Genomic DNA, 57,671 nt, shown 5'->3' on the forward strand with positions numbered 1-57,671 from the left:
GTTCGTACAGGTGGATTTGATGCCGCAACGAAAACCTTTTCTGTCTATGCCAAAGATAAAATCACATCCAAGAGCGACGTTGTTCAAATCAAAGGATACGACAAAAATTGGAATATCATAACACAGAATGTAACTATTAACTAACACTGAGAAAGATTGGTACCTAGGATAGATGTCTTGGGTACCGATTTTTAACAAAATTAATAGGAATGAGGATTTTACATGAAGAACTATCAAAAAATGATTATTGCTGTGGCAACTATTTTTGCATTGGCTATAACAGCGATAGGTTGTAGTGCGCCAAAAGCGAATAATAACCAGCAAACAACGAAACAACTTCAAACAGAACTAGGTAAGAAAAGAGTTATCGCAGACATTGAAATGACACCGAAAAGCTTTGAATATAAACAAGATGACACATTCCAAGAAAAAGGTAAGAAATTAACCGTGATTAACATGCATATTGCTAACAAAACAAAAGCAGGATTTGGCGTTGGTGCAGGTGATTTTCACTTAGAATCAAAAGATAGGAAGAAAATGGAGACATTTGGTTATGCGGATAGTTTCGGCGATGTCATCCCAGCTGGGAAAATACTCGATGGTAATGCTTATTTTGCCATTCCAAAAGAGGATAAGAACTACGTGCTAGTCTATCATCCAGCAAACTCTGCCAAAGAACAAACACTAAAATGGATTATCGGTGCGCCTAAAAAATAAGAAAAGAAGGAATCGAGATGCTAAACGCCAAAAAAATAATGATGTTCAGCTCCGTCCATGTGTGGAATGATACGCGCATTTTTTACAAAGAGGCGATGACGCTTGCCGATGCAGGTTTTGAAGTCGATTTCTATGCGATTGATAATGGGATGGAAGTGGTCAAGCATCCTGATTTGCGCGTACATCTATTGCCTGCGAGCACGTCACGACTTGCCCGACCGCTTCGCTGGCACCAACTTTACCACATCGCCAAAGCTTCCGATGCGTTATACTATCATATTCATGATCCAGAACTGCTTCTCTTACTACCAAAATTACGCAAAAAGAAACCGGATGCGATTTTCACCTACGACATGCATGAGAATTTTCCAGCAGACATCGAGACGAAAACATGGATTCCAGCGCTTTTGCGAAAACCTCTCCAAAAATGGATTTTGCGGATGGAAAAACTAACGATGGCTTGCTGTGATCATCTGATTTTTGCAGAAGAGTCTTACGTGGCGAGTTATGAACATGTCACATGCACTAAAATGACGGTTTATAACTATCCGACGTACATGCCGGTGATTCAAAAGCAAACATCCGATGCGTATTTCACGCTGATTTATGTCGGCAGTATCACAGAAGATCGCGGTATTTTTGAAATGTTAGGGCTGATTCGTGATTTACAAGAAAAGCACCCAGACCAATATCGCTTAAAGCTGCTAGGCCCGATGACGCAAAATCTAGAGACAGAAGTACAGGCGTTTGTGACATCGCATCAGTTAGGCAATGTGGTTCAAATCTACGGGCGTGTACCTTATCCAGAAATTTGGCAAGCGTATGCGGCATCTGACTTAGGGCTATGCCTTTTACACCCCATCCCCAACTATCTTCACTCCATGGCCACCAAATTATATGAGTATATGGCGGCTTCCCTCCCCATCCTTGCCTCTGACTTCCCAGATTGGGACGCATTTATACAAAAACATCAAAGTGGGACGACGTGCTCTCCATTTGATCGCGAAAAGTTGATATGGGAAGTAGAAAAACGAGCGGCGACTCGGGAACAATACATGCAAGAAGGTGAACGGGGTCGTTTGGCTTATGAGCAGCATTATCATTGGGGAATCGAAGCACAAAAAATGCGGGATACCATTTATAACGTTAAGTAATTGGAGGAAATGATGACACAAGGAATGAAAACGAAGCAATGGATTCGAAGTTTGAAAAAAGCATGGTATTGGCTAGTAATCATACCAGCAATACTTGTCATACTCACATTTACAATCGGAAAACTATGGCTTACACCAGATTATACGACATCTACGCAAGTATTGGTTACAACGGTCACCGCTAACAACGAAGCGCAGGCCTCCGATAATGTACGTTCCTCGATTCAGCTGAGTGACACGTACAGCACGACGATTGGCAGCGCGCGGACTATGAAAGAAGTGATTGATAAATATGATTTTAAGATGACACCAGAAGAATTGGCGAAAAAGGTAACCGTCAAAGGAAACGTGAATTCGCTTGTTTTTTCGATTACAGTCGTGGATGAAAATCCAGAGCAGGCGAAACGGATAGCGAATGGCGTTGCGACAGTGGCTCAAGCGGATTTTCCAGATCTGTTTAGTGGTACGAAAATCATCAACTTAGAAAAAGCGAGTGAACCCGTGGTAGTTAGCAGTATCACGCAATATATTTTAGCAGCTGGTTTTGGGCTAGGAATAGCGCTAGTTATTGTATTATATCAAGCGAGCTACGATACGATTATCCGTCAACGAGAAAACTTTGAAGAACTTGGCTTGCGTTTCTTAGGAGATATTCCATTGATCGAAGGAGAGTAAAAAAGACATGGCTAGATTGAAGAAAAATCAATTGTTTTTTACAGGTAAATCGAAATCATTTGAAGCAGAAAAAATTCGTTCGGCGCAGGTGAGTCTTCAATTTTCCTTGAGTACGCTAGAAAAGGCGCAAACCATCATGTTCACATCCGCGAATAAAGGTGAGGGCAAGACCTTTTGTATTAGTAATGTGGCGAAGGAATACGCGAAACAAGGTAAGAAAGTGTTGCTGGTGGATCTAGATTTACACCGACCTCGACTTTCACAAGCGATTGCGCCGAGAGAACAGGGCGGACTAATGAATGCGATATGTGATGTTTCTTCTGTGGATGATCAAATTATTGCGTTGGGGGACGAAAATCTCTTTTTCCTACCGACAGGACTACTTCCTGCAAACCCGCTGGAAATTGTGAGTGCTGGTTTATTGGTACCGCTGTTCTCGAAGTTAGAAGAGTGGTTTGACATGATTTTCATTGATACACCGCCAGTTCGTGTGTTATCCGATGGTCGAATGATTGCAACATTATGCGATGGTGTGGTGTTTGTCGTTCGCAGTGGCGTCACGAAATTACATGAGGTGGAGGAAGCAAAGGCGCACATTGAAAACACTGGCATACCAATCATTGGTGGGATTTTAAACGGTCAATCGTACAATAAAAAAGAGAAGAATACGTATGCCTATTATTAATTGGTTTATGAATCGCGCGAAATTGATTTTACTAGCGATAGGTTTCATTGTTGCTTCAGAGGCATGCGTTTTGATGCCCTATGGCTATGTTGGATTATTATTGTTTTTCGTTCTAGTCTTTATTTTGCTACCGATTGATATCGAAAAATTCACGATGGCACTTAGTTTTGCGATTCTGTTTTCGGGATTTTTTGGTTCTTATTTAGGTGTACCTGGTAATGAAAATATCTTTTTATTTCGTCTTTTGATCCCTATTCACCTTGTTTTTTTTCTGTTCTTTGTGAAAAAGGACTGGACGCGATTGCGGTATGTAAAAGGTTTGTTTCTTTTATTTGTGGCGTTTTTTATCGGGATGCTGGCAACTGGATTTTGGGCGCCACAACTAGGTGAGAGTGTTCGGTATCTTTATTTTATTTTTGAATGGTTGTATGTCATTTTTTTGTGTGTTTATTATATTGGCAATGAGAGAACGTACCAGCTTTTTACGAGAGGGATTATGATTCTTTACATCGGTATTTTAGGCATCGGTGTGTGGGAAAGCTTGACGGGGCATCATTTAAGTCAATCAGGTTCGCTTTTTTATGAAACGACGACAAGTGCTTTTCAGCCGACTGGTTTTCAGTTCAACACGAATGATTTTGCGTCGTTATTAACGATTTTGTTTCCTGTTGTGGTCATGCAGCTAACGACTTGGAAAAAGAAAGGCTGGATGTTGAGCGGAATTATCTGTGTTGGCGGGGTTTCGATGTACCTCGTTATCATGACGAATTCTCGCCTCGCGATGGTGGTGCTTTTGCTTGAAATCTTTGTCTTATTGTTCGGCTGGTCTAAACTGTGGTCGTTTGTCTCGGTTTATGTGATTGGAATGGGTACTTTGCTTGTTTCCACATTTCATTCTTCTGGCTTTGTCCAAAACCTGCTCGGCATGGTACTGAACTCTTTCACGGAGAAAGGGGATTCGACGAGTGCGCGCATGCAGATGTACCAAGCGTCGTGGGATATGATCAAAGAATCACATTTTATGGGGATTGGCGCAGGAAATTTACCGCTTCGATTGGATGCTTACATGTATGGCTTTGAACGGTTATCGGATAATTATTGGGCGCCGCATAACTACTGGCTAGAGGCTTTAGCGAATGGTGGCTTGCTTGCTTTCCTACCGTTACTTGCTTTTTTCATGGTGTATTTTATTTTTGCAGCGCGTTATTGGATGCGGGAGAAATATAGTGCCGTGTCAGCGATTCCGCTTTTGATTGGACTTGCATTTGTCGCAGCGAGTATTGGACTGAGTAGTACGATTGATAAACGACATTTGAGCCTTGGTATTGGTATTGGTATTGGCTTAGCAGTTCTTAATATACGTTATTTTCAGAAAGGAAGGAGTAAGCAATGCTAGTGAGTATTATTATGCCGGCACACAACGCGGAGGCGCATATTCGGACGGCTATAGATAGCGTGTTGGCGCAAAGTTTCGGAAATTTCGAATTGTTGATTATGGATGATTGTTCAACGGATAGTACGGTAGATATTGTTCGGTCCTACACAGATCCGCGACTGAAGCTACATGTGTTGGGGTCCAATCTAGGTGCAGCCGGAACGCGCAATTATGGGATTCGCCAAGCAACAGGACGCTACCTTGCTTTTCTAGATAGCGATGATTGCTGGAAGCCCGAAAAATTGGCGATGCAGCTCGCGTTTATGCAAGCGAATCAGGCGGCGTTGAGCTATACAGCGTACGATGTGATGAGTCCAGATGGCACGCAGGTGACAGGGCGTGTGGATGTTCCAGAATCCGTGACGTATCGTTATTTACTGCGAAACACGATTATTGGCTGTCTGACGGTGATGATTGATACCGCGCAAACAGGCTTGGTGCAAATGCCCGCGTTTCGAGGTGCAGAAGACACAGCAACATGGCTCACGATTTTGAAAAAAGGATATGTGGCAAGAGGATTGACAGAATCGCTAGCCGTTTACCGGAAAGGAAACGTGTCGCTCTCGAGTAATAAAATCCAGATGGCAAAACTGATTTGGCAGGTATATCGAAAAAACCAGCAGATGTCGATTTTGACAGCGATGACGCATTTTCCGTTTTATTTATGGAATGGTTTTAGGAAACATTTACGCACAGGCGGTTCGATGAAGCTAGTGAAATAGGTTAGAAAATAAAAGTAGAAGGAAGTGCCAAACAAAATGGAACAAAAAGTGCTTTTGGTTTCCAGTCAAGAATATAGAAAAGTCAAGCGTATTGTCGATTTTACAGTAGCGCTCGTCGGAATCGTTGTGTTGATTCCTGTTTTTCTTCTCGTAGCGCTACTTATCAAGCTGGATTCGCCAAAAGAAAAAGTGGTTTTCGTCCAAACAAGAACAGGCCTTAAAAATGAGCCATTCCGAATTTTCAAGTTTCGCTCGATGCGTCAAAGTAATCGACCAGGAGGCGCGAAGAAGCACGTATATGATTGGGAGCATGGTGTCCCAGATGATTTTGTTTTCAAATCAGCGACAGGAAAAGATCCGGAAGTATCTACGATCGGTGCCTTTGTTCGGAAGTTTAGTTTAGATGAATTGCCGCAACTGGTGAATGTGTTGCGTGGTGATATGAGCCTAGTTGGGCCACGTCCAGAAATTCCAGCGATTACAGATTTGTATTCTCGTTCCCAACAAACACGGCTCTTGGTGAAGCCAGGCGTGACCGGCTGGGCGCAGGTAAATGGGCGAAGCAATATGAATCATGGACAGAAAATGGCGTACGATAGTCACTATGTAAAGCACATTAGTTGGAAAATGGACTGCCAAATCATCGTGATGACGGTGAAACAAGTACTCGTAGGTAAGGATGCGGTGTAAGTCATGAAGAAAGTCACAACGAATTACATCTTTGTTTTACTCTATCAACTGCTGATTATCATTACACCTATTTTCACGATGCCGTATGTGATTCGCGTGTTGATGCCAGAAAATGTTGGTATTGAAGCGTATGTCAGTTCGATTGTTCAAATTTTCACGGCGTTTGCGGCACTCGGTATGGGTGATTACGGTAGAAAAGTAATCGCAAGTGTGACACGAAAGCAGGATTTAAAAATGGAATTTTACAGTTTGTATTTGGTTCAAAGTTTTTTCTCCGTGCTCGTGCTTCTCATATATCTCGTTTTTACGTTTCATACCAATCAATACCAGTTCTTGTTCTTCATTAATACGCTCGTGATTCTTTCGTACATCTTTGACATCACGTGGTTTTATACGGGGCAGGAAAATATAAAAAATATTATGATTCGAAATATGGTCGTCCGGCTCGGCTCGATGATTGGCATTTTTTGTTTTGTGAAAAATCCGGATGATTTAGCGATGTATGTGTGGATTAACGCCGCGACGCTTCTAGTAGGACAACTTGTGACGTGGCTTCCTTTATTACAGCAATTGAAAGGATTCGCACTGGATTGGTCAAAAGTGAAAAAACACCTGAAACCAGTGATGACGGTCGCGATTGTGCCGATTATCACGCTCATTCCGCTCGCATTAAATAAAGTCATTTTAGGGAATAACACCTCGGCGATGGAGGTTGGTTTCTATAATCAAGCCTTTAAATTAATGACATTATTCGTTGTGTTTGTCACCGCTCTGTCGACAGTGATGAGTCCGCGAATGGTCAAACAACATAATGGGGCTAATAAGGAAGATTTTGCACAGTCTATCTACTTTTCGTTTCGTTATGTGTCTCTGAGTACATTACCACTCGTGACCGGTTTAATTGCGATTGCCCCCGTTTTTATTCCGTTTTTTCTTGGCACAGCCTTCTATCCCTCCGTCTTGAACCTGCAAATTTTAGCCCCCGCCTTATTTTTCTCCGGTTTAGCCGGCATCTTCGGTTTACAGATTCTAGTGACGATAGGCAAAAATAAGAGTTATGCTTACAGCGTGCTAATCGCAGCCGTCCTTAGTTTTGGTACGAATATTCTCTTCATCTCGTGGTGGGGAAGTTATGGTACTGCGGTTGCTTACTTGATTTTTACGATGATGACCTGCGTATTACAGGCTTACTTTGCTCGAAAGTATTTTTCCATCAAAAAAATGATGCGCCAGATATTCCCTTACCTCACAGCGTGTTTAATTGCGTTTGGCTGTGAATTTGGCGCCTCGTATTTGCTGGTGGGGTTCCATCCAATCGTGATGATGACTGCACAAGTAATGGTTGGCGGCCTTGCTTATGTTGGAGTATTATTCCTACTCCATGATCCGCTTATTCTCCAAGCATGGTGCTGGGTACGATCGAATTTTGTTCCTAAAACACAAAAAGAAAGAGGATGAGTACGTGTTTCATTTTGATAGTATTCGTAACATGGCTGATTTATTGGTAAAAAAGAAAGCGATGTTAGCCAAATGTTCGGAAAGGAAAATCGTGTTGTTGGGCGGAAGTAGCGTGCTTTACGGTTTTAATACCGATGAAATCCAGCGACAGCTTGGGAAACCAACGTTCAATGCTGGTGTCAATGTAGGACTTGGCTTTCAGTATTTGCTAGATAACGTAGAGCCTTATTTAAAACCCGGCGATCATGTCGTGTTGCCGCTTGAATTTAATCAGTATACGAACCCAGCCTATTACGTTTTTGGCTTCGGGATTGATACGTTTGTTCACCGAAACTATTGGCAAAATCAAGCGAAGTACCGCCAAAAGTGGAAATTGTTCCTCCTTTCGCTCAAGCATGCCCGGTCCTCCGCAACACCTGAAAAACGTTCGAGGCGCAAAGCTGCCACACTCACAGAAACGGGATGTTATACAGGTTTAGATACACAAGTTCGTGATCCACAGACGTTGCGAGGCATTCCATTCCCAGAAACGTTTCGAGTGACGCCGACGATGCAAACAATAACCGATTTCATGATACGGTGTCGCATGAACGGCATTCAAGTAAAACTCTTGCCACCTGTTTTTTATGCGCAAGAGCTGAATCTCCCATATCTTGAAAATTTGTATGCCTATTTTGGCGAAAAGATCGAGCCTAATTTGTTCCAACTAGAGGCTTTCGAAGTATATGATTCGGTGTATCATGCGAACCAAATGGGACAAACTCGTGTGACGAAGCAATTGATTACCATACTAAATCATTCTAAAAATAGAGAGGAATTAGAAACTCATGATGAAACAGAAATTTGAAAATAAAGAAGCAAAAATTGCGATTATAGGACTTGGTTATGTAGGCTTACCGCTAGCCACTGCGTTTGTCAGCCAAGGATTCTACACGATTGGTTATGACACGAGTGAGAAAAAAGTGGCAACCTTGTTGGACGGCGTATCGGATATTGCCGATGTTTCTAACCAAACATTGCAACAGTGCCTAGATACGTACGATTTTGAATTATCCTCCCAACCCGAGAGTTTACGAGAAGCCGATGCTATCATCATTTGTGTCCCAACTCCGCTTACCGAATCCATGGAGCCAGACATGCGCTTTATCAATCATGCGATGCAAGATATCGTGGCATATGCGAAGCAAGAAGTCTTTATCTCCCTTGAAAGCACCACGTATCCTGGCACGACCAGCGAACTCATTTGTGCTCCCATGATAGAAAAAGGCTTCACGCTTGGCGAGGATTTCTTTGCCTGTTATTCTCCAGAACGCGTCGACCCTGGCAATAAAAAATTCCATACGCTGAATACCCCGAAAGTCGTAGGTGGTGTGGATGCGGCTTCGAAAGAACTTGGCGAAATCTTATACAGCCAAGTCATCGACACGATTGTTCCAGTGAACTCAGCAGAAGTTGCCGAAATGAGTAAGCTACTCGAAAATACCTTCCGCAGCATCAATATCGCGTTTATTAACGAAATGGCCCTTTTAGCAGAAAAAATGGATATTGATATTTGGGAGACGATCGAAGCGGCAAGTAGTAAACCATTCGGCTTCATGAAATTCACACCCGGTCCTGGCATTGGCGGGCACTGCATTCCGCTTGATCCGATGTATTTGTCATGGAAAGCGAAGTCGAAAAACTTTTACAGCCGCTTCATTGAACTGGCACATGAAACAAATCATTTAATGCCAGAGAAAATGGTCGATCACGCGGCAGAAGCGCTGAATATGCACCAAAAAGCGATTAACGGCTCAAAAATCCTGCTTGTTGGGATGGCGTATAAAGAAAACAGTAACGATTTGCGCGAATCTCCGGGCTTGCACATCTACGAACAATTGGTGGCACGTGGCGCGGATGTGGCTTTTTGTGACCCCGAAGCACCAACGTTCCGCGACGCTACTGGAAACATACAAGAAAGTGTTGCCGTCGATTACGATGCGTTTGCGGCCTATGATTTAGTCGTCATTGTGACGCCGCATCAAGCATTTGACCTCAAGCAAATCGGGACGCATAGCCAACTGATTTTAGATACAAAAAATGCGTTAAACGAGGCTTTTAAAGAAAAGAAATGGGCATACGGTAAAGTGCAAGCGACGCAAGACTTGGCGAAAGGAGCCCGCTAAACGATGCGCCAACACATCTTGTTTTTTGTCACAGAGTTCCCGACACTTTCCGAAACATTTATTCTAAATCAAATCACCGGTGCCTTGGATTTGGGGCACGATATCACGATTTTAGCACTGAAGCGAGGTAATACAGAGCAGATGCATACGGATGTAATGAAATACCATTTATTAGGAAAAGTCATCTACGTGGATTTAGCGGATTATAAGGGGAAGCGTTTAGTGCAAGCTATTTTGTGTGGAATAAAGCATCCAATTCGAACGGCAAAATTGCTGAACAAAAAGAAATACGGAGCGATTACGACCTCTTTACAGCCAGTCATTGTGGCACAAAAAATACCGAAACAGAGCTTTGATCTCGTCGTTGCACATTACGGGAATGTAGGCTTGGTCGCCAGTATTTTACAAGATCAAGGGGTGTTGATTGGCTCGCTCGTTACCTTTTTCCACGGATACGATGTTACGCGCACAATTGAGCAAAAAGGCGCGGCATTTTACACATTTCTATTTCAGTCAGATACGACTTTATTGCCCATCAGTGATTTTTGGGCGCGACGCCTGCTCGAACTTGGCGCGAACAAAGAAAAAATGCACGTCCATCACATGGGGATTGATACAGAAAGTTTTCGGATGCAAGCGCTGCAACCAACGCAAGCCACATTACAACTTCTCCTTGTCGCACGCTTAACAGATAAAAAAGGAATTCCTGACGCGATTCGTGCGGTGCAGTTTTTACAAACACGTGGTTTGGATACGATGTTACATCTTGTTGGTGACGGTGAAAAACGTGCGGAGCTGGAAACGCTTGTTGCAAGTCTGAATCTTCAAGGGCATGTCCGGTTTCATGGCTTTCTAAACCAAGAGCAAGTAAAGGCGCAATTCCAAACGAGTGACATTTTTCTTTTACCGAGTGTCGTCGCAGAAGATGGGGATATGGAAGGTATCCCGGTATCATTAATGGAAGCGATGGCTCAAGGAAAGCCAGTCATTGCAACGATACACAGCGGCATCCCAGAACTAATTCAGCACGGCAAAACAGGTTTTCTCGTGCCAGAACATGATGCCGGAGCGCTAGGGAAAGCCGTTTTGAATTATTTGCAGCTCTCAGAACGAGAAAAAATGCAGATGGTCACTCGAGCACGTGAAAAAGTATGTGAGGCGTTTGATATAAAGACACTAAACGGCGCGCTATTTCAAAAAAAGGTAACAAAGGAGGCTAAACCATGACCCATACCATTTTAGTAACAGGTGGCGCAGGTTTTATAGGCAGCCATTTAGTCGAGGCATTAGCTAACAAGGGTGCCAATACGATTATTGTTTTTGATAATTTAAGCACCGGTAGCCTTGAAAATATTCCGAATCTAGAGAACGTCTTATTTGTGAGGGGAGATGTGCAAAGCGAAGCAGATATTATGCAGCTATTCTCCCAATTTACTTTTGACTACATCTATCATTTGGCGGCTGTCGCAAGTGTTGCAGAATCAGTGAAGCGCCCACTAGCAACGCATCAGGTGAACATGGATGCCACGATTTATTTATTAGAAGCTACGCGCGCTCAAGAAAAAGTGGTTCGTAAATTCGTCTTTGCCTCGTCAGCAGCTGTATATGGCGCAGAACCAACGCTACCGAAAACAGAAAAGTCTATTATCGATCCTATTACGCCGTACGGTATCGACAAATATGCTTCTGAAAAATACGTGACATCTTATGGCCATTTATACGGCTTAAATGTCTCTGTTGCTAGATTTTTCAATGTATACGGTCCGCGTCAAAACCCATCGTCGCCTTATTCTGGTGTTCTATCAATCCTAGTGAAGGCGGCTAAACAAGTGAAGCAAGAAGGAAATGGCTTTTTCCAAGTATTTGGCGATGGGGAGCAAGTACGTGATTTTGTTTATGTGGAAGATGTCGTACAGGGGTTAATTTTGTTAGGAACAAAGGCGGAAAGTCAGGCTGAAACATTTAATATTGGATCAGGAGAAAGGCATAGGTTAATTGACATTATTTCCTTTTGCGAAACGATACTAGGAATCAATCTGCCGGTGTCGTATTGTGAGGCGCGTATAGGTGATATTAAATATTCCTACGCCTCCATTGATAAAATCGCACAGCTGGGCTATAAAACACGGTTTACAATGCATCAAGGGCTAGAAAAATATATGAATTATATGTCATAAAAAAGTAGGGTAATAATAAGGGGGAATAACGATGATACAAGAAATGTCCGTGGATAATGTCATTAGTTTAAGCAAAGGTGAAAATCTACAATATCAAGGAAGCTACATTGTAAAAGAGGGTTTTTTAGCATGCAAGATTTTAGAACAGCTTGTTTATTTCGTGCAGCAAGGAGATGCTATTGTAACCCAATTTGATAGTAGAAGCTTGTTGCAGTTTCAAGCCAAAACAGCAACTAACTTGATAAAAGTAGCAGAGGCGCGAGATTACGTAATTTTAAGACAGCAGGAGGTTGTGAAAGAACGAGTTTTGCAGGCGTTAATTGCGCATGCTCAAATTCTTTCTATGCCAGCAAAACAGAGGCTGTACGTTGTGTTGTATCAATTGGGAAAAGAAATGGGAACCAAAATAGGCACAGAACGTCATATTCCAGCTATTATGACACAGATGGAAATGGCTAGCTATATTAATTGTACGAGAGAATATTTATGCCTTATTAAAAAGCAGCTGATAGAGGATGGTTGGTTGAAAAAAGAGCGGGGATGGGCCCTATTGGATTGGATGCGCTGGGAATTGAAATTTAGTAAGGTATTAGGATGTGTATGAGATTTAGCTTATTACAAAAAATCAATTAAATGTATCTCATAATAACTACGTCACGTCCAATAACAATAAGTATAATTGGACATTTACACTCCTTTAGGCTTTTTCACATGAATTCAGTTTCATGTGAAAGAGTTTTTTTTGCTTTAAAATTCTAATCGAAGTGTGAGTATATTCACCTTTTGTAGAAAATCGGCATTCGTGTGATAAAATGTAACAAAAATATAAAGCCCAATAAAATTGTGCGATAGTGAAAATAAGATTAAAGTAGTAATAATATCGTGTGGTTTTTTGTTTTTTTGATAGGATATACTAGTGAAGGTATTGGCTGTTTTGGTAGGAGGATATATTATGGATATAGGATTTAAGTTGGGCATATTATTAGAGAAGCACGTGAAAAGAAAGGATATTCACAGGCTGAATTATGTGAAGGTATTTGTCACATTAATACGATTAGAAATACGGAGACGAATGTTTGATGGATGTATTCCATCATTTAGTAAGTTTAAATGGAGTATATTAACTTATTACTCACTTTGCATTTGCAAGAAAGCGTTAACATTTGTTTTTTTTCATTTGCAATGTTATCATGGTGGCAAAGAGAAAAAGCAAGATATGACGTTGGAGTCATATTTGTGAGTATGTTACTGAATTTTATCAGGCAGAACTCAAGGAAGCATATCAGGAGACAAAGGTCTCACTGGTATACTTTCTTGGGTTTTTTTTCTGGAAAGGAGGAAAAAATGAAAATCAGCCAAATCTTGAATAATAATGTTGCATTGGTGAGAAGAGGAGGGAATGAAGTATTCGTCGTTTCAAAGGGCATTGGCTTCAAAAAGAAAAAGGGACAGCAAATCACCGAAGAGGAAGTTGAGAAGATGTACATTCTCGATTCCTTCGACATGTTGGACCACTTTAGTTATCTATTGTCTCATTCAGATCCCAATGACATTCTGTTAATCAGTAATATTATTTCTTATGGAGAGGAAAAATTAGGTATCAAGGCAAGCGATTATTTAAGTTTGGCTCTTCTCGACCACTTGGAGTTTCTGTTGAAGCGGGTGGAAAAACAGCAATATATTAAGAGTCCTTTGATTTGGGCTACAAAGCGTTTTTATCCGGCTCATTTTCAAGTGGGGCTCAAGGCATTAAAAATGATCGAGGAACAAAAGGGATTGCAGCTGCCGGAGGATGAAGGCGTATCGTTGTGCTTGCACTTTGTAAACATGGAAGAAAGTCAAGACAGTTATAAGGATCGTGTTCTTGAAGTACAGACATTGAGTAATTTGGTTTCGATTGTTGAACGACATTTCAATATCGTGCTAGATGAAAAATCAGCCAATTATATGCGTTTCAGTAGCCATCTGCAATATTTTGTGCAGCGGATCATCGATGGCGAGCCCTTTAACGACGGTTCAGAAACGCTAGAACTTTATAAACAAGTTTGTCAATTGTATCCAGAATCATTTAAAGCGGTACAGAAGATGAAAGTATACGTAGGTTCACAATTTGGCTTTGAAATTTCAATTAACGAAGAAACCTATTTGATGCTTCATATAAATCGTGTAACAGAAAGAATGGAGGACAAAAATTGAGTTATGAAAAACTAAATACACAACTGATCGAATTGGTCGGAGGTAAAGATAATATTAAAGCAGTAGCACATTGTGTGACGCGTTTACGACTAACTTTAAATGATCGTAGTTTAGCCAAAACAGAAGAGATTAAGCATTTAGATGGTGTGATTGATGTTGTTTCGAATGATGTTGCCTATCAGATTATTATTGGGACTCATGTGACAGATGTTTATAATGAATTTATGGCAATGCTTGCCTTGAAATCAGATGGAGAGCAAGCTGAAAAACCAAAGGCGAAAGGAGTCAAAGGGATAGCCTCATCGATTTTAGTCATGATTTCTGAAACGATGTCATCGATTATTGAGGTGTTGTTGGCCGCGGGGATGATTGCAGGAATAATGGCTATTATTTCCTTAACGGGTTTGGTACCAAAAGACAGTTCGACGTATATGATTTTTGATACCTTACGTAGTAGTGTGTTCCATTTCTTACCTATTTTTATTGCTGCTTCCGCGGCTAAGCGGATGAAGCTGAATGAATACGTCGCAATGGCGTTAGCAGTTGGTCTGCTTTCCACTAATATTGATGGTGTGGAAGGACTAGAACTATTCGGTTACAATCTTCCAACAATCAGTTATGCCAATACCTTTATCCCAATCTTACTAGGTGTCTGGTTCTTGAGTATCGTGACAAAATATCTGAAAAAAATCATTCCCAGTGGATTGCAGTATTTCTTAGTCCCAGCGTTATCTCTTGTATTGACATTCCCAGTTATTTTAGTATTTTTCGGTCCAATCGGTACCTTGATTGGTGACGGTATCAGTGCCTTCTTCGATTTACTGATGAATACGATTGGAAATTGGATTGTAGTGATGCTGTATGCAGCTTTTCAACCGTTCCTGATCGTTTTAGGTGCGGCAAACTTTACTTATCCAATCGCATTGAATTTTTTTGGGACTATAGGTTATGACCCAATTATCACTCATGCGGCCACAATCTCCGATATCGCCGTTTGTGGCGCGATGTTCGGCTACTTTTTGCGTGCAAAAAAAGGCCATCAACGTCAAATGTTCGGTACTGTTGGTTTTAGCGCGTTAATGGGAATTACTGAACCCGCAGTATTCGGGGTGTTTGTGAAATATCGCCGACCTTTCTTAGCTGTCATCATCGGTGGTGGATTGGGCGGATTAATAGCTGGTCTAGCTGGTGTCAAATCGATGGGCTTTGTCTGGGGGTTAGCCGCGTTACCAACTTATTTAGCTGGTGGAACGAGCAACTTTATTTGGATGCTAATCAGTGTAGTCCTTGGATTTGTTGGGGCATTCGCAGTGGCTTACGGCATCGGTATTCCAAAAGAAGAATCCGAAGAAGAACCTGAGAAAAAAGAAATAGTGGAATCATTAGAGAGCAATCAAGGGTTGAAGCAAGTTTGTATTAGTAAAATCGCAGAGGGAACAGTTATTCCATTAAGTGAAGTCAGCGATAAAGCGTTTGCTTCGGGAGCGTTAGGTAAGGGGGCTGGAATTCTGCCATCTCAAGCAGAAGAAACAATTATTTCACCAGTTGAAGGAACGGTAACAGTCGTCTTTCCAACCAAGCATGCTTACGGCATCAAAACGAACAATGGCGTGGAGATATTGATTCATATTGGTGTCGACACTGTCAATTTGGAAGGAAAATATTTTGAAAGTTTCATCGCACAGGGCCAAGAAGTGAGAAAAGGCGATGTCTTGGCAAAATATCAAGCGCTTAATGTAGAAGAAGCTGGTTTTGACCCCGTCATCATAATTGTCGTGACGAATTCAAATGATTATCTTGATGTGATCTCAACCAATAATGAACAAGAGAATGCATTGTTAACAGTGATTCTATAGGAGGAGTGGATGGAAGGTATGAAAGATTTTTTCTGGGGTGGCAGTATCGCCGCCCACCAATGTGAGGGCGCTTGGCAAGAAGGCGGCAAGGGTCCAGCGATTATGGATTTTGTTACGAAAGGATCGAATAAAGAGCCGCGGACGATTACTGATAAAATTGATCCCAAGCTAGATTACCCATCACACTTGGGAATCGATTTTTATCATCATTACAAAGATGATATTCAGCTATTCAAAGAAATGGGTTTCACAGCCCTACGAATTTCAATTGATTGGTCACGTATCTTTCCTAAAGGCGATGAACATGAACCAAATCAAGCAGGACTCGCTTTTTACGAGAGAGTAATCGATGAGCTATTGGCAAATAACATTGAACCGATAGTAACTCTCTATCATTTTGAAATGCCAATCCATCTTGTTCATGCATATGGTTCGTGGAAAAACCGACAAGTTATTGATTTTTATCTGCATTATTGCGAAACAGTCATGCGGTTCTATAATGATAAAGTGAAGTTCTGGGTGACTTTCAATGAAATGAATCACCTAGACCCTCAATCTGAACAATCCGATATCTTTACCTACTTGATTGCCGGGTTAAAATACAGCGAAATGGAAAATCCAGTGGAAGATTTAGCGAGAATTGGCTATAACATGACATTAGCTGGTGTTAAAGTAGTTCAATTAGCACGAAAAATCAATCCTGAAAATAAGATTGGTTGTGTTTTTGGTCTGAATCCAATCTATTCTTATGATTGCCAGCCAGATAATGTGTTGAAAGCTTTTTTTGATAACGATCAAGACTATTATCAAGTCGACGCGATGTGTAATGGCAAGTTTCCTAGATATAAAATGAGGCAATACCAGGCATTAGGCATCGAATTAGAAAATCATCCGGATGATGTTGAGGCCTTTAATAAAGGAAGCATTGATTTTATCGGATTGAATTACTACATGTCCAGCATTTCAAAATTAAATACACCAGTAGAAGGTGAGTCTGCTCTATTTGGAGGTTTACAAAATCCGTACTTAGAACAGTCGAAATGGGGATGGGGAATTGATCCAACGGGTATCCGTTATGTTTTGAATTATTTGTATAGGAGATATGAGTTGCCTATTATTATCACAGAAAATGGGTTAGGAGCCGTTGATCAAGTAGAAAATGGACAGATTCATGATGATTATCGCATTGACTATCTAGAAAAGCATGTCAACGCAGTCAAACAAGCTGTGGATGAAGACTATGTTGAATGTTTTGGCTACTTGACGTGGGCACCGATTGATTTAGTCAGTGCCACTACTGGAGAAATGAGTAAACGCTATGGGTTTATTTACGTTGATTTGGATAATCAAGGTAAAGGAAGTTTGCAACGCTATCAAAAAGATTCATTTATGTGGTACCAGAATGTGATTAAAGGAAATGGCAAGAAGCCTTAGGAATTAAAAAATTTCGATTATTATTTTTGGAAGCTTGAATTGCCGAGTCAAGTGCAACACGATATCAAAAAACTTCATACGGCATTTTCTTGGCCTTGATATGATGTCAATATCTTGGACAAAAATAAATAGAATTTAATGCGTATTTTGTTCAAAAGCGTTAGGTGTTAAGTAATCTAATAGTTTTGGGATTTCAGGTTGGAAAAACAAAGGATGTAAAAAAAGTAAGTAGTAATAGAGCCAAGAACTCTGATAAAGAGTATACCGAATCAAGTGACAATATACGTGTCACTTAATTCGGTATTAAAATTGTATATGGGTTAAACCAAATTTGCAACTCCTCCTAATTTGCGCTAAAATGACACATGATACGGAAAATAGAATTTTAGAGTGAGGTGTTCTTTATGACAGCAGGTGAAATGACGCCTAAAGTGGATGAGTATCTAGGTAAGGCGAAGCGGTATAAGGACGAATTTAAGGAATTGAGAAGAATAGCACTTGAATGTGGGTTAACGGAAGATATTAAATGGAAAAATATTTGTTTCATGTCTGAGGGCAAGAATGTGGTGCTAATTCATGGCTTTAAAGAATATTTTGCGTTGCTGTTTATGAAGGGCGTTTTATTTAAGGACCCGAACAGTATTTTGATTCAACAAACGCCAAATGTACAGTCAGCACGCCAGATTCGCTTTACTAGTTTGGAGCAGGTTACGAAGATGGAGCCGGTTATTAAGGCCTATATCGAGGAAGCGATTGCGGTCGAAAAGTCGGGTGTTGAGGTAGAATTCAAAAAGCAAGAGGAGACGGACATTCCAGAAGAGTTACAGCGGAAATTCGATGGGATGCCTGCTTTTAGAGAGGCTTTTGAAAAATTGACGCCTGGACGTCAGCGGGCGTATATTCTGTTTTTTGCGGCTCCAAAACAGACGAAAACACGGGAATCACGGATTGAAAAAAATGTGGATCGGATTATGGATGGCATTGGCTTGAATGATCGATTTTAATAAGGGGGAGATACAAAATGGAAAAATTATTTGATGAAACGCATGAGTCAGAAGCACGCTATTATCGTACGATTTGGTATGGTTATTTCGAAGGTGATTTAGATGTGGCATTACAGGATACAATCGTAGCTACGGTTCAAAATGATTTAGCACAGAAACAGGAAAATCCGCCGACTGCAACGCATTGGGTGTTTTATAGCGGGGAAACGAATAGAGATGCGGTTGATGCTTCGGTTCGTGCTTCTTTCATGGTTCGCTATCGTGATGGTGAATTTGTTAGTAACTATAACATGAGTGATTTTAATTTTGTGATTGCTTTTGATAGCATTATGGCTTTTAAAGAAAACATAGACAAGAAACTAAACGCGTAAAGGTGCGGATTTTGTGATTACGATTAGTCAATTATTTTGGTTTGTACTCGTTGCCTTACTCTCGCACGTTTTTGATTTCATACCTAAGAACAAAGGGCGGGCGTTGATTACGATGTTCGTCTTGGTGTTACGAATTTATTGGTCGATTTTCTGGCTAGGAATGGGTGTTCAGGCAACGGTGATTTTGGTTGCCTTCGAAATGATTACGGTTTTTATTGCCACGATTTATACGGCTGTGAACAAGGATGAGCGAGCGGGTTATAAAGTGAGTGCGTATTTTTCAAGAAAATAAGGGATGAAACGCTGTACAGGTTTGTATGGTGTTTTTTTATGTTTACTTCTGTACAAAAAGGGCTATACACATATAAAGCCAACGAGGAGTGATGCGATTATGAGGGAACTCCGTTTTCAAGAAAAGATGGATGGATTTCGAATTCGGTTAATGTCTTATAATTCTAAGATGCTTACGTACATCACTATTGTTGCACCCAGAGATAATGCTGGGGCATGCTACTAGGAAATTTAATCGCAAAAATCCATATGCCATTTCATTTGACTGGACGAAGAAAGCAGATATTATATTAGAATAATTCTATCTCGAAAAGCTAGGCACAGATTAATCGGTGTCTGGCTTTTATATTTGCAATTGTCAAAAATCTACATTGACAAACGATGTTGTTAGCTATAAAATGAGGACAATCAACTGGAAAGGGTGACATCAAAATGGTACAGATAATTAAAAAAGGCACACCGATTTATGCGATGGATAAGGCGAATAAACCGGTTGCAACTGTGAAAGATGGCGATCGATTGATTTTTGAAGCATATGATTGCTTTGAAGACCAAATTACAGACGAACAAGGTGCTTTTGAGAAGTTGGACTGGAATCGAATTAATCCGGCAACAGGCCCAGTTTTTGTAGAAGGGGCAGAGGTTGGCGATATTCTTGCAGTGACGATTGAAAAGCTTGATATTGGTGATACGGCAACGCTTTTTACAGGTCCTGATTCGGGCGTTATGGGTGATGAGCTAACGGAAAATACAATTCGTCGCCTCCCGATTGTAAATGGAACAATTGAGTTTTCAGAAAATATAGAACTACCGCTAAATACAATGATTGGTGTCATTGGGACGGCTCCTGCTGGGGATGCGGTTTCATGTGGAACGCCTGATTCGCATGGTGGGAATATGGACTGTAAAGAAATTGGCGAAGGGACGACATTATTTCTGCCAGTGAATGTTGCAGGAGCTTTGCTTGCGATGGGAGATTGTCATGCGGCAATGGGGGACGGTGAAGTTTCGGTTTGCGGAGCAGAGGTGCCTTGTGATATTACAGTGACAGTGAAAGTTATCAAAAATAAAGATTGGCCGACGCCGTTTTTAATTCGTGATGGGAAGTTGGCAACGATAGCTTCTGCGAAAACGTTAGATGAGGCAAGTGTGATGGCAACGAAGCAGATGGCTCATTTTGCGGAGCAGTACACAGATTTGTCAAAAGGAAACGCGATTCATTTGCTATCATTGGCAGCCGATTTGCGCGTTTGTCAAGTTGTTGATCCGAACAAAACGGCGCGGATGGTATTACCACTTACGTATCTTACAAAATGGAGCACAGAGGAGCTGAACTAACATGGCACAACCAGAAAAAGGGAGTTTGGAGTCATTTGGCTACAAGCAGGAATTAAAGAGAACATTAACATTGAAGGATTTAGTTATTTATGGACTGATATTTATGGTCCCGATTGCTCCGTTCGGTATTTATGGAGAAGTCGTAACAGCATCAAAGGGAATGATTGTACTAACCTACATGATTGGTATGGTTGCGATGCTATTTACGGCACTTAGTTACGGCTCGATGTCACGGGCTTTTCCAATTGCGGGTTCCGTATACGCTTATGCTCAGCGCGGAATTAATAAAACAGTTGGATTTCTCGCTGGTTGGATGATTTTGCTGGACTATGTCTTTGTGCCGGCGCTACTTTATGTCGTTTCGGCGAACTCGTTAAAAGCGATTGTGCCGGATGTGCCAGTTTGGATTTGGCTTGTAGTATTTATTTTAGTAAACAGTTGGATTAACATTCGCGGGATTGCATTTACGGCACGGGCGAATATTATTTTCCTAGTTGGAGAATTGATTGTGCTGGCGATTTTTATTGCGGTGGGTGTTGTTGCAATTTCGAATGGTGCGGGCGATGGTGTGACGATGAAACCGATTTATAACGCTGCTGACTTTAACTTGCCATTCGTGATGACTGCGGTTTCTGTGGCGGTGCTTAGCTTCCTAGGTTTTGATGGGATTAGTACGCTTGCCGAGGAAACAAAAGGTGGCAATAAGACGGTCGGTAAAGCGATTTTATGGGCGCTGATGTTGGTGGGATTCTTGTTCATCATTCAGACGTACATCGCAGCATTGATTCATCCGGATTATCTTAATTTTGACAATATTGACACGGCATTCTACCAAATTGCAGGAGAAGCTGGCGGGCCGTTCTTGAAAAATGTAACGATTATCGCAACGATTCTTTCTTGGGGCTTTGCCAATGCACTCGCTGCACAGGCGGCAATTTCACGGATTTTATTCGGGATGGCGCGCGATCAAAATCTGCCTAAGTTCCTTGCAAAAGTGCATCCGCGTTTCCAAACGCCATATTTAAGTACGCTTATGGTTGGACTCGTGTCGTTAATAGTCGGACTTATCTTCGTAAACGATATTGGAATACTATCATCAATCGTTAATTGTGGTGCACTAACGGCATTCCTAGTTATTCACGTTTCTGTAGTTTACCATTACATCATCAAGATGAAATCGAAAAATTACTTGTTACACTTAGTAGTCCCAGTAATCGGCTTCTTGATTATCTTGTATGTGATGATAAATCTTGATAATCTAGCGAAAATTATCGGTATTTCCTGGCTTGCTGCTGGAGTTGTCTATTACACGATTCTACGTCTGGCTAAAAAGAAAACAACGATTGATATGGACTAATTATTAAAAAAACATAATGTAAATACTATCATTTTTTCATGATACAAAGGGTTCCTATCTGTTATACTAGTTTCTTAACTTCACAAGGTGATAGGAGGCAGGCATGAAGAAAAATACAATTTTCAAAATCGGTGCTGTCGTCATGATGACTCTTACTTTTTCTTCAGGTTTTGACGCGACTAGCGCGATGATTTTAGATACACAGCAGGCGGTACATGCAGCGGTAATAGAGCAAAAGATACCAGATTCGAGCATTCCTGTTCATTGGGATGAAAAGACGCTAAATCATGCTGATGTACATGAAAATCAAGATACGCCACTTCGTTTAAAAGAGGCGGAGAGACTTTCGCGTATAGATACAAGAAGAAGACAAGAATGAAACCTCGGAGCAGACATTAAATCGTGTCTGTTCCGAGGTTTTTTCGTGTTAGGAGACTTACAACTAGCGTCACGATTACGTTCGCTGCTAGTGGTAAGAAACCAATATTAATATCGCTAATTGCAGTTGGTGCGCCGGGAAGCAGTGTTGCAAGCGTCATGCTGTAATTGCTAATGAAGATTGTAATCAGAATACCAACGATGATGCCTGTGAGCGCACCTTGTTTTGTCACTGGATTACGCTTCATGAGGCTAGCGAATAGCGATGGACATAGCTGCACAATTAAGCTATAGCCAACCTGGAGAATTGCAGCGAGGGCATTCCCACCTTGGAAAACGAATAAGCAAGAAATAATTGCGAGTACAGGGACACAAAACTTAGACAGGCTAGCAATTTTAGCATCGGATGTATTTGGTTTGTAACTATAAATAATGTTTTTCGTCAGCAGAGTCGCAGCGCTCATGAGTAGCATTGAACCAGGGACGAGAGCGGTTAGCATACCCGCGGCGCCAATAATTCCAACGAACCACGGATCAAAAGTTTTCATCGCGAGTTGTAATAGCGCAAGGTCGCTGGCGTCACCTTCTAGCCCAGGAATCTGCAAAACAGCGGCAAGTCCGATAAAAATAACAAATAAGAGCATTAATGTGTAAATTGGACTAACAATCGCGTTTTTACGGAAGGTTCGGGCATTTTTAGCTGTGAAAGTGGATGCGAAAACTTGAGGCCACATGTAGAAACCAAGTACGTAAAACAGGACGGTTGAAATGAACCAAGTCACGGTATATGTCGTATGTGGAAATGTGAGTAGTTCTGGTTTTACCGCTGCAATTTGGTCGAACATTTGGCCGATACCACCGTAATAGTGAATCGGTAAGTAAATCCCCATAAAGACGATAACCGCAAGAATCATGAAATCTTTGAGAACGGCGATCCAAGCAATCCCTCGAACACCGGAGATGACCGAGTAAATAATAATCGCTATTGTACCTACGACCACAGCAACTTGCATTGGAATCGCGCCGTAAGAAGTCAAGGAGACGATAATGCCAAGTCCTTTTAACTGGATGACAACGATTGGAATAATCGCAATAACACCAACGAGCGCTACGACAACACCGAGCAGATTACTATCATATTTTTTTGCGAAAAAATCAGACTGGGAAACGAGTCGATGTTCGTGTGCATATTTCCAGATGAGCGGCAATAAAAAATAAGATGTGACGTAGGATAGTGCAATATACACCATCACATACACCGCAGATATACCTTTGGAGTACGCCCAGCCACTGCCTCCAAGAAAAGAAAATGTCGTGTAAACTTCACCTGCTGTAAGCAGAAATACGAAAACGGTATTAAAACTACGGCCACCAACGGCCCAATTTTCCAGATTCATTTTTTGCTTTTGGCGTGCTCTGATTCCGATGACTAAAGTAAGCAGGAAAAATGCGGTTAAGATGATGAGTGCGGTCATTGTTCCTCCCCCTTATTTTGCTTATCGAAGCGATAGACGATGCCTAGGATGCACGTGGAAAGCAGGATTCCTGCAGCAACCCAGAATAAGTTGAACGGCATTCCAAGAATCATCGGCTGTATTCGATTAGCAAACGGCATTCCGACTAATATGAAGATAAATGGAATAATGAGTAGCAACTTTGCCATGATATCCCTCTTTTCTTAATTGAAAACTGCTTTTATATTACATTATTATAAGTGTTTTTTCAATTGTTGGGGCTGTTCGAATGCAATGAGTTACAGCCCCAATATACATGAGAGCAGAGCGAGCATGTAATCCAAACCGGCTGTTCAAATGCAATGAGTTACAGCCCCAATATACATGAGAGCAGAGCGAACATGTAATCCGAACCGGCTGTTCAAAATGCCAATATGCCTAGTAGCAACAAGGAGAGGCGGACATTCCAGGTCTTTAGAACACGGATGAAGTACATCTTTCAGCGTCACTCTTCACATGATTGGAAAATAGGGCTTCCCTCTTTTTCGTGTATCCAACTAGTTAACAAACGTTGTGTTTTTTGCTTTCCAATCTTCCAATTTAATAAAGACCCAGAAAGAATAGATGCCAAGTGTGATGATGATGAGCAATAACCATTTTATCCAATTACCAAATAAACCAAAAGCGGAGCCACGGAATTGCATTCTGCGTCCTTCGATGACAGTATGGTTTATTTTCCAGCCATAAATCATCGTCAATGCCCATGGATAACAAATGCCGAGCGTAATAACGGTTACAATAATTCCAAGGATACTCCAACCGATAAATTGAAATAGACCACCGTCAAAAAAAGAGGTTCGTCCGTTCTTCGTTTCGTAAAAATCTTCACTAGCCATTTTAGTCACCTCCATTACATTAGGTACATTTTAACGTAAAAAAGGAAAGTTTGTCGAGAATAACCCTATCTTTCTCGTTTTATTCAAGGTACAATAATAGTAAGTCTAAATTTAAATGAGGTTTTTATTTTGGTCGAAAATTTTGGAGAAAAGATTGCAAGTGGAGAAAAGGCACAATTTAAGGTAAATCATATATTAGTTATTTCAAGTAGCTTGTTGTGGATTGCGATAGGGCTATTATTATATGTTGTTTTTGATTATGTAAAGGCGATAAATGGCACCGAAAAGCTGATTTTACTAATTTTTATTGGTTTTGTTGTGTTACGCCCGTTATTTCGTTTACTTAATTTGTCACCGACGCTGGAGCTTTCTATGGATGGAATCGCGTATCGTGGTGATTTTCAAGCATGGGATCAGGTGGAGGAAGTGAAGATTGTGATGCCATCGTTTAAGCTTTTTTCACAAGGTAGGATGCTGGTTTATACAAAAATCAAGGATAAGCGAGAAATGGCCTGGGATATCGTTGCGGCGGATGTGAATATGCCACTTGCAGATTTAGAAGCATTAATTGAAGAATGTATGTCATTGTATAAAAAGGAAGAATAAGCATAAATAGAGGCTTTTCTTGATTGATTTGTAGTCGTCATGGAAGGCTTTTTTTGTATCTACATCTTAAGGTCAGGTGGGCAAGAGGGTGTAACTTAGTGTACAATAGATACAAGAGATTTTGGAGCGGAGGTTTTTGGTGGATGGGAGTTATTTTGCAAGCGAAGAATGTTCGAAAAGTATATGGCTCGAAAAGTACGCTTTTTCCTGCGTTAAATAGTGTTAGCTTAGAGGTGCATGAAGGTGAATTTGTTGGTGTAATGGGGCCAAGCGGTGCTGGGAAATCGACGTTATTGAATGTGCTGTCAACGATTGATAAAGCAACTTCTGGTAGCATTGAAATAGATGGCAAACCTTTTGAGGATATGCGTGCAAAAGAGATGGCTGTTTTTCGAAGGGATAAGTTGGGCTTTATTTTTCAGGATTATAATTTGTTGGATACGATGACGATTAAGGATAATATTGCGCTACCATTGTCGCTTTCTAAGATAAAGCCAAGCGAAGTTGAGACACGTGTTGCGGATGTGATGCGTCAATTTGGAATTGCGGATTTGGCGGATAAGTATCCGAATGAAGGTTCTGGCGGACAGAAGCAACGGACAGCGGTTAGTCGGGCGATGGTGACCAATCCGGCATTGATTTTTGCAGATGAGCCTACGGGTGCACTAGATTCGAAGGCTGCGACAAATTTGCTGGAAAGCCTAGTTCAGGCGAAGGAGGCGCGTAATGCGACAATTATGATGGTAACGCATGATGCGTTTGCGGCGAGTTTTTGTGAGCGAATTTTGTTTATTAAGGACGGGGAGTTGTTCACGGAGATTTATCGGGGAACGGCGACACGGAAGCAATTTTTTCAGAAGATTTTAGATGTGCTGGCGATGCTTGGCGGTGGTATGAATGACACTATTTAATATTGCCTTTACGAATGTACGCAAAAACTTTAACCAGTTTTCGATGTATCTTGGCTCGCTAATTCTAAGCGTGTTGATTTATTTTACGTTTGTATCGTTGGCGTACAATGAGAGTATCGGAATAATCTTTGATAAGTGGGGAATTGGTGGGCAAGGTGTCTTTTTGGCAGCGGCGATTGTATTGATTTTGTTTGTTGCTTTTTTTGTTTTCTATTCTAGTAATTACTTTACGCGGAGTAGGAAGCGGGAATTAGGACTGTATTCTCTATTAGGGCTACGCAAGGGGCAAATTGGCCGAATTATTTTTTATGAGAATTTGATGATGCATCTTATGGCGGTTGTCGGAGGAATTTTGATAGGTGTTTTCTTTTCTAAGTTTTTCTCGATGTTACTATTCCGTATTATGGATTTATCGATTCCGAGTGGTTTTACATTCTCATTTTCAGCGGTCTTATCTACGGTTTTTGTGTTTGGAATTATTCTTATTGTAACGACAGCGAATGGGTATTGGATTGTTTATCGGCATAGCATGGTGGAACTATTTAAAGCAGATACGCGGGAAAAAAATCCTGCGAAAGGCTCGCTTACGTTATCTATTGTGGGTATCTTTTTGATTGGATTTGGTTATTTTTTAGCAACGCGCTCGGTAGAAAGTTCCATCTTTTGGTCGAACAACTTTTTTTTGGCGGCGACTTTATTTGTGCTGTTCGGTGTGGTTCTAGGGACTTGGCTTGTACTGCGTTTTTTATTTCCATATGTTGTGTATAAATTGTTTTTAAACAAGTCGTTTTTCTATAAAGGAACGAATATCTTAACCGTGACTTGGCTTCGTTATCGCATGAAAAAGACGGCAGGGACACTGACGATGATTGCTGTGTTGAGTGCCACCACTTTGACGATTATTGGTGCGCTCGGATCGATTTATATGAACATCATTTCTTTTGCGGAGAGCTCCAACCCAAACAGTTATCAAACGCTGTGGAGTACGCAAACAGAGCGGGAAAAAATTTATGAGGCGATTAGGGAAAGTGACTCACATACGTTGATTTATCATGAGACAGTAGATCTTTATGAAGCGGATGTATTAGAGAAGGTGGATGAAAATGTACCTTTTGAGGAACAGCGGATGACATATTTTGAGGTGATGTCATTGTCAGACTATAACCGATTGGCGATGAAATTGGACAATAATTCGAAAAAAGTGAAGGAATTAGCAGCTGGAGAAGCCATATACCTTAGCCCAAATGGTCGCTTTGATAATAAGAAACGTATGCACTTGTATATGGAGAAACCTTATACATTACAGTTTAGAAATAATCCAAATAAGTATAAATTGGCAATCGTAGATGTTTATAATCATGTAGTGTTGAATTCGGATATGGCTAGCTCAGTTTTAGTTATAAATGATGCGCTTTACAAGGAAATCAGCCAGAAATCAATGCCAAGACATATTGATATTTTTCAAGTATCAAACTCAGATAAGGCAGAAGTATTGGATCATAAAATTCAGAAGATTATTGGTGGAGATTCCTATATGTGGAATAGAAGCATGTCGAGTTTTTATTCCAATTATCATTTGATTAGTACGCTTATCGGTGTGATGCTTTATATTGGGATGTTTATGGGCGTTGTGTTTTTTGCAGCAACAGGTAGTATTATTTATTTTAAGCAAATTACGGAAGCGGTGGATGAAAGATCACGTTTTGCTGTTCTTCAAAAGATGGGCATGAGTCATAAAGAGATTCGTACTGTTATCGCTAAGCAAGTGTTACCGGTATTTTTAATCCCGCTTATTTTGGGGGTTTGTCATAGTATAGTAGCGATGATTAGTTTGTCGGTGAATCTGAGATATAGTATTGGTGCCCCGGTGCTGATTAGCACGACGATTTACACGATATTTTTCATTATTTACTATTTTGTTTGTGTATCAACCTATACGAATATGGTGTCTAATGGCGATGATTAACGTTTGAATAGTGGCTGAATTTTCTGTACAATGGAATGAAGCGAGGGAGAGATGAGTATGGTAAAAGTATATATAGTGGAGGATGACATCGTTATTCGTGATACGATACAAAAACATTTATCGAAATGGGGATTTGAAGTTGCAGTTGTGGCTGATTATAACAATATTTTGAATGAGTTCTTGGAAGTTGAACCTCAATTGGTGATTTTGGATGTGAATTTGCCATACTTTGATGGGTTCTATTGGTGCAATAAAATTCGTGAAGTATCAAATGTGCCGATTATTTTCTTGTCGTCGCGGGATTCGCGAATGGATCAAATTATGGGAATGAATATGGGGGCGGATTATTACATCGAAAAACCTGTGGATTTAGATGTACTAATGGCGCGAATTAATGCACTAATTCGGCGTACGTATTCGTATGCGGAACTGGAAGAGCCGAATGTGATGGAGCATAATAATGTTTTCTTGCATATTGATACGAATACATTGACGTATTTGGATGAGAAAGTGGAATTGACGAAAAATGAATTCTTGATTTTATATGAGTTATTGAAGCAAAAAGGACGAATTGTGAGCCGTGACGAGATTATGCGTGTGTTATGGGAAGATGAGAGTTTCGTGGATGATAATACACTGACTGTAAATGTTGTACGGATTCGCAAAAAGTTGACGGAAATTGGTTTAGCAGACTTTATTACGACTAAAAAAGGGCAAGGATATATGATTGAGTAAGGGAGTGCTTCATTTGAAAATTCTAGTTTTTGGTGGAACGCGATTTTTTGGTAAGAAATTGGTTATGCGATTGCTTGCGGAAGGGCATGATGTGACGATTGCGACGCGCGGCAAGACGGCGGATGATTTTGGCGATGCGGTGAGACGAGTGAAAATAAAACGTGAGGCTCGTGAGGATTTATTTTGTTTGGCGCAGGAGAAATGGGATGTTGTTTATGATAATATTTGTTTTTCGCCACAAGATGCGCTGTATTCGATTGCAGCTTTTCGGGACAAGGTCGGAAAATATGTATACACATCTTCGCTTTCGGTGTATCGGATGCGGGATCGGGCGTTAGTGGAAGCTGATTTTGATCCGTTTCATTATGAGATTGTGACGGGATCGCGTGAGGATTTTGATTACGGTGAAGGAAAACGTTTGGCGGAGGCGGTATTTTTCCAAAAGGCGAATTTTCCTGTCGTTGCAGTTCGTTTTCCGATTGTGCTTGGTGAAGATGATTACACGGGAAGACTTGAATTTCATATCAATCATGTGCAAGCAGGCGAGGAGATTGGAATGCCAAATGAAGACGCTGAAATGGGCTTTATTTCGTCGGACGAGGCGGCTGATTTCTTGGTTTGGATTGGCACGAAGTCAGATGTCGTTGGTCCGATTAATGCGGCGAGTAATTCGGTATATCGATTGTCCGAGTTAATGGCTTTAATTGAAGTAGCGACTGGAAAACTCGCAATTGTAGAGGAGAATACAGAGGATAATGATGATTCTCCTTTCGGTGTTGAAAAAACGTATTATCTGGATAACTCGAAGGCAAAAGAGGCTGGATTTGAATTTCGCGACTTACGAGAATGGTTGCCGAAGCTGATTGACAAAAAAGTATAAGTATGTGAAAACAGGTGTCTTTTCGTTAGGCGCTTGTTTTTATTTTTTCGCGTGTTGTATGTGAATTTAGTGTATAATAAGGCAGTGAAGAAAAATGAGAAAAAGGATGTGACGAAGGAATGCTTTCCTTTGAAGAGAAGAAGAATATTATTGATGAATATACAGAACTAGAGGCACATCCCGTTTCGATGGGGCGGATTAATTATCATTTCCCTGATAGTGTGCGTGAAAAAAGAATTGCGGTCAATCATTTGCATCCGAATGGGAATGCGTTTGTGTATGCACCTTATCTAGATGAGGCGGACAAGAATGGCTTTGTTAATATTCGTGAGGCGACAGAGAGTGAGATTCGAGAGCTTGTGTCGGGCGCCATTTCATTTTTGAGTACGGATGGGGATGAATTTGAAGAAGGCTATGAGGAAGAATTTCGTGATGCATACCGGACTGTGTTGATTTTGCGTTATGAGAATAAGATGTGGGCGATTTATTCGGATGATCATTTGGAAGCAATTTTTCCTTCTCGCGAGGCGGCAGATGGTTATTTGGCGGATGAAGGTTTCCAAGCAAGATAAGAACAATTAAGGCGTGAGAGGGGGAAGCGTTGATGCGGAAAGTAAAACAATTACAGGAACGTGTTGCGGTGAGTGATTTGCGTGTAGCTGCGGATATTGTTATTAAGAATGGTCGAATTGTGAACGTTTTTTCGGGTGAAATTATGGAAGGCGATGTCGCGATTAAGAGTGGGTATATCGTTGGGATTGGCGACTTTGAGGATGCAGCAGAGATTATTGATGCTCACGGTCAGTTTATTGTTCCTGGTTTCATTGATGCGCATGTTCATGTAGAGAGTGCGATGGTGCCTCCTTCTGAATTTGCGCGTGTGTTGTTACCAAACGGAGTGACAACAATTGTGACGGACCCGCATGAGATTGCTAATGTGGCAGGGACAGGAGGCATTGAGTTTATGTTGGCGGATGCGCAAGAGTCGCCGCTCGATATGTATGTCATGTTGCCATCTTCTGTTCCCGCGACGCCTTTTGAGCATAATGGTGCAACGCTTGAGGCGAGCGATTTACGAGCGCTTTACCAGCATGAAAAAGTGATTGGACTGGCCGAAGTCATGGATTTCCCTTCTGTGGCGCATGGTCAAAAGGACATGTTACAAAAAATTGTGGATGCTGAGCGGCATGGTGGGCGAATTGATGGGCATGGTGCTGGGCTTTCAAAAGCGGATTTAAATAATTATTTAGCTGTTGGGATTCGGACGGATCATGAGAGTACAACGGCAGTTGAGGCGATGGACCGTTTGCGTGCTGGCATGTTTGTGATGCTCCGTGAGGGAACGGTTGGACGTGATATGATACATACGTTACCTGCTGTGAATCCGAAGAATAGCCATCGTTTCTGCTTTTGCACGGATGATAAATTAATTGATGATTTATTAGAAGAGGGCTCAATCAACTACAATGTGCGGCTCGCGATAGCCAATGAGATTGATCCAGTGATGGCGATTCAGATGGCGACGATTAACGCGGCAACATGTCACAAATTACCTCATATTGGTGCTGTTGCAGCGGGTTATCAGGCGGATATTTTGTTTTTACGTGATTTGGAGACGGTGACAATCACGAAAGTAATGAAGCGTGGTCAGGTTGTTGTTGATGATGGTATACGCGAGGAAGCTTTGTTTAAAAAGGCGGATAGTGCGTTTCAGTCACCGATGATTAGACATTCGCTACAAGTTGATGATTTGAAGCTTGCCATGAAGAATGCTACTGCTAATGTGATTGGTATGCAGCCAAATAGCTTGTTTACGGAACATTTGGTGGAAACGGTTAATGTTCAAGATGGTGAATTTCAAGTTTCGGTGGATGCGGATCAGTTGAAAATGGTCGTTGTCGAGCGGCACAAGGGAACAGGGTGCGTTGGTGTCGGGATTGTGAAAGGCTTTGGTATTCGGAATGGAGCGATTGCGACGACGGTTGCGCATGATTCTCATAATATTGTGGCAGTCGGCTCGTCGGATGCGGACATTATGCTAGCTGTTGAGCACATTACGAAAATTGGTGGCGGCGTTGCAGTTGTAAATGATGGAAAAGTAGCGGCGGATTTAGCATTGCCAATTGCTGGACTTTTGAGTGTGCAGCCGTATGAGAAAATTCAATATCAGCTTGGACGACTAAATGATGCTTTCCGTGATGTGAGTGCGAAACAAGGTTTTGATCCATTTTTGACGTTATCGTTTTTGACTTTACCAGTTATTCCGAATTTGAAATTGACAGATCAGGGATTATTTGATTTTAATCAGTTTGGTTTTATTGAAGTGGAGGTTTAGTATGAATTGGTGGAGCTATGTACGCGATAAGAAGTTTTTTCTATTGTTTTTTGTAGTCGTGATGTTTTTTATCGGTGTTTTGCTTGCCGTTGATCCGAATAGTCAGTTGACACTCGGCAATATTATTTATTTGTATGTGTTTATGTTGCTGTTTTTGCTGGCGTATTTGGTACTCGGTTATTCGTTTAAACGTACGTATTGGAATGAGATGAAGCAATTGGTAGATGGCGAGATTGAGGAAAATATTCTCGAGTTATTGCCAAAACCGCGGACGCGCGAACAGGCTTTTTTCAATGAATTGATGCGAAAAAAACATTGGGAGGAGCAGCGGGCGCTTACGAAGCTACGTGATAAGCAACAGGAGTATCATGATTTCATTTTATATTGGGTACACGAGGTGAAAACGCCGATTGTGGCGAGTAAAATGCTGATTAACAATCCCGATTTGAACGATCCTACGACGATTTATCGCGGTGTGGAGGCGGAGCTTGATTCGATTGATCGACTTGTCATGCAGGCGCTTTATTATTCGCGACTGGACACGTTTGCAAAGGATTACTTTATTCAGGAAATGGCGCTAGGGCCTGTAATTCGAGATTGTGTGAAGCGTCATTCGAAACTGTTTATTTCGAAAAAAATGAAGCTTGATTTGGCGGAAATTAAGGTCGATGTGCGCAGTGATAGCAAATGGCTCGGTTTTATTTTGGATCAGGTGATGACGAATGCGCTGAAATATACGGATGATGGCGGCGAAATTAAGGTTTGGTGTGATGTGAGTGCTTCTGATGGAACTGTGGCGCTACATATTCGTGATAATGGTATCGGAATTAAGGATGAGGATTTGCCACGCGTTTTTGAGCAAGGTTTTACTGGAATGATTGGCCGGACGGAGAAGAAGGCAACGGGAATGGGACTTTATTTAGCGCGACAAATGTCGGGTAAATTGGGGCATCAGATTGCTATCTCTTCGGAAAGTGGTGTTGGAACGGAGATTGTAATTACGTTTCAACAAAAAGAGGATTATTTATTAATTGCAAAGGACTGAGGGCTTGTGGAGAAAAAATTGATTGTTCGCGGTGCGCCGCAGGAATTTGAGTGTCGCGTTGGTGCATGGGAGGCGCTTGGCGAGCATTTGGAACGTCGAGATGTGAAGCATATTTTGGTGATTCATGGTGGTGTTTCTTGGGAGAAAGTGCGCCGTTTTTTCCCAGAGTTGCCGGATGTGGACGCGATTTTTGAGGCGTATGGCGGGGAATGTTCGTTTGAGGAACGGGACCGGATGGCGGAACTGGCGCGAGATGTGGATGCTATTATTGGTGTCGGAGGCGGGAAAATTGCGGATTTAGCGAAAGCGGTTGCGGTTTGCTTGGCATTGCCAGTCGTTATTTTACCAACCTTGGCGGCGACTTGTGCTGCTTGGACGCCACTTAGTGTGATGTATGACGCGCGCGGAGAGATGTTGCAATATGATATTTTTGCGCGAAGTAATGCGCTTGTGTTGCTTGATCCTGCGGTGATTTTGGATTCGCCAATCGAGTTGATGGTCGCTGGGATTGGTGATACATTGGCTAAATGGTACGAGGCAGATGTGATTATTTCGCAACTTGCGGAACGTTCTGTTGCGATTGATATTTCGCTTTACACGGCAAAATTGTGTCGGGATATTTTGCTGGAATCGAGTGCTGCGGCGCTTGAGGCAATGCGTGAGGGTGAACTGAGCGCGGCGTTTGTGAAAGTAGTTGAAACGAATATAATGATTGGTGGCATGGTCGGTGGTTTTGGTGATGATTATGGCCGAACTTCTGGCGCGCATTCCATTCATGATGCGCTGACGGTTATGGAGGCGACGCATCATTTACTACATGGGGATAAAGTGGCATACGGTGTTTTTGTGCAATTGATGATTGAGGGACGAGCGGATGAGATTATGAGATTGGTACCGTTCTATCGGGAGTTAGGATTGCCGAAGTGTTTGTATGATATGGGATTAGAAAGCTTGTCGGACATGGAATTAAAGCAGGTGGCAGAGCGCGCGACCGCGGTGGATGAGACGATTCACTTAATGCCGGGCGTGATTACAGCGGCCACTGTTTTGAAAGCAATCAAAGAATTGGAAGTTTTAATGACGGGAGTGCGTTCTATATGATTACGATTGACGTAGTAAAGCAAGAAGATGCAATCGGAGTTCGTGAGGTACTAGAAGCAAGTTTTCCAACGCACGCGGAAGCCAATCTAGTGGATGCGATTGTTGATTCTGAGCATTACGTGCCGGAACTTGCGCTTGTTGCGAGAAATGGCGCAGAAATTATTGGTTACAGTTTGCTGAGTGAGTGCTATATTGGAGAGGAACTAATTCTGGTATTAGCACCAGTTGCTGTGAAACCCGAATGGCAAGCACGGGGTATTGGTGCACAGTTAATTGAGGCTGGGATTGTAAGAGCAAAAACCACAAACTACAGTTGTATCAGCGTTTTGGGCCATGAAACGTATTATCCACGATTCGGATTTGAGTTAGCAAAAAACTATCAAATTACGGCACCGTTTGACGTTCCAGACGTGAATTTTATGGTTTGTCCGCTAGCAGAAGCGACCCCAGCCGGAATGGTTCGCTATCCAGCAAGTTTTGATGTTGTTTAGTAAGTGAAAAATGCTTAAAAAGGAGTTATTAACAATGGATAATAAAGTGAAACGCTCTTCAGAAGCAGAAAATATTTTAGCTCAGATTAACGATCAAACGAAGCTCGGCGATTTAAGAAAAATTGCGAAAGATATTAAAAAAAATCACGAGCTGGCTATGGAACTTTGGTCAAGCGAAGCCTTTTTGCCGAGACTACTAGCTATCTTAATTATGGATAAAAAACTTCTCACGCAAGATACTTTAAATAAACTGGATAAAGACATGTTGATGCACCCTTTCAATGAGCGAAATAATTTGATGGACTGGTTAATGGCTAACCAACTTGCCAAAGATAAGAAAACAATTGCATTGATGGAATCCTGGGAAAACAGTGCTTCTGCTCTTCAACGGCGAATTTTTTGGTATTATCAAGCACGTCTCAGATGGACTGGGAAAACAGCACCGAAAAACACTGAGGTTTTGCTTTCCTCAATCGAAGCCAACATTGTGAAAGAAGAGCCAGAAGTAAAATGGGCTATGAATTTTTTGGCAGGTTGGATTGGTGTGTATGATGAAAGCAACCGTACCCGCTGTATTAAACTAGGTGAGAAAACCGGGCTTTATAAAGGGGAGGCAGTGTCAAAAGGATGTACTCCTAACTATTTGCCAGAGTTTATTACAACGGAAGTTAATAAACGACAGAATAGCTAGGCTTTTAAAAAAATTAATCCCCATTAATAATTTAATCTCGACTAAGTGCCTGCAACTCCTTCACTAATAAATCCACATACGTGAAAGTTTCGCGGGTAATGAAGTAATCGAGCAGAGCTTCCTCTGTGAAATCAGGAAGTTCTGTTACATAGCGTTTTTTTTCACGCGCACTGCCAGATAGAATAATTCTCCGAGATTTTTTTGCATTGGCGCTGGCTGCTCGTAAATTAGCATAGAGTCGCCCGCGTTCTTTGATGTACCAGCGCTCTTTTTTTGTATAGTCTCGGGCAACGGTTTTATTAAGTGCAGCTTGGGAGATGAACCGCTTCGTGTAGACGCCGTGGTACATGCAGAGCCAAACTTCAAAACTGCGGCCGGAAACGAATAGTTGAGCATTATCGCCTAGACTTGCAAGATTACGGATTTTTTTCTTGACATATCGCAAGTTAGAGCGATCTTCTGTAAAATCCAAGTCGGTTATAATGAAAAATTTATCATCGGGATGAGCGCTGAATTTCAGCGCTTTTTTGAATTTGGTTTCTTGTGCGTGTGTGTAAATTTTTAGCTGGTAGTTTTTAAGTCTGCGTTGGAAAAGTAGTTTGAAATAGTGGGCTTCGCAGCTATTTGGTTTGACGCCACCACTATCTTCTGGAATGAAAAGATGAACGATTTTGCGAATTTCGCGGCTCATTTAAAACACCTCCGGAACGGCTCCAAAACGACCGTCTAAATAAAGCGTTATCCAATTATGATTTTCGTACGTGATTTCTTTAAATTCGCTAAGGCTAAACACTTCACTAGCTTGGGTTTCACGATCTTTCTGGATGAAAATAACTTGTTCTTTGGCGAAGCGATCAGGATTTAGCAACAGTGGATTGTGGGAAGCGATGATGAACTGGGCTTGTTGCTCGTTTTCTTGATGGATAAATTTGTTCAGCAAGCCTTCTTGGATTTTGGTGTGGTATTTGTTGTCGAATTCGTCGCTAATAAAGAGAATTTCATTTTCTAGCGCGTCGAAAAGTCGAATCGAACTCTCAAGAAATTTCTTTGTGCCGTCGGATTCCATGCTCATGCTTAGTGGATAATTCACATCATCAACAATATGCGTGGTGCTGATTTCATAGCGGCGGTTTTTCTTCGTTGTCGCTATTAATTGGGCTTTCACTTCATTCGAAAAAGTAGCTTGTTCAATAGATGCCAACAGATTATCTGTCATATCAGTAATGGAAAAATCATGAATCGCAAAATCGAAATCGTAGAGTGTCTCTAGAATTTTATTTTTGAAATCGCTATCATTGTTTATTTGTTCGGCAAATGCTTCTAGGGAATCGCCATCGAATTGCTTTGTTTGGAAACCTTTTGTGATTTGCCTCGCTAGGCAGTGGGATACTTTGTAGGCAGGTGAAGCTGTTTCCTTACTGAAATAGGCTGTGTTGATGTCGTGAATGAGCATGGAGAGAATGGATTTATGAGTAATGTTTTCCTGTTCGATTTTATTGAAAAGCGCTTTTAAATTAGTGTTTTTTTGAGAAATACGACTTTTAAATCTTTCAAAAATGGTAATCGGTTTTGATAATGTTGTTTTGAGCATTTTTTTGTATGTTAAGGATTCTTGTTGGATCTCCAAGCTCGCCACGTCGATGGCCAGTTCGTATGTGTATTGGATATCTTGGTTTTCCTGAAAATTTGGCTCAATAAACGTCACAGAAAAGCGGCTTATAGTATCTTTTGTTTCTGAGAACTTGAAGCTGTCGGGCGTGACTTCAAAATCAGTTTTTTCGTTGTACATGTGGCTTTTTTGAAGCATTGTGCGAATGAATTCGAAGGCATAGAGAAGATTGGTTTTACCGGATGCATTGGCGCCGTAAAGGATTGCCCCATTTAAGACGCATCTTTTTTTCTGGTTGTCGTAGTAAGTATAGAGTGTGTTTTGTTTGAAGACATTCACAGCGCTATACTGATAATCTAGGGTAATGCTTATTTTTTCATGTATCGAAAAGAAATTGGTGACGGTTATTTTAGAAAACATCGAATTCGACTCCTATCCTTTTATTTTATTATACCATTTACTAAAAAAAAGAAGTTTTAATTTGTAGTAAATTACTGTAATTAACTTGCGGAGGTAGCTTTCTGCATAACGTAGTGTTAATAGAAATCCAATTTATCAAAGCTATACTATTTTATAGTTACATTGATTAAAAATAAGTATCCGTGATTACCTTATAATGAGGTATGTAATTGTGCTAACCTTATAAATACAACTAAAGTAATATTTAGTAGCCGTAATTAATATTTTGACCGCATGGAGGATATTTATGAAAAAAATTGCGATTATTTGCACCGAGGATAAGCCTGTACCAGCTGTAGAAGGAGGAGCAGTTGAAACAATTGTTGAGAATATTATACGCTTAAATAAGAAAAAAAAACTAGCGAATATTGATATCTATTCGACTGCAAATGAAACGATAGATGTTGAAGGGGATGAAAATACTCGATATTATTTTTTTTAAGGAAAAAGCAGTAGAATTGAAAAACTAAGAAACAGAGTTGTACTCAAAATGGGATTTAAAAATATGTATAGGTGTCGTTTCTTAAATCAAGTTATCAAGCAACTGAAAGATTCAGATTACGATTATATTATAGTACAGAATAGACCACAATTTATATTAAAATTAAAAAAACACCTAAAAAATAGTAGTAAGATAATTTTGCATCTGCATAACAAGCACATTTTTACTAATTCTTTTTCAAGTTCATTAAATGAACAAATATATGATGGTTTTGATGGTATTTTGGGGGTTAGTGATTTTATTCGAGAACAAGTTTTTCTACATGCGCCTCGAATGTGTGCTAATAAAGTAAAAACATTACAAAACATGGTAGATACGGAAAAATTTAAGTCAATGGCTGTAGAAAAGATAGCAGTATATGAAAAATTAGCCAATAAAAATGTCGTTTCTTTTCATGGAAGACTGATACCTGAAAAAGGTGTACTAGAGATGATAATTGCTTATAAGATAGCTGCCAAGTCAATTTCCAATCTAGCACTGCTTATTATTGGGAAATTAAATAATACGTCTTATTGTGAGCGTCTAAAAGAAGAAATGAATAAAGATATTATTTTTGTGGATGGTATCTCGCATTCAGAAATTGAAAAGTATCTGAGTATTGCTGATTTAAGTGTAGCCCCATCACTTTGTGACGAAGCAAGTGGTTTAGCACATCTAGAAAGTTTAGCGATGGGGAAACCATTAATTACAACAACTGGTGGTGGGCCAGAAGAATTTATCGAGCACAGAAAAACTGGATTTTTAGTGGATGTTACACCTAATTTTGAAGAATCCCTAGCAGCACAGATTATAGATTGTTTTGAGGACCGAGAGCTAATGCTGAAAATAGGGGATAATGCAAGAGAATTTGTGGTTAAAAATCGTTCTTTAGACCAATATCTAGAAAACTTAGTATTCACATTAAATCTATTTGGAAGAAGGTCATAGTATTTAACTTTACAAAGCTAAGAACATGTTTTATATAGCATTGTAAAGAACTCCAAGATGATTTTTACAGGTTAGTCTAAAAATATAAGGCCATATGGCAGAAAGTAATTACTTGCAAGCAGAGAAAATAGAATCATTCAACCTCTTTAAAGTATGTTAACAAAAAATCACGGAACAGCAACTCGGACGGCGACATGTTCCGTCTTTTTGTCGTGATAATCCCAACCGATCGCCGCAATTCCTGATCCATCAACGCAATGCTTCGCGTCTCTCTAAATATCGCCCCATCTAAAATCATCTAGGGCAAAATGCTAATGCCAAGCACCAACCAATCCCTGAATCGTGTGGAAATCGCGGCTTTGAAAAATTGTCTCGAGTTTAATGCCTTTCATCCTCGCCGTATCTCCCACTAATGATACAAATCGAAATCTTTCGGGTTTCTCGTCCGCCAAATCTTTCAGCGCAACGGAATGCTCCCCAGCCAATCGATGCTCGCTCGGCACAATCAATTTCTCATCAAAAAAACGATGGGGTATAATATCGCCAGTCACCAACATCTGCTTCAAATCGCGATTCGAACCTACCATAAAACGATACGTAATTTATGGTTCCTATTTGGATGATGACTGGACAGATGCTTGTGATATTGGTAAAGTGGCCTAAATCAGGGAATCATCAGGAAAAGTCTACCATTGGAAAACATGAATTCAAGCACAAATATAGGATTTTTTCGCAAGGCGTTTTCCCGATGGAGCACCTTTTTGCGTGATTTTAACAAAGGTTTGACTACCACATGTCACGAATTTGAAGCATTCATGCTTGCCTTGGAGTGCACTCCATGTGTTTTAATTTACAGGCAGACGGTTGGAGGCGAGGTACAGAATGAACGCAAAATTACCTACAAAACTGCTCCAACTAAAAGAAGCTGCTGAGTTGGGAGATTGTAAAATATGAAGAAAATAATCGCTTTTTCGGCTATGGCTGTAGTCGTGCTAGCTATATGCGTTGTCGTAGCTATAGAGGTTAAAGGAGAGGACAAACAAATGAGTCATGCCAATTTATTTATCAATGCAAGTAAGAATCGGGACGGGAATACGACAAGGTTAGCCAAGGACTATTTTGACGGGCAACCTTATAAGCAAGTTAATTTAGTGGATTATGATATCAAGCAACTTGGGCAAAATAGCGATCCAGATGATTTTGAAAAGGTTCGTTCTGAGATTGAATAGGCTAAAAATATTGTGATTGGTACGCCTGTTTACTGGTCCGATATGACGGGGCTATTGAAAACGTTTATTGATCGACACGAGACGGTGGATACAAGATATGATGGGAAAAATGTGAAGATTATTGTTCAAGGTTCTAGCCCCACGGAAGGGGAAATCGCAGCCATTTCGCATGTGTTAGAGCATTGGACGGAACGGTTTAGTATGGAATATAAAGGAGTAATCAAATAGCAAAAATAGTAAACCTACCTGGTATTAAAAGACGACCAAGCAAGGCAATATGAAAAATTGGAGTGAATGATACAAAGTGAAACAAGAAAAATTCGGCATGGTTTTGCCAATTACATTATTAGCATATTTCTTAATTTTGATGGATAATTCTATTATTTTTACGAGTTCTACGCAAATTGGGCAAAGCTTGCAGATGTCCGCGACCAATTTATCGTGGGTGTCCAATGCATACACATTAACGTTTGGTGGGTTTTTATTATTGAGTGGTCGATTGTCAGATTTACTGGGACGTAAACGAATCTTTTTCATTGGCTTAACCATATTTGGCGTTAGTTCGCTGTTCATCGGTGTATCTCAAAATGCTACGATGATTGCGATGCGAGCTTTACAAGGTGTAGGTAGCTCGATTATTGCGCCTACGACATTAGCTTTAATGATGGACGCGTATACGGGAAACATGCGGCAAAAAGCGATTTCTTATTATGGCGCGATGGCAGGCATTGGGGCGAGTGTGGGGCTGTTAATCGGAGGAGCTCTGACAAGTTGGATTTCATGGCGAGCAGGGTTTTTAATAAATGTCCCTTTCACGATAGCGCTGATTTTCCTTACTTGGAAATATGTCAAAAGTTCTCCAACGAGTAAATCAAAAATCGACTATTTGGGAAGTTTATTATCGATATTAGGATTAGGAGGTTTTATTTTTGGCTTGACGGAAAGGAGTGCTGTCTTAATTGGCATTAGTATTCTTGTTTTAGTTGCTTTTGTTCTGCGGGAACGTGCCATTAAATTTCCTATTTTGCCATTGATGCTTTTCAAAAATCGAATTCGTTCTGGTGCTTACATCGCGCGCTTATTATTTATGATGGCGATGTTGCCGTATTGGTTTTTTGTGCCGCAAGTGATGCAGAGTGAATTTCATTTTTCAGCGTTACAAGCGGGGCTAGGATTTTTTCCGCTGACCATTTTGAATTTTATCGTAGCGATGCAGTTACCGAAGTTGGTCGCTAAATTTGGCAATAATCGTATGTTAATGGTGGGCGAGGTAATCCTATTTATTGGCTTATTGTGGACGGCTTTATCGGATTTGAGTAATGGTTATTGGATTGCGATTGCCCTGCCGATGTCTGTTATTGGTATCGGTCAAGGCTTGATATTAGCGCCAGTAACATCAGCGGGGGTTCATGATGCGCCTAAGGAACTAACTGGTGCTGCTAGTGGATTGACAAATACGATGCATCAAATCGGTGGGCCAATCGGACTTTCCATTATCGTGGCATCAACCGCCAATTTTCATATGGAAGTCGCCTTCATGACGCTGTTTACTCTCCTTGCTGGCATCATTGTGGCGGTTATGATTTTAGGTGGAAGCAGGACGAAGCTAGATTGATTTATTGCTATCAAAGTACCCCAACAAAAAATCACGGAACAGTGTCTCGGATGGCGACATGTTCCGTTTTTTTGTCGTGATAATCCCGACTGACCGCCGCAATTCCTGGTCCATCAACGCAATGCTCCGCGTCTCTTTAAATATCGCACCATCCAAAATCATCTCGGGCAAAATGCTGATTCCGAGCCCCGCACCAACCAATCCCTGAATCGTATGGAAATCGCGGCTTTGAAAAATCGTCTCGAGTTCCAGCCCTTTCATCCGCGCCGTATCTTCCACTAAATGAAACAAATCGAAATCTTGCGGGTACAAAATAAACTTCTCATCCGCCAAATCCACAAGCGAAACCGAATGCTTCTCAGCCAACCGATGTTCACTGGGCACAATCAACTTCAACTTCTCGTCAAAAAAGCGATGTGGCATCATCTCGTCATCCTCTTCCGGAACGGGTGATAAAAATGTCACATCAAGCGCACCAGTCACCAACATCTGCCTCAAATCGCGATTCGAACCTTCCATAAAACGATACGTAATATTCGGGTACTTCTCCCGAAATGCGGAAATCACGGCTGGCAGAACTTTCGTAGCAATCGAGTTCGGCAGTCCAACACGAATTTCGCCAATCGTCGGGTCAGCGTACTCTTCCACAATCGCCTGCGCTTTTTGTAATTCCTGTAAACCAATTTTGGCCTGACGCAAGAAATCCTGACCAACCGCTGTCAACTGCATATTGCGGCCAATCCGGTCGAACAATTTGATTCCTAGCTCTTCCTCAAGTTTTGTTATCTGTCTACTGACGGCAGATTGGGCGACGTGCAAATTTTCCGATGCTTGGGTCATATGTTCGACGCGAGCGACTTCCATAAAGTATTTTAATTGTCTTAGTTCCATAACCTATCTCCAATCTATCTCAAAACGAGATCATTTTATTCTATTATATATATTGTTTCGATAAATGAAAAGGATTAGAATAGACATTACACCAAAACGTTATAAACTAGAAATTAATGGGTAGAATATAGAACGGGATACATAATCATAACTTTAATTATCTGAATAGTAAGGTTAAGGAGGAATTGGGATGAAACAGACGAATATGCCTGAAAAACATGGCTTGTATGATCCAAAAAATGAACATGACGCGTGTGGTATTGGCTTCGTGGCGAATATTAAAGGGCGTTCTTCGCATAAAATTGTCGAGCAAGGAATTCACATGCTTTGTCAGCTGAAACATCGTGGCGGCGAAGTTGGTGGCGATACGGGCGATGGTGCAGGAATTCTTCTGGAAATTTCGGATGATTTCTTCCGCGATGCTTGTTCGAAAATCGATATTGTATTACCTGAAAAGTATCACTATGCAGTTGGAATGTTTAATTTCCCGCAAAATGTCGAGCAACGCAAAATTTTACAGGCGGCGACGGAATGTTTTATTGATCAGGAAGGGCAAGATTTCTTAGGATGGCGGAAATTACCGACAGACGTGTCGAAGGTTGGGCTGGGGGCGCAAAAAACCGAACCGGCTGTGTACCAACTTTTTATTGCGAAAGATGAGGCGCTTGATGAAGAAGCTTTTGAGCGAAAATTGTATTTAATTCGTAAGCAAATCGAGAATTTTGCAGCGGGTGATGCACGGGTGACAGAGACGTTTTATGTACCGAGCTTGTCGACGCGGACCGTTATTTTTAAAGGGATGTTGACGCCAGAGCAAATCAATCAGTATTATTTGGACTTGGCGGACTCGGCTTATACATCGGCTTACGCGCTCGTGCATTCGCGTTTTAGTACGAATACGTTTCCGAGTTGGGAGCGGGCGCACCCGTATCGTTATTTGATTCATAACGGGGAAATTAATACGCAGCGTGGGAATCTGAACTGGATGAAAGCTCGTGAAAAACGTGCGGAGTCGGATTTGTTTGGTGCGGATTTGGCGAAAGTGATGCCTGTAATTGATGAGGACGGAAGTGATTCGGCAACGCTTGATAATGCGCTGGAATTTTTAGTGCAAACGGGGCGTACCTTGCCTCACGCGGCGATGATGTTGATTCCGGAGCCTTGGGATAAAAATAAGGCGATGACAGATCCGAAACGGGCTTTTTATGAGTATCATAGTACGTTGATGGAGCCTTGGGATGGGCCGACGTCGATTTCGTTTACGAACGGGCGCGTGATTGGGACGATTTTGGACCGGAATGGTTTGCGTCCTGCGCGTTATTATGAGACGAAGGACCACACGATTATTTATTCTTCGGAGACAGGCGTTGTACCTGTGGAATCGGAGGAAATAATTCGCAAAGTGACGGTTGGCGCGGGTACGATGTTGCTGATTGATTTGGAAAAAGGTGAGATTATTTCGGATGACGTGATTAAATCGGAGTTGACGACAGAAAAGCCATATCGTGAGTGGCTGGACGCGGAGTTGACGGATATTGGGACGTTGACGGAGCAGGATCGTTTAGAATATATTTCATTGAATAAGAAGGACTGTTTCAAATTGCAACGGGCGTTCGGTTATACGCAGGACGAATTGAGTAAAATCTTGATTCCAATGGTGACGGAGAAGAAAGATCCGATGGGGGCGATGGGTTATGATGCACCGCTTGCTGTACTTTCTTTCCGGCCACAGTTGTTGTTTAACTATTTCAAGCAGTTGTTTGCACAGGTGACGAATCCGCCGATTGATGGGTTGCGTGAGGAGTCAGTTATTTCGACGATGACGCTGCTTGGAAATGAGGGTAATATTTTAAATCCAACGGCTGAAAATGCGAACCGAATCCGTTTAGAGACACCGATTTTATCTCGGAAACAGTATGCTTCGATTGCCTTGCAGAAGAAATTCGCGAAACCGACGGCATTTATTAATGCGTTGTTTAAAGCAGAGGAGAAAGAGAATTTGGCGGAAGTGCTAGATCGTCTTTTTGCGGAGGCTGATGCGAAAATTGAGGCTGGTGCAGAATTGCTTGTAATCACAGATGACGGAACAAATGACGAGTTTATCGGGATTCCAGCGTTACTTATAACGAGCGGTCTGCATCATCATTTGGTGAAACGTGGCACGCGGATGAAGGTGAGTTTGATTGTAAAAACGGCGGAGGCTCGTGACGTGCATCATTGTGCGATGCTGGTTGGCTACGGTGCGGACGCGATTTTCCCATACTTGGCGATCGATGTGTTTACGAACCTGATTAAAGATGGTCGGATTAAAGGTTTTACGGTCGATGAGGCCGAGTCGCGCTATATTGAGGCAATTACGGATGGTATTTTGAAAGTGATGTCGAAAATTGGTATTTCTACCGTGCAAAGTTATCGGGGTGCGCAGATTTTTGAAGCAATTGGGATTGGCAACGATGTGATTGCTGATTATTTCCCAGGAACGGCGTCGCAGCTTGGCGGTATTCCCTTGGAAGTGATTGCCCAGGAGTCTTGGTTGCGTCACCGCGAAGCATTTCATGATATCGGTTTCCAAGAATTCACGCTGAATACGGGCGGCGAATATCAATGGCGTTCAAACGGTGAATATCATGTGTTCAACCCGCTCGCGATTCATTCATTGCAACAGGCGACGCGCGAAAATAATCGCGAAACGTATGATTTATATTCGGACTTAATGCAAAATCAAAATAATGCGTTCCTTCGAGGCCTGCTAACGTTTAACTCGCATGGACGCAAGCCAATTCCCATCGAGGAAGTTGAACCTGCCGAAGCGATTTTCAAACGTTTCAAATCAGGCGCTATGTCTTATGGATCTATCAGTCAAGAGGCGCACGAGGCACTGGCGATTGCGATGAACCGGATTGGCGGTAAAAGTAACAGTGGTGAAGGCGGAGAAAATCCAGACCGTTTTCTTCCGGATTCAAACGGTGATTGGCGCCGTAGTGCGATTAAGCAAGTTGCATCTGGTCGCTTTGGCGTAACGAGTCACTATTTGGTAAACGCTGATGAACTACAAATCAAGATGGCACAGGGCGCAAAACCAGGTGAGGGCGGTCATTTGCCTGGTGAAAAAGTGTACCCGTGGATTTCGAAAACCCGTGGATCAACGACAGGTGTTGGGCTCATATCGCCACCACCGCATCATGATATTTATTCCATCGAGGATTTATCTCAACTTATTTTTGACTTGAAAAATGCTAATAAAGACGCGCGGATTAATGTTAAACTCGTTTCAAAAACAGGAATTGGCACGATTGCAGCGGGTGTTGCAAAAGGCTTTGCTGACGTTATCTTAGTTAGCGGATACGAAGGCGGAACCGGAGCAGCTGCGCGAAGCAGTATTCGTCATACAGGTGTTCCATGGGAAATCGGTTTGGCGGAAACACATCAAACACTGCTTTTAAATGGGTTACGTAATCAGGTTGTCGTAGAAACAGACGGTAAACTGATGACTGGAAAAGATGTGCTCGTTGCGGCAATGCTTGGAGCGGAAGAATACGGTTTTGCAACGGCACCACTTGTGACACTTGGTTGCGTGATGATGCGCGTATGTCATATGGATACGTGTCCCGTTGGAGTCGCAACACAGAACCCAGAACTTCGCAAAAAATTCGGAGGTTCCGCAGATTATGTGGTGAACTTCTTCAACTTCATTGTTGCCGAGATGCGCGAAACGATGGCTGAACTTGGCTTCCGTAGTCTCGAAGAAATCATTGGGCACAAAGAATATTTGGAAACCCATGAGCGCAAAGAATCGCATTGGAAAGCGAAACATCTTGATTTTTCCAATATGCTTTACATGGATGACTTTTACAAAAATCAAGTCCAATTCTGCACGAAAGAACAGGATCATAAAATCGACCAAACGCTGGACATGCGAGAGTTGCAAGCCGTTGTGGCACCTGCGATTGAACGTGGTGAGAAAGTCACTGGTCGTTTCCCTGTTCGCAATGTTGACCGCGCAATCGGCACAATTACCGGTTCTTACATCAGCAAGAAATATGGCGCGGCGGGACTCCCAGAAGATACGATTGACCTCACTTTTACGGGGGCGGCTGGTCAAAGCTTTGGCGCCTTCGCTCCCAAAGGGATGACGCTACGTATTGAAGGTGATGCGAACGATTACTTTGGAAAAGGTCTATCTGGCGCGAAACTTATCGTATCACCAGATGCTAAGACACCGATTAACGCGCATGATTCCGCGATTGTCGGAAACGTAACGCTTTATGGCGCAACAGATGGTGAAGCATACATTAACGGAAAAGCCGGCGCCCGTTTTGCTGTCCGTAACAGTGGTGCAGACGTAGTTGTTGAAGGAATTGGCGATAACGGTTGCGAATATATGACCGGTGGAACGGTGGTTGTTCTAGGCGAAACCGGAGAGAATTTTGCGGCAGGAATGTCCGGCGGTGTTGCTTACGTTTATGCCCCAAACCAAGCCAATTTCACCACAAAAGTGAATCCAGAACTTGTGACGTGTCGAGAGATTACGACGCCGCGCGAGGAACGGAAACTACGCGAATTGGTAGAAAATCATGTCCGCTATACCGACAGTGAATACGCCCGCAAGTTACTGGCAAACTGGGAACGCGAACTTGCTAACTTTGTTTACGTCATTCCGAATGAATTTGAAATCATGCTTACTCGGATTGAAAAATTACAAAGTGAAGGCCAAACGCACGACGCTGCAGAGTTACAGGCCTTTTATGAGCATAAAGACGGACTATTAGTGGAAGTTACTAAATAGGAAAGTAGCTGAACAGTGAAAAGCTGAATCCGCTCGTTCAGCTCTGAAAAAAGATGGAGCGGCCGAGATGAACGAATGCTCCTTTCGGTCGCACTCATATTGAGGTTCTAAGAAAATAAAATACTTTTCTAAGAACCTCAACAAATTTTCGAAGAGCTAGCGGATGAAGCTAGACTATGAACACTTGAAAGAGGCGAATAGCTCAGAATAATTTCAAAACAAGGAGTTGAATGCAATGGGAAAACCAACTGGATTTATCGATTATGACCGAATTCCAAGTCCTGTGCGCGATCCACTAACACGGACGCGTGACTGGAACGAATACAATTTGCCAATGCCTGTTGTCGATTTACAGATTCAAGCCGCGCGTTGCATGGACTGTGGTGTACCATTTTGCCATACAGGAGAAGAAATTAAAAACGGTGTATCGGGCTGTCCGTTGCATAACCTAATTCCGGAGTGGAACGACGCTGTGTATCGCGGAGAATGGCGCGAAGCCCTGGATCTTCTTCTAAAGACGAATAATTTTCCAGAGTTCACCGGCCGTGTTTGCCCAGCACCATGCGAAGGCTCCTGTACAGTCGCGATTTCCGAGCCTGCGGTTGGCATAAAATCCATCGAAAAAGCGATTATCGACCGCGGTTTTGAAGAAGGCTGGATTAAAGCTCAGCCACCGCAAAAAAGAACTGGAAAACGCATTGCAATCATCGGTTCCGGCCCAGCAGGACTTGCATGTGCAGATCAACTAAACAAAGCTGGCCATAATGTTACTATTTTCGAAAAAAGCGATCGAATTGGCGGCTTGCTCATGTACGGCATCCCAACGATGAAACTCGAAAAAGATTCAATTAACCGCCGCGTCAACTTGATGGCCGAAGAAGGCATCGAGTTTGTAACCAATGTCGAAGCCGGAAAAGATATCACAATGGCACAATTGAAACAAGAGTACGATTCGATCGTGTTAGCTACCGGTGCCGGAAATGCTAGAGATGTCAAGCTTCCAGGCCGTGACGCAAAAGGAATTCATTTTGCAGTCGATTACCTCACACAAAGCATTAAAGATAACCTTGACAATAAAGGTGTGCAAACATTGTCCGCAGAAGGCAAAAACGTCATCGTTATCGGAGGCGGAGACACAGGAGCTGATTGCGTCGCGACAGCTTTACGACAAGGCGCAAAAAGCATCTACCAATTTGGCTTACGCGATAAGCTACCAGACATGCGCGCCGTTCAAAACCCGTGGCCACAATTTCCGAAAGTATTCCAAATGGACTACGCTCATAGCGAAGCAGAAGCAGTATATGGTGAGGATCCACGTCACTATTTAGTGAGTTCCACGGAATTTATCAAAAACGAAAGAGGGGAACTTACCGGATTGCGCACTATCGATGTTGACCGAGTAGACGCCAAGCGCAATATCCAAGAAGTTCCCGGTTCCGAGAAAATTTGGGACGCTGATATTGTGCTAATAGCAATTGGATTCGCTGGTGCTACACCATCTATTTTTGAGGATTTCCAAGTAGGCAAAACAAAAAGCCACACGATTGAAGCAGCAAAAGGTTTTTACCGTACCGACGTAGAAGGTATCTTTGCATGCGGCGACGCAAGATATGGTCAGAGCTTGGTAGTAACGGCGATTAACGAAGGACGTGAAGCCGCTCGCGAAGTCGATTTTTACCTCATGGGTGAGACATTTTTACCATAAACAATAAAAAAGGCTCAAAAATCTGTCGACCACCAGTAGTGTAAAAATTACGGGACATCGACAGATTTTCTTTATTGACTGGTATGACAGGTATGAAGGTGATTTTGAACGGAATCGATGTAAGGTTAGGCAACTGAAAAAGCAAACTTTGCTATCGGTCGACAGATTTGGGCTCTTGAGGTATTATGGGAGTAAGGCTGAAAAAGCACGGGTTTTTATCTAAGTAATGTGAAATGTAAATAGGGGTTATAGATGAGAATCCAGAGATGCCCCCTTCGTTTTTATCTAAGTAATGTGAAATGTAAATAGCGACATACCAGTTATAGCTCCTACAGAGTTTGATGTTTTTATCTAAGTAATGTGAAATGTAAATTCATTTCTTAATACAAATTCATCTATGCTAAGCCATCGTTTTTATCTAAGTAATGTGAAATGTAAATTTGTCCATATGTGATATAATGGTCACGAGGTTTGGGTTTTTATCTAAGTAATGTGAAATGTAAATAAGAAAATCAAGAAAGTGCTCTAAAAGACATTTTGTTTTTATCTAAGTAATGTGAAATGTAAATTCAGCATAAGGAGGAATAATAGATGTCAAAGTTTAAGTTTTTATCTAAGTAATGTGAAATGTAAATTCATTTCCTGAATCATTTTTTCTTTTACTGCCTCTGTTTTTATCTAAGTAATGTGAAATGTAAATCCGTTCCCGTTTATTTCTTTTGATAATTGTGTACAAGTTTTTATCTAAGTAATGTGAAATGTAAATAAGAAATCAAATGTGCTATTTTGGAAACGGACAATGGTTTTTATCTAAGTAATGTGAAATGTAAATGATTGTCGTCATACTTCGAAAGTTCTTCGATTAGTTGTTTTTATCTAAGTAATGTGAAATGTAAATATGGGTTGGACAAAATACAGTTAAACTCCCATTATTGTTTTTATCTAAGTAATGTGAAATGTAAATAGTACTCTTGTATTTTCTTTTTGGCTCTTTCTACAGTTTTTATCTAAGTAATGTGAAATGTAAATCGAAATTTCTAAACACAACTGATTTTCACTTTCAAGTTTTTATCTAAGTAATGTGAAATGTAAATTTTACCAGAAAGGTGTAGGCGGTATGAATGAGGGGGCGTTTTTATCTAAGTAATGTGAAATGTAAATTACAGACAGCGAGATAGCAAACAGGTGGGGTGTTACCGTTTTTATCTAAGTAATGTGAAATGTAAATAGTTGTCAATCAGTACTACAAAGCTGAGAACTGCGTTTTTATCTAAGTAATGTGAAATGTAAATCAAAAGAATTTCGGAAGGCTTGGCGCTACAATTGTAGGTTTTTATCTAAGTAATGTGAAATGTAAATTGGGAAGCTTCGTAACAGGAAGTAAGGAGCCATCTTGTTTTTATCTAAGTAATGTGAAATGTAAATCATAAGTACACATACTGCTGGAATTGCGAAAAACGACTGTTTTTATCTAAGTAATGTGAAATGTAAATAGTTTTTCAACGCATAGCTCGGTTCGTTTTCATTCGTTTTTATCTAAGTAATGTGAAATGTAAATATTCATGTCACTGGGACACGTATGTTTCTTTGATGTGTTTTTATCTAACAAGCTGAAACACAAAGAAATTATTACCATAAAAACAGCTCAAAAAAACTTTTAGTTGCGTTTCCCCTTAGTATTGTGTAATCTGAATAAGGAAGCTTTGTGGCAGATAGAGGCGTGATGTTCCGAATTCCAAAGAAGCAATTTATAAAGGTGGGATCGATATGAAAAAAGAAAAACCAGTATGAACGAATCTATTTACAATGATGATATATAAAGTAGCACTAGTCTTTCTCGGAATCATTTCGTGCATCATTTATGTCTTTGCTAAAAAGAAAGATTAATTAGAAAAAATATCCAATCCGCTGTTATGCACGTAACCTCGAAGTTATTTGTGTCACGGTGGATTTTTTTATGTATAAGTAGTATTTATAATTGACTTGGAGTCCACTTCATGGTTTAAACTTTACCTATTAGCCAAAAATAGGAGGGATTACAGTTGTCTACCAGTAAAAAAGAGTGGGTAAATCGCAATCAGTTATTTCTGAACGGGAAATCTAGATTAAAAGAAACAGATTCTGAACTCAGCGCACTTTTCAATCATTTTGTGTTTGATGAAGTCTTGCAATATACGCAATTTACAATCAAACAACGAATGAAAGTGACGCTCGCTACTTTAATCACAATGCAGTGCGTGAACGAATTCAAAATAATGCTAAACGCGGCTTTTGACATTGGCGTGACTCCAATTGAGGCAAAAGAAATCGTCTATCAGACTGTGCGATATATCGGACTTAGAAAAGTATTTGATTTTTCACAAGTAACGAATGATGTTCTGATAAAAAGAGGGATATGAATAAGCACATATCGCAATAAAACTATTATTAAAAGGAGCATACAAATGAAAAAAACACTTTATCTCATGCGTCACGGTCAAACATTATTTAATGTAAGAAAAAAAATACAAGGTTTTTGCGATGCGCCATTGACGGAATCAGGCATTAACCAAGCGAAAATAGCGAGCGAATATTTCCAGGAGAATGGGATTGTTTTTGATCAGGCCTATAGTTCCATGTCGGAACGAGCTTGCGACACGTTAGAATTAATCACTGACATGGATTACAAACGCCTAAAAGGGCTGAAAGAATGGAATTTTGGAACATTCGAAGGTGAAAGTGAAGACTTGAATCCGCCGTTACCGTATGGAGATTTTTTTGCAGGATTCGGAGGAGAGCGAGAAATGGATTTTCGCGTGCGGCTTGTTGAGACAATGGAATCAATGATGAACCAAGAAAATCACAATACTGTTTTGGCAGTTTCTCACGGTGCTGCTTGTGCTCAGTTCGCCCGAAATTGGGAAAATCGTAGTGAAATCGGAAAAATCACCGGTTTGAAAAACTGCTGCATCTTGAAATTCGAATACGAAAATGGTGAATTCACGCTCGTCAGCTTTATAAATCACGATTTTGCAAAAGCCTAGCCAATCTCTTCGCAAATTTTCCGGTTTTCAGCTATACTTAAACAGGAGAAACATATGAAGAAGGGAAGTTTTGTTATGAAGCTTGGTATTATGGGAACGAATTGGATTACAGATGCCTTTGTAGAAGGCGCGATTAACTCAGGAGAATGGGAACTAAATGCGGTTTATTCACGTACATTGGAAAAAGCATATGCCTTTGGTGAAAAATATAAAGTTGCGAATTATTTTGATGATGTTGAAAAGATGGCGAGTTCAGACGTTATCGATGCGGTTTATATTGCGTCACCAAACGCGATGCACTACGAACACGCATTACATTTCTTACGTAACAAAAAACATGTCATCGTTGAAAAACCGATTTTTTCAACGGTTGCAGAACTAGAAGATGCGCATAAAGTAGCGAAAGAAAATGGCGTCTATCTTTTCGAAGCTGCTCGCCATATTCAAGAACCTAACTTTAAAATTTTGCAAGATAGCATCCAAAAAGTCGGAAAGCTTCACGGCGCGACACTTGCTTACATGAACTATTCTTCACGTTATGATAACGTACTTGCTGGTGAAGAGCCAAATATTTTCTCGCTGAATTTTTCTGGTGGTTCGTTAGTTGACTTAGGCGTTTACCCAATGTATACGGCAGTTGCGCTATTTGGCGTTCCTGAAAAAGCAACTTATTTTGCGACAAAACTGCGCACAGATGTTGATGGAGGCGGCCCAGTTATTTTTGAATATCCTGATTTCACGGTTACTATTTTGCAAGCAAAAATGTCGCAATCATTCTTACCAAGTGAAATATACGGCGAAAAAGGCACGCTCGTACTCGACCCATTAACAGGCATTAAGAGCATCCAATACGCGGATAACCATACGAAAGAAATCGAGGAATTAGCAATGTCCACCATTCCAAATGACATGGAATTCGAAGCAACCGAATTTGCCAGAATCATCACGGAAAACGACAAATTGGCGTATGAAGACCTAGAAGACTTAAGCAAAGCAGTTTTACAAATCTCAAATGACCTGCGTCACCAAAATGGTATTTGGTACAAAGTCGAAAAATAGCCTCTAACTTAGATAAATCGGCGACAAGCGCTCGATTTGTGTAAAGCGTAATCTTCGTCCTACCTATAGATGGGTTGGGCGTTTTCTTTGCCTAATAGCTTCAAATCAGGGTTTTGTTGATTTTCTGGAAACGTGGTATGATAAGAGTATCGAATTTAGAGGGAAAAAGGAGTTTATTATGACGAGAAAAGAAGTACCTGAGATTTGGGGCGAGCAGTGGGAAGTCCATAAATATGAAACGATGACAGAAATTCAGCAGCACTTGTACGAGCCGATTAAAGAAGGTAAAGATGTCATCGCAGTTTCACCGACAGGAACCGGGAAAACAGTTGCCTATTCCTTACCAGCCATCGAAAAATTAGAAGTCAAACCGCATACACAATGGCTTATTTTAGCACCATCACATGAGTTAGTTATGCAAATTGCAGACGTTGTGCGTTCATGGTTGCCCGCGGGATTGAAAGTCATCGGTATCATCGGGAGTGCCAATATCAAGCGCCAAATCGATAACCTGAAGAAAAAACCACAAGTCATTGTTGGTTCACCTGGTCGCGTTTTGGAACTTATTAAGCAAAAGAAAATCAAGATGCATGAAGTCAAAATGATTACGCTTGATGAATGTGATCAATTGTTGATTCGTGAAAATGTTCCAACTGTGCTCGAAATCGTGAATAGTGCTATGCGTGATCGTCAATTAGTAATGGCATCAGCAACGAAATTGGACGATCCAATGATGTTTTACCGCAATAGTGAGATTGAGCCAGTGATGATTGAAGCAAAAGCCGAAGAGAGTAACGCCAATGTGAACCACCTTTATATGGATGTGGAGCAGCCTCGTGACAAAGCTATATTGCTACGTCGAATTTCCAACGTAGAAGGGATGCATGCGCTCGTTTTCGTGAAAGATAAAGTTCGGATGGATATTATTTTGGAGAAATTGCAATATGATGGAGTTGCAGCTGCCGGAATTCATGGTGAAGTGAACAAAGAAAAGCGCAAAAAGTACTTAGCTGCCTTCAAAAAAGCAGAATTGACATATTTAATCGTAACCGATGTAGCAGCGCGCGGTTTGGACATTCCAGACTTACCATTCGTTATTCATTGCGATGTGGCGATGGATGCGAAACAATATACGCACCGCTCTGGTCGAACTGGCCGGATGGGTAAATCAGGTACGGTTCTCTCGTTTGCCAATGAGCGCGAAGCTCGGACATTACGTCAATATTTGAAGGAATTGAACAAAGATCCGATTAAAGTTCGCTATTACGAAGGCGTCTTGACGGATGATTTTGAAAGTAAAGCAAAGCGTAAATAAAAAACCTGTAGAATGAGTCGCATCAACATGAAGTGCCTCATTCTACAGGTTTTATTTATACTCGGAATGGAGGATTGCAAGGAGTCGAGACTTCCACTCTCCTCTATATACCTTGATGAAAATATTAATTAAATTCTGAACCCTGTTTGTTTTTTAAAGTCAAGTCTACCTGATTTTGTGAGATATCTATTAACCCCATATAAGTAGCATTGGATAGGAAAATTTTAGCTTCATCTTTAATTAGATAGTCTATTTTCGGTTTAATTAAATACCATGAGTATTTATTATCGTTTACATCAATCGATGTAGACAGTTCCTTTGAAAATGTATTGTTAGGGGCTATCTCAATATTATCAGACAAAATAGATAGTGCATCAGTTTTAGCGTAGATATCTTTGATAAAAATTGTCGACTCTTTATTATCATTTGCGATGCTTAAAAGGTACTTTGTTACATCACTTTGAATCCCCACAGTATTACCAAATAACGAAAGGTCATCATCAGATGAGTCTAGAACTTCAAATATGAAATTGCCTATACTCACGGTAATAGTTTTTTTTGATGTGACAATTGTTAATTCTTTGATTGGATAGTTTCCCAGGGAGCTGAAACTTATATCAAAATTGAATGAATTTACATTCGTATCTTCATCAAAAACATAATCACCAGTAATATTTGTAAATTCAGCGTTAATCGAGCTATCGTTGAAAGAAATTGATTCAACATCAGCTATGTTAGTATCCCCATATAGAAATGGTATACTTAGTGAAAAAACCTCATCTTTATTTAGTGAAACATAGCCATTCCCTTGCATGAAAATAGGGTTTACTATAGTTTGTTTTTTTCTGCTAGCTAGTTCATCAGTATCACTTTTATTTGCAAAAAATAATGCTGATAGTAGGACTATAGTAAAGATTAAAGCAATGAATATTATTTTTCTATTGCGTCTAGAACTCATTGATATTTAACATAAATATAGGAATCAACTGGAACCGTTGGAGTAACTCTATAGGTTTTTGTTTGATAGCTATACTTGTTTGTGTTTGTTTCATAAAATTTATATTTTGTAGTATCGTCATAAGTGTGTTTTTTGTATTTTACATCAAAAGCTAATTTAGAATTTTTAGAACTGTTAGCTGGAATAGTTGTTCCTATGCTACTCTTTGTAGTTCTAGTATTATTGTAAGAGAAGTTAGCCTTCAACCATTTAAGCCCTGCAGTAGATATATTAGCGCTTACAGAAGATGTTGCTGTAACACTTTTAGAAACTGTATATTTATTTGCTTTTGCCCACGATGTTGTTAGGTAAGAATGAAACTTTCTTTCATATGTTGTGCTACTTTTTGATACCATAGAATGTGAAACGGCACCCATATTTTGTAATTGTGCATTGGCTGGTGTTGCATTCAAAGAAACTGCCATTGTTAGGACCAAGGTGAATGCCACGGAGCCCAAAATTATTTTTTTCATGATAAAATTCCCTCTTTTCTTAATATGTGTTTGTAAAATATTTACTAGCTAGCGGTACTATTATATCATTTTGTAGAAGCATAAGGCAATAGAAATAACGGGTTATTGAAATTTATTTGCTATTTAGGTAATCATAATACAAAGTGTGAACCATCTTTCATACTCTTTGAGGCATGAATCGAATTTTACAACCTGTTGACTTTTTTAGTTTGCCGAATGACCTTTGTTACAGGTATAATAGAAGAATAGAGCTTTTAGTAAGGAGTCGGGGACATGCTTAGTAGAAGAGATGAGGTTTTTAAGCTTCTGAATAATGTAAACGGTAAACTAACAGCGAATGATGTAGCGGAGAAGTTACAGATGGATCGCGCGAATGCGAGTCGTTATTTGAACGAACTGTTTAAAGAGAAACAGATTGAGAAACTTCCAGGCAAGCCAGTTCTTTACCAAGCTTTCAAAAAAGAGGAAGCCAAATCAGGAATTAGTAGTACGAAAACAGCTTTTGATCGGCTCATTGGTTCTGCGCAAAGCTTAAAAGTGAGTATTCAACAGGCAAAAGCAGCGATTCTTTATCCGCCGAATGGTTTACATACATTAATTCTTGGGAAAACAGGTACAGGGAAGTCCTTATTTGCCGAGTGCATGTACAAGTTCGCTCGCGAAGCGGATATGGTTAGAAAGGATGCACCATTCGTTTCGTTTAACTGTGCGGACTATGCACAAAATCCGCAATTGCTTTTCGGTCATATTTTTGGTGTGATTAAAGGAGCATACACGGGTGCAGAACAGACACGCGAGGGCTTGCTTGCAAAAGCAGATGGCGGAATTTTGTTTTTAGATGAGATTCACAGGCTGCCTCCAGAAGGCCAAGAAATGTTGTTCACGTTTATTGATAAAGGTGAGTATCGACCGCTTGGTGAGAGTCAAGCAGTGCATACGGCGGAAGTGCAAATTATTGGGGCAACGACAGAATCACCGGATAATTTTTTATTAGAAACATTCACTAGGCGGATTCCGATGACAATCACGTTGCCACCACTGGCAGAGCGGCAATTAGAAGAACGTTACGAGCTTATCGAATTTTTCTTATCACAGGAAGCGACGCGTTTACATCAAACAATTCGCGTTCATCGCCAAGCTTTGATGGCGTTTTTACTCTATCATGCGAGTGCCAATGTTGGTCAACTGCAACGTGATTTGAAATTAGCATGTGCGAAGGCATTTTTGCATTATAAGACAAAGGCGACGAATTATATTCTTATTGAGCAGGATGATTTGCCAATTTATGTTCAAAAAGGGTTACTTCATTTGAAAGATGAGCCGGAGAAGATGAACCGGTTAATTGATGTGAATAAGACGATTTTTAAATTTTACGATACGAGTGAAGCGAATGATATTGCGATTGAAGATGTGGATGACGTATACCAAGCGATTCAAACAAAAGCTGACCAGTTGATGAAAGAAGGCAAGGACCAGTCAGAGCTTGAAGAAGCGCTTTACGTGGATGTGGATCAATATTTTCATGAGTACATGGGCCAGCTTCCGACGCAGCAATCGGCGAAGGAGATTATTAGTCCGGAAATTTGGCAGCTTACGGATCAAGTATATGCTTTAGCAGAACAGCGCTTGGAACGTAAATACAATGAAAAAATGCGTTTTGCGTTTGCGCTCCACTTACAAAGTACCATCGAGAGGATTCGCGAACAAAAACATATTGTACATCCAGACTTGAATAATGTCCGCAAAAAATACTCGAAAGAATTCCAAGCAGCGATTGATATTTCGGCTCTATTAGAACAATCGCTAGGTATTGAAATTCCTTTTGACGAAATCGGTTTTTTGACGATGTTTTTAACAGAGGAAGTCG

Annotated in this window: 54 protein-coding genes, 1 pseudogene and 1 CRISPR repeat array (1 of these 56 running past the window's edge); of the genes and pseudogenes, 46 read left to right on the forward strand and 9 right to left on the reverse strand. The window is 40.9% G+C overall.

The window, feature by feature from the left end:
* The 23 genes from R8925_RS06295 to R8925_RS06405 all read left to right on the forward strand — a co-directional run.
* On the forward strand, positions 1-144 hold a 144-nt coding region (locus tag R8925_RS06295), incomplete at its 5' end, for an immunoglobulin-like domain-containing protein (protein WP_430539418.1).
* A gap of 78 nt (positions 145-222) precedes the next feature.
* Positions 223-717 (forward strand): DUF4352 domain-containing protein, encoded by a 495-nt coding sequence (locus R8925_RS06300; RefSeq protein WP_430535046.1) that lies wholly within the window; start codon positions 223-225, stop codon positions 715-717.
* Positions 718-734: 17 nt separating this feature from the next.
* Complete coding sequence (locus tag R8925_RS06305) at positions 735-1,871, forward strand: glycosyltransferase (RefSeq protein ID WP_430535047.1); 1,137 nt, start codon at positions 735-737, stop codon at positions 1,869-1,871.
* Positions 1,872-1,880: 9 nt separating this feature from the next.
* Complete coding sequence (locus R8925_RS06310) at positions 1,881-2,546, forward strand: YveK family protein (RefSeq protein ID WP_430535048.1); 666 nt, start codon at positions 1,881-1,883, stop codon at positions 2,544-2,546.
* A gap of 7 nt (positions 2,547-2,553) precedes the next feature.
* On the forward strand, positions 2,554-3,231 hold the full coding sequence (locus R8925_RS06315; protein WP_430535049.1) for a CpsD/CapB family tyrosine-protein kinase: 678 nt from the start codon (positions 2,554-2,556) through the stop codon (positions 3,229-3,231).
* Complete coding sequence (locus R8925_RS06320) at positions 3,218-4,627, forward strand: O-antigen ligase family protein (protein WP_430535050.1); 1,410 nt, start codon at positions 3,218-3,220, stop codon at positions 4,625-4,627. Before R8925_RS06315 ends, R8925_RS06320 begins: the two co-directional genes overlap by 14 nt.
* Positions 4,621-5,388 carry a glycosyltransferase family 2 protein gene (locus tag R8925_RS06325; protein WP_430535051.1) on the forward strand — a complete coding sequence of 256 codons (768 nt, stop codon included), beginning with the start codon at positions 4,621-4,623 and terminating at the stop codon, positions 5,386-5,388. The genes R8925_RS06320 and R8925_RS06325 overlap by 7 nt, the downstream gene beginning before the upstream one ends.
* A gap of 36 nt (positions 5,389-5,424) precedes the next feature.
* Positions 5,425-6,078: a sugar transferase gene (locus R8925_RS06330; RefSeq protein WP_430535052.1), complete on the forward strand. Its 654-nt coding sequence runs from the start codon at positions 5,425-5,427 to the stop codon at positions 6,076-6,078.
* A 3-nt stretch (positions 6,079-6,081) separates the two neighbouring features.
* Positions 6,082-7,536 carry a flippase gene (locus R8925_RS06335; RefSeq protein ID WP_430535053.1) on the forward strand — a complete coding sequence of 485 codons (1,455 nt, stop codon included), beginning with the start codon at positions 6,082-6,084 and terminating at the stop codon, positions 7,534-7,536.
* A 4-nt stretch (positions 7,537-7,540) separates the two neighbouring features.
* Positions 7,541-8,383: a hypothetical protein gene (locus R8925_RS06340; RefSeq protein WP_430535054.1), complete on the forward strand. Its 843-nt coding sequence runs from the start codon at positions 7,541-7,543 to the stop codon at positions 8,381-8,383.
* Positions 8,364-9,701: a nucleotide sugar dehydrogenase gene (locus R8925_RS06345; RefSeq protein ID WP_430535055.1), complete on the forward strand. Its 1,338-nt coding sequence runs from the start codon at positions 8,364-8,366 to the stop codon at positions 9,699-9,701. Before R8925_RS06340 ends, R8925_RS06345 begins: the two co-directional genes overlap by 20 nt.
* A 3-nt stretch (positions 9,702-9,704) precedes the next feature.
* A complete protein-coding gene (locus tag R8925_RS06350; protein WP_430535056.1) occupies positions 9,705-10,928 on the forward strand; it encodes a glycosyltransferase in 1,224 nt (407 codons plus the stop codon).
* On the forward strand, positions 10,925-11,878 hold the full coding sequence (locus tag R8925_RS06355) for an SDR family NAD(P)-dependent oxidoreductase (RefSeq protein ID WP_430535057.1): 954 nt from the start codon (positions 10,925-10,927) through the stop codon (positions 11,876-11,878). The genes R8925_RS06350 and R8925_RS06355 overlap by 4 nt, the downstream gene beginning before the upstream one ends.
* A gap of 31 nt (positions 11,879-11,909) precedes the next feature.
* Positions 11,910-12,482 carry a Crp/Fnr family transcriptional regulator gene (locus R8925_RS06360; protein ID WP_430535058.1) on the forward strand — a complete coding sequence of 191 codons (573 nt, stop codon included), beginning with the start codon at positions 11,910-11,912 and terminating at the stop codon, positions 12,480-12,482.
* A gap of 740 nt (positions 12,483-13,222) precedes the next feature.
* Entirely contained in the window at positions 13,223-14,074 is an 852-nt protein-coding gene (locus R8925_RS06365) for a PRD domain-containing protein (protein ID WP_430535059.1), read from the forward strand.
* Entirely contained in the window at positions 14,071-15,930 is a 1,860-nt protein-coding gene (locus R8925_RS06370) for a beta-glucoside-specific PTS transporter subunit IIABC (protein ID WP_430535060.1), read from the forward strand. The genes R8925_RS06365 and R8925_RS06370 overlap by 4 nt, the downstream gene beginning before the upstream one ends.
* A gap of 9 nt (positions 15,931-15,939) precedes the next feature.
* Positions 15,940-17,364, forward strand: coding sequence for a glycoside hydrolase family 1 protein (locus R8925_RS06375; protein WP_430535061.1), 1,425 nt, complete (start codon positions 15,940-15,942; stop codon positions 17,362-17,364).
* A 404-nt stretch (positions 17,365-17,768) separates the two neighbouring features.
* On the forward strand, positions 17,769-18,368 hold the full coding sequence (locus R8925_RS06380) for a YdeI/OmpD-associated family protein (RefSeq protein WP_430535062.1): 600 nt from the start codon (positions 17,769-17,771) through the stop codon (positions 18,366-18,368).
* Between the two features lie 17 nt (positions 18,369-18,385).
* Positions 18,386-18,739, forward strand: coding sequence for a hypothetical protein (locus R8925_RS06385; RefSeq protein ID WP_430535063.1), 354 nt, complete (start codon positions 18,386-18,388; stop codon positions 18,737-18,739).
* Between the two features lie 13 nt (positions 18,740-18,752).
* Positions 18,753-19,031 (forward strand): hypothetical protein, encoded by a 279-nt coding sequence (locus R8925_RS06390; RefSeq protein WP_430535064.1) that lies wholly within the window; start codon positions 18,753-18,755, stop codon positions 19,029-19,031.
* Between the two features lie 431 nt (positions 19,032-19,462).
* Complete coding sequence (locus R8925_RS06395; RefSeq protein ID WP_430535065.1) at positions 19,463-20,368, forward strand: acetamidase/formamidase family protein; 906 nt, start codon at positions 19,463-19,465, stop codon at positions 20,366-20,368.
* 1 nt (position 20,369) lies between these two features.
* Positions 20,370-21,725, forward strand: a complete 1,356-nt coding sequence (locus R8925_RS06400; RefSeq protein ID WP_430535066.1) for an APC family permease — start codon at positions 20,370-20,372, stop codon at positions 21,723-21,725.
* Between the two features lie 103 nt (positions 21,726-21,828).
* Complete coding sequence (locus R8925_RS06405) at positions 21,829-22,104, forward strand: hypothetical protein (RefSeq protein ID WP_430535067.1); 276 nt, start codon at positions 21,829-21,831, stop codon at positions 22,102-22,104.
* 16 nt (positions 22,105-22,120) lie between these two features.
* Here R8925_RS06405 and R8925_RS06410 read toward each other — a convergent pair whose 3' ends face one another.
* The 3 genes from R8925_RS06410 to R8925_RS06420 all read right to left on the reverse strand — a co-directional run bounded on the left by R8925_RS06410 (position 22,121) and on the right by R8925_RS06420 (position 24,453).
* Positions 22,121-23,578, reverse strand: a complete 1,458-nt coding sequence (locus R8925_RS06410; protein WP_430535068.1) for a sodium:solute symporter family protein — start codon at positions 23,576-23,578, stop codon at positions 22,121-22,123.
* Positions 23,575-23,766 carry a DUF3311 domain-containing protein gene (locus tag R8925_RS06415; RefSeq protein ID WP_430535069.1) on the reverse strand — a complete coding sequence of 64 codons (192 nt, stop codon included), beginning with the start codon at positions 23,764-23,766 and terminating at the stop codon, positions 23,575-23,577. Before R8925_RS06415 ends, R8925_RS06410 begins: the two co-directional genes overlap by 4 nt.
* A 348-nt stretch (positions 23,767-24,114) precedes the next feature.
* Positions 24,115-24,453 carry a DUF898 family protein gene (locus R8925_RS06420; RefSeq protein ID WP_430535070.1) on the reverse strand — a complete coding sequence of 113 codons (339 nt, stop codon included), beginning with the start codon at positions 24,451-24,453 and terminating at the stop codon, positions 24,115-24,117.
* 129 nt (positions 24,454-24,582) lie between these two features.
* Between R8925_RS06420 and R8925_RS06425 the strand changes: the two genes are divergently transcribed.
* From R8925_RS06425 to R8925_RS06475, 11 genes are all read left to right on the forward strand, one after another.
* The gene (locus R8925_RS06425) at positions 24,583-25,059 is read left to right on the forward strand and encodes a hypothetical protein (protein WP_430535071.1); all 477 of its coding nucleotides are present in this window, start codon (positions 24,583-24,585) and stop codon (positions 25,057-25,059) included.
* A 143-nt stretch (positions 25,060-25,202) separates the two neighbouring features.
* Positions 25,203-25,970: an ABC transporter ATP-binding protein gene (locus tag R8925_RS06430; protein ID WP_430535072.1), complete on the forward strand. Its 768-nt coding sequence runs from the start codon at positions 25,203-25,205 to the stop codon at positions 25,968-25,970.
* Complete coding sequence (locus R8925_RS06435) at positions 25,957-27,936, forward strand: FtsX-like permease family protein (protein WP_430535073.1); 1,980 nt, start codon at positions 25,957-25,959, stop codon at positions 27,934-27,936. The genes R8925_RS06430 and R8925_RS06435 overlap by 14 nt, the downstream gene beginning before the upstream one ends.
* Before the next feature lie 57 nt (positions 27,937-27,993).
* Positions 27,994-28,671, forward strand: coding sequence for a response regulator transcription factor (locus tag R8925_RS06440; protein ID WP_430535074.1), 678 nt, complete (start codon positions 27,994-27,996; stop codon positions 28,669-28,671).
* Positions 28,672-28,684: 13 nt separating this feature from the next.
* Positions 28,685-29,551 (forward strand): NAD-dependent epimerase/dehydratase family protein, encoded by an 867-nt coding sequence (locus R8925_RS06445; protein WP_430535075.1) that lies wholly within the window; start codon positions 28,685-28,687, stop codon positions 29,549-29,551.
* Between the two features lie 119 nt (positions 29,552-29,670).
* A complete protein-coding gene (locus tag R8925_RS06450) occupies positions 29,671-30,123 on the forward strand; it encodes a hypothetical protein (RefSeq protein ID WP_430535076.1) in 453 nt (150 codons plus the stop codon).
* A 32-nt stretch (positions 30,124-30,155) separates the two neighbouring features.
* Entirely contained in the window at positions 30,156-31,886 is a 1,731-nt protein-coding gene (ade, locus tag R8925_RS06455) for an adenine deaminase (protein ID WP_430535077.1), read from the forward strand.
* Between the two features lies 1 nt (position 31,887).
* Positions 31,888-32,931, forward strand: a complete 1,044-nt coding sequence (locus R8925_RS06460; protein WP_430535078.1) for a sensor histidine kinase — start codon at positions 31,888-31,890, stop codon at positions 32,929-32,931.
* Between the two features lie 6 nt (positions 32,932-32,937).
* Positions 32,938-34,032, forward strand: a complete 1,095-nt coding sequence (locus R8925_RS06465) for an iron-containing alcohol dehydrogenase family protein (protein WP_430535079.1) — start codon at positions 32,938-32,940, stop codon at positions 34,030-34,032.
* Positions 34,029-34,523: a GNAT family N-acetyltransferase gene (locus tag R8925_RS06470; protein ID WP_430535080.1), complete on the forward strand. Its 495-nt coding sequence runs from the start codon at positions 34,029-34,031 to the stop codon at positions 34,521-34,523. Before R8925_RS06465 ends, R8925_RS06470 begins: the two co-directional genes overlap by 4 nt.
* A 34-nt stretch (positions 34,524-34,557) precedes the next feature.
* Complete coding sequence (locus R8925_RS06475) at positions 34,558-35,214, forward strand: DNA alkylation repair protein (RefSeq protein WP_430535081.1); 657 nt, start codon at positions 34,558-34,560, stop codon at positions 35,212-35,214.
* Between the two features lie 31 nt (positions 35,215-35,245).
* Here the strand turns inward: R8925_RS06475 and R8925_RS06480 are convergent, their stop codons facing one another.
* Together R8925_RS06480 and R8925_RS06485 are read right to left on the reverse strand one after the other, a co-directional pair.
* Positions 35,246-35,905, reverse strand: a complete 660-nt coding sequence (locus R8925_RS06480; protein WP_430535082.1) for an RloB domain-containing protein — start codon at positions 35,903-35,905, stop codon at positions 35,246-35,248.
* Positions 35,906-37,243 carry an AAA family ATPase gene (locus tag R8925_RS06485; RefSeq protein WP_430535083.1) on the reverse strand — a complete coding sequence of 446 codons (1,338 nt, stop codon included), beginning with the start codon at positions 37,241-37,243 and terminating at the stop codon, positions 35,906-35,908.
* Between the two features lie 286 nt (positions 37,244-37,529).
* Between R8925_RS06485 and R8925_RS06490 the strand changes: the two genes are divergently transcribed.
* Both R8925_RS06490 and R8925_RS06495 read left to right on the forward strand, forming a co-directional pair.
* The gene (locus R8925_RS06490; protein WP_430535084.1) at positions 37,530-37,724 is read left to right on the forward strand and encodes a hypothetical protein; all 195 of its coding nucleotides are present in this window, start codon (positions 37,530-37,532) and stop codon (positions 37,722-37,724) included.
* Positions 37,725-37,772: 48 nt separating this feature from the next.
* Positions 37,773-38,711, forward strand: a complete 939-nt coding sequence (locus R8925_RS06495; protein WP_430535085.1) for a glycosyltransferase family 4 protein — start codon at positions 37,773-37,775, stop codon at positions 38,709-38,711.
* A 133-nt stretch (positions 38,712-38,844) separates the two neighbouring features.
* Here R8925_RS06495 and R8925_RS06500 read toward each other — a convergent pair.
* Positions 38,845-39,313, reverse strand: a pseudogene (locus R8925_RS06500) (LysR substrate-binding domain-containing protein); the annotation flags it as partial.
* 348 nt (positions 39,314-39,661) lie between these two features.
* Between R8925_RS06500 and R8925_RS06505 the strand changes: the two are divergent.
* The 3 genes from R8925_RS06505 to R8925_RS06515 all read left to right on the forward strand — a co-directional run bounded on the left by R8925_RS06505 (position 39,662) and on the right by R8925_RS06515 (position 41,555).
* On the forward strand, positions 39,662-39,940 hold the full coding sequence (locus R8925_RS06505) for a hypothetical protein (RefSeq protein WP_430535086.1): 279 nt from the start codon (positions 39,662-39,664) through the stop codon (positions 39,938-39,940).
* Between the two features lie 12 nt (positions 39,941-39,952).
* The gene (locus tag R8925_RS06510; protein ID WP_430535087.1) at positions 39,953-40,168 is read left to right on the forward strand and encodes an NAD(P)H-dependent oxidoreductase; all 216 of its coding nucleotides are present in this window, start codon (positions 39,953-39,955) and stop codon (positions 40,166-40,168) included.
* 76 nt (positions 40,169-40,244) lie between these two features.
* Positions 40,245-41,555, forward strand: coding sequence for an MFS transporter (locus R8925_RS06515; RefSeq protein ID WP_430535088.1), 1,311 nt, complete (start codon positions 40,245-40,247; stop codon positions 41,553-41,555).
* On the opposite strand, the gene R8925_RS06520 is transcribed toward R8925_RS06515, so the two are convergent.
* Entirely contained in the window at positions 41,547-42,446 is a 900-nt protein-coding gene (locus R8925_RS06520) for a LysR family transcriptional regulator (protein WP_430535089.1), read from the reverse strand. The two genes, R8925_RS06515 and R8925_RS06520, sit on opposite strands and share 9 nt — an antisense overlap.
* Before the next feature lie 190 nt (positions 42,447-42,636).
* Between R8925_RS06520 and gltB the strand changes: the two genes are divergently transcribed.
* The 6 genes from gltB to R8925_RS06550 all read left to right on the forward strand — a co-directional run bounded on the left by gltB (position 42,637) and on the right by R8925_RS06550 (position 54,334).
* Positions 42,637-47,232 (forward strand): glutamate synthase large subunit, encoded by a 4,596-nt coding sequence (gltB, locus tag R8925_RS06525; protein WP_430535090.1) that lies wholly within the window; start codon positions 42,637-42,639, stop codon positions 47,230-47,232.
* 235 nt (positions 47,233-47,467) lie between these two features.
* On the forward strand, positions 47,468-48,937 hold the full coding sequence (locus R8925_RS06530; RefSeq protein ID WP_430535091.1) for a glutamate synthase subunit beta: 1,470 nt from the start codon (positions 47,468-47,470) through the stop codon (positions 48,935-48,937).
* 211 nt (positions 48,938-49,148) lie between these two features.
* Positions 49,149-50,495: direct repeats of the CRISPR family, unit length 30 nt; unit sequence GTTTTTATCTAAGTAATGTGAAATGTAAAT.
* A gap of 484 nt (positions 50,496-50,979) precedes the next feature.
* Positions 50,980-51,336, forward strand: coding sequence for a carboxymuconolactone decarboxylase family protein (locus R8925_RS06535; protein ID WP_430535092.1), 357 nt, complete (start codon positions 50,980-50,982; stop codon positions 51,334-51,336).
* A 45-nt stretch (positions 51,337-51,381) separates the two neighbouring features.
* Entirely contained in the window at positions 51,382-51,960 is a 579-nt protein-coding gene (locus R8925_RS06540) for a histidine phosphatase family protein (RefSeq protein ID WP_430535093.1), read from the forward strand.
* Positions 51,961-52,035: 75 nt separating this feature from the next.
* Positions 52,036-53,019 (forward strand): Gfo/Idh/MocA family protein, encoded by a 984-nt coding sequence (locus R8925_RS06545; RefSeq protein WP_430535128.1) that lies wholly within the window; start codon positions 52,036-52,038, stop codon positions 53,017-53,019.
* Between the two features lie 178 nt (positions 53,020-53,197).
* Positions 53,198-54,334 (forward strand): DEAD/DEAH box helicase, encoded by a 1,137-nt coding sequence (locus R8925_RS06550; protein WP_430535094.1) that lies wholly within the window; start codon positions 53,198-53,200, stop codon positions 54,332-54,334.
* A 124-nt stretch (positions 54,335-54,458) separates the two neighbouring features.
* Here the strand turns inward: R8925_RS06550 and R8925_RS06555 are convergent, their stop codons facing one another.
* Together R8925_RS06555 and R8925_RS06560 are read right to left on the reverse strand one after the other, a co-directional pair.
* Positions 54,459-55,292, reverse strand: coding sequence for a hypothetical protein (locus R8925_RS06555; protein WP_430535095.1), 834 nt, complete (start codon positions 55,290-55,292; stop codon positions 54,459-54,461).
* Entirely contained in the window at positions 55,289-55,804 is a 516-nt protein-coding gene (locus tag R8925_RS06560) for a hypothetical protein (protein WP_430535096.1), read from the reverse strand. The genes R8925_RS06555 and R8925_RS06560 overlap by 4 nt, the downstream gene beginning before the upstream one ends.
* A gap of 273 nt (positions 55,805-56,077) precedes the next feature.
* Here R8925_RS06560 and R8925_RS06565 point away from each other — a divergent pair, with 273 nt between their 5' ends.
* A protein-coding gene (locus R8925_RS06565; protein WP_430535097.1) for a sigma-54-dependent transcriptional regulator crosses the window boundary here: on the forward strand, positions 56,078-57,671 show its 5' portion. The gene runs 1,088 nt beyond the window's last position; only the first 1,594 of its 2,682 coding nucleotides appear in the window; its start codon is at positions 56,078-56,080; the stop codon falls past the right edge of the window.

This window comes from Listeria rocourtiae subsp. hofi (genome assembly GCF_963575615.1).
Classification (GTDB): domain Bacteria; phylum Bacillota; class Bacilli; order Lactobacillales; family Listeriaceae; genus Listeria_A; species Listeria_A hofi.

Bases quoted from the DNA above. Each gene is read 5' to 3' on its own strand.
- R8925_RS06300 (WP_430535046.1), top strand. From the start codon at position 223: ATGAAGAACTATCAAAAAATGATTATTGCTGTGGCAACTATTTTTGCA.
- R8925_RS06305 (WP_430535047.1), top strand. From the start codon at position 735: ATGCTAAACGCCAAAAAAATAATGATGTTCAGCTCCGTCCATGTGTGG.
- R8925_RS06310 (WP_430535048.1), top strand. From the start codon at position 1,881: ATGATGACACAAGGAATGAAAACGAAGCAATGGATTCGAAGTTTGAAA.
- R8925_RS06315 (WP_430535049.1), top strand. From the start codon at position 2,554: ATGGCTAGATTGAAGAAAAATCAATTGTTTTTTACAGGTAAATCGAAA.
- R8925_RS06320 (WP_430535050.1), top strand. From the start codon at position 3,218: ATGCCTATTATTAATTGGTTTATGAATCGCGCGAAATTGATTTTACTA.
- R8925_RS06325 (WP_430535051.1), top strand. From the start codon at position 4,621: ATGCTAGTGAGTATTATTATGCCGGCACACAACGCGGAGGCGCATATT.
- R8925_RS06330 (WP_430535052.1), top strand. From the start codon at position 5,425: ATGGAACAAAAAGTGCTTTTGGTTTCCAGTCAAGAATATAGAAAAGTC.
- R8925_RS06335 (WP_430535053.1), top strand. From the start codon at position 6,082: ATGAAGAAAGTCACAACGAATTACATCTTTGTTTTACTCTATCAACTG.
- R8925_RS06345 (WP_430535055.1), top strand. From the start codon at position 8,364: ATGATGAAACAGAAATTTGAAAATAAAGAAGCAAAAATTGCGATTATA.
- R8925_RS06350 (WP_430535056.1), top strand. From the start codon at position 9,705: ATGCGCCAACACATCTTGTTTTTTGTCACAGAGTTCCCGACACTTTCC.
- R8925_RS06355 (WP_430535057.1), top strand. From the start codon at position 10,925: ATGACCCATACCATTTTAGTAACAGGTGGCGCAGGTTTTATAGGCAGC.
- R8925_RS06360 (WP_430535058.1), top strand. From the start codon at position 11,910: ATGATACAAGAAATGTCCGTGGATAATGTCATTAGTTTAAGCAAAGGT.
- R8925_RS06365 (WP_430535059.1), top strand. From the start codon at position 13,223: ATGAAAATCAGCCAAATCTTGAATAATAATGTTGCATTGGTGAGAAGA.
- R8925_RS06375 (WP_430535061.1), top strand. From the start codon at position 15,940: ATGGAAGGTATGAAAGATTTTTTCTGGGGTGGCAGTATCGCCGCCCAC.
- R8925_RS06380 (WP_430535062.1), top strand. From the start codon at position 17,769: ATGACAGCAGGTGAAATGACGCCTAAAGTGGATGAGTATCTAGGTAAG.
- R8925_RS06385 (WP_430535063.1), top strand. From the start codon at position 18,386: ATGGAAAAATTATTTGATGAAACGCATGAGTCAGAAGCACGCTATTAT.
- R8925_RS06395 (WP_430535065.1), top strand. From the start codon at position 19,463: ATGGTACAGATAATTAAAAAAGGCACACCGATTTATGCGATGGATAAG.
- R8925_RS06400 (WP_430535066.1), top strand. From the start codon at position 20,370: ATGGCACAACCAGAAAAAGGGAGTTTGGAGTCATTTGGCTACAAGCAG.
- R8925_RS06405 (WP_430535067.1), top strand. From the start codon at position 21,829: ATGAAGAAAAATACAATTTTCAAAATCGGTGCTGTCGTCATGATGACT.
- R8925_RS06410 (WP_430535068.1), bottom strand. From the start codon at position 23,578: ATGACCGCACTCATCATCTTAACCGCATTTTTCCTGCTTACTTTAGTC.
- R8925_RS06415 (WP_430535069.1), bottom strand. From the start codon at position 23,766: ATGGCAAAGTTGCTACTCATTATTCCATTTATCTTCATATTAGTCGGA.
- R8925_RS06420 (WP_430535070.1), bottom strand. From the start codon at position 24,453: ATGGCTAGTGAAGATTTTTACGAAACGAAGAACGGACGAACCTCTTTT.
- R8925_RS06430 (WP_430535072.1), top strand. From the start codon at position 25,203: ATGGGAGTTATTTTGCAAGCGAAGAATGTTCGAAAAGTATATGGCTCG.
- R8925_RS06435 (WP_430535073.1), top strand. From the start codon at position 25,957: ATGACACTATTTAATATTGCCTTTACGAATGTACGCAAAAACTTTAAC.
- R8925_RS06440 (WP_430535074.1), top strand. From the start codon at position 27,994: ATGGTAAAAGTATATATAGTGGAGGATGACATCGTTATTCGTGATACG.
- R8925_RS06450 (WP_430535076.1), top strand. From the start codon at position 29,671: ATGCTTTCCTTTGAAGAGAAGAAGAATATTATTGATGAATATACAGAA.
- ade (WP_430535077.1), top strand. From the start codon at position 30,156: ATGCGGAAAGTAAAACAATTACAGGAACGTGTTGCGGTGAGTGATTTG.
- R8925_RS06460 (WP_430535078.1), top strand. From the start codon at position 31,888: ATGAATTGGTGGAGCTATGTACGCGATAAGAAGTTTTTTCTATTGTTT.
- R8925_RS06470 (WP_430535080.1), top strand. From the start codon at position 34,029: ATGATTACGATTGACGTAGTAAAGCAAGAAGATGCAATCGGAGTTCGT.
- R8925_RS06475 (WP_430535081.1), top strand. From the start codon at position 34,558: ATGGATAATAAAGTGAAACGCTCTTCAGAAGCAGAAAATATTTTAGCT.
- R8925_RS06480 (WP_430535082.1), bottom strand. From the start codon at position 35,905: ATGAGCCGCGAAATTCGCAAAATCGTTCATCTTTTCATTCCAGAAGAT.
- R8925_RS06485 (WP_430535083.1), bottom strand. From the start codon at position 37,243: ATGTTTTCTAAAATAACCGTCACCAATTTCTTTTCGATACATGAAAAA.
- R8925_RS06490 (WP_430535084.1), top strand. From the start codon at position 37,530: ATGAAAAAAATTGCGATTATTTGCACCGAGGATAAGCCTGTACCAGCT.
- R8925_RS06495 (WP_430535085.1), top strand. From the start codon at position 37,773: ATGGGATTTAAAAATATGTATAGGTGTCGTTTCTTAAATCAAGTTATC.
- R8925_RS06505 (WP_430535086.1), top strand. From the start codon at position 39,662: ATGAAGAAAATAATCGCTTTTTCGGCTATGGCTGTAGTCGTGCTAGCT.
- R8925_RS06520 (WP_430535089.1), bottom strand. From the start codon at position 42,446: ATGGAACTAAGACAATTAAAATACTTTATGGAAGTCGCTCGCGTCGAA.
- gltB (WP_430535090.1), top strand. From the start codon at position 42,637: ATGAAACAGACGAATATGCCTGAAAAACATGGCTTGTATGATCCAAAA.
- R8925_RS06530 (WP_430535091.1), top strand. From the start codon at position 47,468: ATGGGAAAACCAACTGGATTTATCGATTATGACCGAATTCCAAGTCCT.
- R8925_RS06540 (WP_430535093.1), top strand. From the start codon at position 51,382: ATGAAAAAAACACTTTATCTCATGCGTCACGGTCAAACATTATTTAAT.
- R8925_RS06545 (WP_430535128.1), top strand. From the start codon at position 52,036: ATGAAGCTTGGTATTATGGGAACGAATTGGATTACAGATGCCTTTGTA.
- R8925_RS06550 (WP_430535094.1), top strand. From the start codon at position 53,198: ATGACGAGAAAAGAAGTACCTGAGATTTGGGGCGAGCAGTGGGAAGTC.
- R8925_RS06555 (WP_430535095.1), bottom strand. From the start codon at position 55,292: ATGAGTTCTAGACGCAATAGAAAAATAATATTCATTGCTTTAATCTTT.
- R8925_RS06560 (WP_430535096.1), bottom strand. From the start codon at position 55,804: ATGAAAAAAATAATTTTGGGCTCCGTGGCATTCACCTTGGTCCTAACA.